We start from the raw sequence: 57671 nt of genomic DNA on the forward strand, positions 1-57671 counted from the left end.
AATAGTAGCAATCACCTCATCTTTTGTTTTCTCCAGAAGGATATCTTCAGACTTTTTCTTTTCTTCCACCGCTTTTTTCATGTACTTCACCTTTCCTCCTGAATACAGCAGCATTTTGGCATCTGCCTTGGCAATACCTGAAAATCCGGAAACATTGAAATTATTGTTGAAAGCCCCTTCAGGGATATTGATAAAGGGAGCGAGATTGAATTCTGGTGACGTCAGTCTTGCTGTTCCGTTGAGATAGCCAGCCTTACCACTTAATTCCAGAGTTGGAAGAAAGATATCCTTGAGTTTGTGTTCGTCAAGATCGGTAAGTTTGTTTTGGGTAATCTGCATTTTGAGGTTCGAGTCCCGAACCATAGCACTATCCAGAAGTTCTTTAAAATCCGGCGCAGACTGTGCCCAGCCAAAAGCGGGGAAAGCAAAAAAACTAAACGTAAAAATCAATAAATTGTTTTTCATGGTTTATGTTTATAACAAATATAATGCAAAAATTGTTAAAATCCTTAAAGATAATTCTACAATACCGTGAATTTAAACTAAGTTTAAAATACGTTTAAGTTTAAAGCCCTACAAAATAAAGTTTTGGGCAAAGCGTTTAAATGTTAATTAAAAACTAAAAAACTTTGAAAAATTACTTAACTCTACTTTTTCCATACTCAATTGAGAACTATTTTATCAATAAATAAAGGGATATGAGAGTATTATAACTAAAAAATATCTATAAATTTTTTATACTGAATTTTGAAATTTGGATTCCTGCGGAATGATAAAGGATGTAGATAGGTTCTTGGAAGAAAAACGCTATGATCGCAAAGGGATTATGAATTGGCTTTAAAACGAGCGCAAAGGCGTGATACTCAACAAAAGGATTCGATAAAACTCTATCCAAACTAATCAATTCAATAGGAACGGGCTTTAGCCCGTTTAATGAGAACAAAATTTCCAGCAGCTTTAGCCCAAACTTAAAGCCATTGAGAAATGGATACATTATCACCTTCTTCTTTTATTTTGATTTTGAATTTTGGAAACCGGATTCCTGTGGAACGAGAAATGGAGTGGATAAACTTTGATAATAAATAATCTGCTCGCTGTAAAATTGAGTGTAAGTTTGGGCTAAAGCCAAAGGAATTTAAATTATTTATTAAATGGGCTAAAGCCCATTTCTATTGAATAAAACTGGACTTATTCTCTTTATATTTTAAATTTTGGAGGCTGGATTCCTACGGAATAGCAAACTGGATGCTTAAGCTCTGAAATAAAAATCAGTAAAATTTTTGAGAATGAGGATTCAATAGGAATGGGCTTTAGCCGAAACTTATATTACAACGCAATGTTCGCAAAAGCATTATGGATAGCTTTGAACTCGTGCGCAAAGGCGTTTCACTAAGCAAAGAACATGACGAATTATCTTATTCTGAAAAAACGAAAACTCCCCACATCACTGTGAGGAGTTTTCTGTATAATTATAATAAGCTGATTTATTTTTGAACTGCTTTTTTCATGCCAGCATCAGGGCGTAAAATTCGGTAACGAACTTCAATGTCTTTCGGTACGTAGAATACCAATGGAAGTTTACTGTTATATCTTACAATTTCAGGTTTTAAAGTCACAAACTTTTTAGTCTGTTTTTTATCCAGACAACCCATCAGTGTTCCTGCGGTTTCTCCTTTAGATTCTACTTCATAATAGTTGTATCCCCATCCCTGAAGATCCTGAGTTTTCATTTCTCCCATCAGGAAATAGTTGTTACAGTCTAACATTTTTTCAGCTCCTACAAAAAGTTCAACTTTCAAATCGTTTTCATTTTTTGCTACGGGAAGCTGAATATATACTTGCTTATATCCTTCTTTTGCTTTGGGGAACATTTCAATCTGTAGTTTTTCAAACTTCTCTGCTTTCTTTTGTGCGAAAGCATTTACTCCAGCCATTAATACTAACCCTGTGATTAAAGTTTTAGAAAATTTCATCTTTTAATAATTTTTTTAATTGCGACTATCTTAATTCCAAAAATCATTCCAAAATTAAACAATTGTTTGATTTTTCGATTTCATTCTATTTTTATTAAAAATTTAGAAATAAAAAACTGCAGTAAAAAAATTTACTACAGTTTTCTATGTTGATCAGTTACTCTGAAATTGTTACATTACTTCCTTTTGTATGCGCATTCATCTGTGGTGCGTAATAATTCTGCATCGTTGTAATTCCGTTGGAGAATTTTCCTGATGCATTGGAGACCACATCGTATTCAAAAACATATTTTCCTTTCGGCATATACTGAATATAGAAATTGGTAGAGGCATCTTTGGTAGACTGATAGTACCCAAGATTATTTTTCCACTGGTATCCGGATAATACATCTACAGGCTCGAATCCTGCTGCACGCATATCTTTAATATGAATAAACTCCATGGCTCTGTCCGTGTTCAGAATCATTCTTACGGTTACTTTATCTCCTACTTTCAACGGTGTTTCAGAAGAGATTTTCTGAAGTTCTTCTCCGTTTACAGTTTTCACTTTTTTAAGTTCTTCTCCGTTTACAGTTTTCACTTTTTTATAAAGCTCTTTCGTCACAGAAATATAGTTTTCTGAAGATTTTATTTTATCAAGATCCTCATAATATTGCCAGAACAATCCTCCCTGAACAATTCCAGGACCAGGTTTCGTTACAGTTACAGTGGCTAGGTTTTTATCTATAGCTTCTGGCTTCACTGTGGATTTCACGTAGCCTGTAGCTTGTGTCTGAGGAACTAGTTCTTTTCCACCCCAAACAATTGTTGCTTTATCACTTTCTGTTCCCGTCCATGATTTTCCCGAATTCAAAATGGTAAAGATCACCTCAGCTGTTCCTCTTGAACTTCCCCATGAGTTAACTTCTTTTTGGGTTACCAGCCAGATTTTCACATCTTCAATAAAGTTTTGGTCGTTAGATTGTAACCTATTGAAAGCTTCCAATGCTCCGGCATGGTTGACTACTTTCGAGCCGAACCATCCCCAATCATTCAGGTTCTGTTTCCAGTAGACCCCTTGTGTTTTGGTATCTGTAGAAGTTTCCTTAAGATAAGTCATCAACTTTGCAGACACATCTTTCAGACCATAATCGTTCATTAATAATGCAGCACGGTGAAGTCCGAAGAATGTAAAGTCGGTAATTTTCGCTGTTTTTGCCTTTTGTTTCACCAATGTTTTCAAGGTAGCACCTTTTCCTTTCAATGGATATTGCTTTTCCCAATAGTTTCTGGTATCAAGATAATCCATTGCCCAGTTGTTCCAGACATTTCCTTTTTTAGCATCAAAATATTTATTCACCTCATTATCTACATACTGGATCAATTTAGCAACAAGTACTTTTTGATCAGCATTTTGATAATCTTTCACATTATCTTTTAACCAGGAATTGATTTTCCCTAAGTTTTTAAGGATATACAATGACGTTCCGTAAGAACTTGGATAACCAGGATACCATGAGAATCCGCCATCAGGATTCTGCAGTTTTTTGAAATCGTCCCAACCCTGATTGATAGAATTTTTCATGATATTGACATCAAACAGTAATGCCAGTTTCTGCATCTGTTCATCTTCATTTTTACTTTCCAGCACCCATGGTGTTTCTTCCAGCAACAATTGTTTTAATTCCTGATTCTTTTCAAGATTTGAATTTAATAATCCCTTGTTCTGATATTCCTCAAAAACCGTTTTCATTTTTGGATTTGCTTTGAATATTTCCGAAGCCAATACATCCGCAAACCACTTGTTGAATATCACATCTGCAGAGTTATTCTGGTCATTTTTCAGACTTGGAAGGGCAAACATAATTTCCCAGACCGGATTGGTTGTCAGTTCTAATGTATTCGAAACAGTAGAAGCTGTTGTAGAGATATTATTTTTAAGGTTATCCAGTACAAATGTTTTGGTCTCTCCTTCTTTTACAAATACAGGAACAGCATCCGTTACCAGCATTCTGTTTGGCAATACCGCAATAGCCTGCTGCTCTCCATCCGAATACGCTCCAGCTTTTGCTACCACTTTGAAAATAACAGAAGAAACATTGTCTGGAACTTTTAATTTCCATGTCAGTGCACTGCTTCCGTTTTCAGCTAAGCTAAAGTTTTGTCCTCCTGAACTCATTCCGAATTTAGAAGAAATATTTTCATTGGTGAAGGCATCTAAAATCTGTAATTCGGCAGAGCCATTGAGTTTTTTATCGGTAAGATTGGATAACTTCGACTGTAGATTCAACTCGTCCCCTTCTCTCAGGAATCTTGGATAGTTAGGAGTTACAGAGAATTCTTTCTGCGTTACCACTTCTTTTTCTAATGTCGCTGCTCTTGCATCTTTGGTGTGGGCAAGAAACATCAGTTTCCATTTTGTCAGTGCTTCCGGAGAAGTGAACTCGAAGCTTACATTACCTTCTGCATCGGTTTTCAGATCCGGATAGAAGAATGCCATTTCGTTTAGATTCTTACGAACAGCTACTTTAGCCAGATTTTCTTCAGAAGATCCAGGAGGAGAAGTTTCTACCTTCGGAGCTTTTACAGGTTCAGGAACAACATTCTGCATCACCTCAATTCTATCTTCTGCAACAGCAGCTCTTGCTGTTTTAAATTTAGCACCAGCAATTGGTGACGGAGGTGGTGCATAAGCCGGAGCTTTAACTCCTTCCTGATTGCTAAATCCTACTATAGTTTCCCTTGAAATTGAATAATAATTTCCATCAAACCAGTTAAACTGAGGAACAGTTATATATCTGTCTTCGAAATACTTTAATCTCTTCTGATAGTTTTGCTGCTGCAGATAATTTCTGATTCCATAAGAAGTCACCATTACAAATGGAGTATATAATTTTCTCCAGCTGTACGTGTTTTTAGCAAACTGATCCAGAGACATATCATACATATTCGCCAATACCTCAGCATTGATCTTTTCATTATCATTTCCGGTTACTTTTACTGTCCATTTTTCCTTAGAATTCGGTTCCAGTTTATCTCTGAAAGTAACGGTTTCAATTTTCAAAGGTTTTTCAGTATCTTTTATTTTTAAAGAAACAGATTCTGTATTCACATCATTAAATGCTACCAGCTGAAACTGAAGATTCAGATCTGAGACACTTTTATCTTTAGGAATTTCAGCCGTATATTCTAATACTCCGTTTTTCATCTGATGAACTTCTGAAATGGTTTTTCCGGATCCGTCCTGCACAAAAACATTGATTAAAGCATCAGGAACAGCCGAGTAAACATACACTTTTGCTTTTTCTCCTCTCGATAATTCTTCTTTCGGAGCGATAACCGTAAGGAATGTTTTCTGAGTGGGTTTTAAAGCTGTTTTATCCCAAACACTGAAATATTGTGACGTTTTGATCGTATCTTTTCCTTCAATATTGAAAAGTTCAAGTTCATAATCTCCTGTTTCCAGTTTTCCTAAATCAAGGTTGGTTGAAAATTGAGCATTGTCAGCGGATGGCTGCTGCTGTCTTTCAATCAGTACTTTTTCCGTTTTCCAGTTTTTGATCTCATCATTTTTATCAAAAAGATCGTGTGGGAATCTGCTGATGAATTCTTCTTTTGAATATTTAGGCAGATTCTGAACATCAGACTTGAAATTTTCTCTGAAAATCCTATCCGGAGCAGTTAGTTTTGATAGCTTAACCTGATATGGCTTTTTAAAATTCTGATCATTATAATTTTTGGTTTCTACCTTCACTTTTACATTTTCATCTGTAAAAATATTGCTGATGTTTTCTGCCTGAATGTAATGAGAAACCGACGCTACTTTTAATTGAGTATCGGCAGTCTGCGTTTCTCCGTTGATGTCTGTAACGGATGCATTGATGGCATAATTATCAATTTGTATCCCTTCCAGTTTTTCATCTTTTTTAAGTTCCAAGTGAATGGTAAATTCTCCTTTTTCATTGGTTTTGGCTTCGCCTAAAATTGAATTTTCATTATCATCATTCTGTGGATACCAGCTGAAATATCTCCATCTGATATTTTGTTTTTTGATCTCATAATTCACTGTAGTATTGCTCAAAGGCACTCCCGAGAACATCACGGCTTTTCCTTTCAAATCAATTGTTTGGCCATACTTATACTCTTCTTTTACCGGATCAAAGGTTACTTCAAATTTGGGTCTTTTATATTCTTCTACCCTGAAATTTTTATATCCAGCACTTTCCCCTTCTATTCTCAGGTAAAAATTACCATTCAGTTTTCCTTTTGGAAGAATGAAACTTCCATGATAAGAACCGAATTCATTGGTGGTGAAATCCTGTGAAGAAACCTCTTCACTATTAGTGTTCAATAACGTTATTTTTTGTTTTAATCCTGAAATAACAGTTTCAACTTCTTTATTCATTCTGGTATTAATCACCTTGAAATAAACAGTCTGTCCGGGACGGTAAATTCCTCTGTCTATAAAAATCTGTGCCGTTGAACGGGTTTGTTTATTTGGATTATAATCTTCAGCATAACCTCTGTTTCCGTACACCTGCATGATCTGAAAATCATTTGTTTTAGGCTGTTGAATCAGGAATGTTCTGTAATACTCTTTACTATCTGTAGCAGGAAGCTTAAATACTCCGCTGGCATTGGTTGTTCCCTCAATTTTAGTTAATGTTTTATTGGAAACAAATTCATAAAATCGAAGACCTTCATTGGCTAAAGGTTTACCATTCTCGCTATTTACCAGTTTCAACTCATCTGAAAGAGGGCTTCTATCCGTTTTATTCTGATAAATGATTCTGTTTCCGGAAACCAGAAAATATAAATTCTGTCTGGAGTCTGTATCTTTCATATCCGCTCCAGCAACCGTAAATTCTGCAACATACACTCCAGAAGGAAGAGGTTTCACCTCCAAAGAAGTTTTGTGACTCTGATAATCTTTAGGATCCGGAAGCTGGAATGTTTCTTTCCTTACCAGATTCTTTTTTAGTTTATTGAAAGTATCGGAATAAGAATCCTGAACATATCGAATTAACGAAGTAAAATCGTCTTTCACTTCATAAATATTCAGGGTAAATTCTGATACGTTCTGATACTGTGCTACAAAGTGAATCGGCAGATTATTCTGTGTTTGGGATTCATATTTTAAAGTCAGATACGGATTGACAATCTGTGCTTCCTTGCTTTTAATATTCTCCAGGAAAAGAGATTTCGGATATTCACTTTTTGCTTGTGCCGCTAATGCAAGAGCTTCTTTAGGCTTCTTCTGATTAGTAAGTTCATCCATCACATCTCCCATAATCATCACTTTATAATCTCCTTCTATATTAGATTTCAAAAGATTCTGAAGCTGCTGAAGTTTATCCTTACAATGATTGAAGTTACAGTTTTCCGTAAGCTTTTCTTTCATGAAATACAGCTTGGAATTTCCTGTATTCTGTTCGATCAGTTCATCATAAATTACATTGATTGTTGTATGGTTTTCGGTCAGTTCATTTTTGGTAAAAATATTGTTTTCAGATAAAAACGCTATTTTCTTTACTGCATACCAATCTGACAATGTCGGGAAATAAATAAGGTCTTCTGCTTCTGAAAAGATATTTTTATACTTTCCCAGAGAGATCTTTTTCATTTCAGGTTTTTCTTTATCAAGTTCCTGGAAATTTTTCGTCAGATAATTTTTGAAATCAAGTTTACTCCAGGTTTCAATCTGTGAAACATCCTGTGAATTGATATTGGTTCTTCCGTTTATTTTCCATGAGTTCTGGTTGTAATAATCCATGAAAAAGCCATTCATTAAGACTTTGTATACCAGCTTTCCGTCTCCGTTTATTTTACCTTCTGCATCTTTAATTTTTTTGAAAAACTGAGAAGCAGCATTATTCTGATCATCATCCACGGTTTGGTTTACAATACTGAATTCCGCTTTCAGAGAACGGATCAGCTCGAAGGCATTATTTTCTTTCATGGCTTGTTTTTGTATGTCTAAAATAATGGGAAGATTAGATTTATAAGCTCCTTTTACACTGTTATCAGCCACTTTTTTCCATTGGGTATCATAATATTTCTGTGCGGATACCGTTGAAAAGCTTAGCATTACAAGCAAAAGCAGAAAAATCTTGGAAAATCTTTTCATATATATTAATTTTGATAAATGAACATCTTAAAAATACTGAAAAAAACCGTCATAGACAGCCAGATTTATGTCTCTCTTATGGGAACTCTTTTTGCAGTATTTTTCATGAAAGAGCAAAACACATTCCGTTTCCCTACTTTTGCATTTATTTTCATCACTTATTTCAGTGGTTATCTGTATACTAAATATCAATATACCAGGTATTTTTTCAAAATAGTGATCATCAACGCCATTGCCGGAATCATCTGTGCTTTTTTAATCATTCATAATCATAATGAAATCAGACTTCTGAAATGGTTTATCATTGTCGTGCTGGGATTGCTTTATAATAGCTTTTTTCTTGATGTGTATATCCGGAAAATTCCTTTACTGAAAGTCTTCTACGTAGGATTAGTGTGGGCATTGGTCAACTGCTGGCTTACCCTTCCGGAATTTAGTATTCCTATTTTTCTGATCAGCTTTTTCTTTATCACTGCACTTGTACTTCCTTTTGATATCCGCGATATGAACAGCGATACAGTAAAGACTTTCCCCATGCTGATAGGTGTGAAAAACACTAAATATATTGCCTACGCACTTGTTTTCATCAGCAACATCATTGGGATCTTCTATCTTGAATTATCTTACGCCATATCTTTTTTTATGACAAGCATCGTAACTTATATTCTCATCTACTTCTCTGATAATAAAAGAGATGACGCTTATTTCTCATTCGGAGTGGAAACTTGTTCGGCACTTCCTTTTTTATTTTTAGTAATAATGGAGTATTTTTGACGAATGATTATCAAGAAGCTTTCCCTCTACAATTTCAAAAACCATTCCGAGAAAAAATTTGAATTTTCCCCGCAGATCAACTGTTTTGTGGGAAATAATGGCGTGGGAAAGACCAATATTCTGGATGCTTTGCATTATTTATCAGTAGGAAAAAGCTTTCTGGGAAATACGGACCTCAACAATATTAAACAAGAGGAAGACTTTTTTACCATTGATGCTGAAATTCAGAATGAAGACAGTGAGGATATCATCAGAATTACCCAGCCTAAGGAAGCTAAAAAGGTGATCAAGAAGAATGATAAAAGTTATGACAGACTTGCAGATCATATTGGATATTTGCCAAGTGTTATGATCTCACCTTATGATTCTAATCTTATTTCGGATTCCGGAGAAAGCAGACGTAAATTTTTGGATGCGATGATCTCTCAGACAGATTCAGAGTATCTTTTTGACCTCATCCAATATCAGAAAACCATTCAGCAACGAAATGCATTACTGAAATATTTTGCCAAAAACAGAACCTGGGACAAAGATTCTCTGGAAATCTATGATGAGCCTATCACCCGATTTGGAACGAAAATCTTTAAGAAAAGAAAAGAGTTTGTAGAACAGCTCAACCCTATTGTTCAGAATTTCTATCAGATTATTTCCGGTGGAAAAGAAACCGTATCAGTAATTTATGAATCTCATTTACTGGAAGATTCTTTTGAAAACCTTTTAAAAGAAAGCCTTGAGAGAGACCGAATGCTTACTTACACGTCAAAAGGAATTCATAAGGATGATCTTCTTTTTGAAATGGATGATATATTAATCAAGAAAATCGGATCACAGGGACAGCAGAAATCTTTCCTGATCTCTTTAAAGCTGGCTCAGATGAGTCTTGTAAAAGAACTCACCAAAAAGACTCCTATTTTATTGCTCGATGATATTTTTGATAAGCTTGATGATACCAGAGTTGCACAATTGATTGAGCTTGTTAATAAAGAAAGTTTCGGACAGATCTTCATCACGGATACCCATAGGGAGAGAACTGAAAGCGTAGTGAAGAAAATTAATGAGGAAAGTATAATTTTTGAGGTCTAGTAAGAGATTCGGGATTAGGGATGCGAGTTACGAGGTATTAAATGCAGGCAAATAAGTATGGGTGTAGATATAAATTAAAAAACTAATATTCTTTATCATTGAACTGTTTTTTGTCTTAACTTAAGATCCTAAAACACCAATGATATGAGTTATAGAAATCTGGATATTTATAAAAAAGCTTTTGATTTATTTTTAAAAACCCATAAAGCGTCTCATCTTCTTCCTAAATACGAACTGTTCGAACTAGGTAGTCAATTAAGAAGGTCTTCAGACTCAGTCATTACAAATATTGTTGAAGGCTATGGAAGATCAACTTATAAAAATGATTACGTTCGCTTCCTGATTTACAGCCATGCGAGTAACGATGAAACCATTAACCATCTGGAGAAAATTATCATATTATACCCTAATTTTTCCTCAGAATTTGAAACATTAAGAAATGAATACAACACATTAGGAGGAAAGATCAATATTTATAAAAAATGGGTCATAGAAAATTGGAATAAAAAGTAACACAATAATCACAAACCAAATAACCCGAATCACGCATCCCGAAACCCGCCCCTCAACTATGAAGAAGAAAAAACGTGAATATCAATCCTCTGAACTGGTAAAATCTTTTGCCAGAATGTATGGTTTTGAACATAAACTAGTTGCTTTTGACATTAAAGATTTTCTTGAAGAATATCTTGATGAAAGTCTTTTCAATGAAATTAGAAGTGTCAATATAGAAAACGAATGTATTATTATTAAAATTGATTCCCCCTTATTAAAACACGATTTTAAAATGCGAAAAAGCTTTTATCTCAAAAAATTTCGGGATAAATTTGGGGTAGAGAAATTTAATGATCTTCAGATATTATAGAAGTAGAATGTAAATTCATTTAAATAATTCACCAACGTTGAAATTATTTTATTTTATGCAATTTTATACGTATTTTTAATGCACATTAATAAATATTTTTACCATGAAAAAATCAATTGCATCAAAAAAACTGACAAGAAAAACTTTAAAAACAATACAGGGAGGAGGAGTTGGACAGATCTGCTGTGCTGTAAGCTGCGCTAATGAAAACGAATGTGCTTATTGGACAACATTGCCTACAAAATGCCCATTACTTCCTATTTGTCTTTAATAGCTATAACAATAGAAAAATGCTACCCTCGGGTAGCATTTTTATTATATTAATGTTCTTCTGATTTATTGGAAATAGTACTGCTCATCAAATCGTCTGCTTTTTTGTCCAGACCAGAGCTAAGCGGCAGGAAGAATTTCAACGGATGTTTCGTAAAATATCTGAAAATCTCTTTATAGATCTCACTTACCTGTCCGAAATTCATTTTTCTTGACCGGAATGCCAGGAACATCGACAAGCTGAAACTCACCAGGAAGTTAAAGAAACCAATCAGGAATACCGTTACAAAAGACATCCAGAATGTATAGGAATCTACAGAGAAATCTTTTCCATATAACCCTAAAGCAAAGTTTCCGGCTGCAAAGGTAATGTGTCTGATATCCAAATCCAGTCCGAAAAACATTCCGACCGGAGCCGTTGCCCCAAGGAAAACCCCAAACCAGAAATTGGAAATGATTCCCGGCCAGTTTTTAGCATAATATTTCGAAAGTCCTTTTGCGAATTTCTTTCCGAAAAAGTTTCTGATTGATAGGTTTTTGGCAATTCTCTCAGGAATCTGATAAAACACAGAATTGTTCCCGATATTCCCTGAAATAATCCCTGAAATAAAAAGATAGAATCCGGCAATACTTGCATGCAGAATAGCTTTCGATTTGAAAGGATCAAGATCTTTTAATAATTTATCTGAGCGTTCTACGGCTAGATTTTGTGAGAAAAACACATCTAATCCGTAAATAATGGCAAGTGCTACCGGAAAGGCAAGCAATACATTCCCTACAAAGGCAATGAATTGGCTTCTGAATAATTTAGATACCAAATGGGCAAATTCAGTATTGTTTCTTTGGGCATTTCCTTCTTCTGATAATACTTTGGTCATCGTGGCGGCAGTCATCGCCGGCTGTTTTGTAGCAAGTGTAAAACCCATTAAATAAATCATCACAAATCCCATCGCATAGTTCATTGAATACAGAAAGGCATGTGAGAAATCACTTCCCGGGATATATCCATAGAGCATTTTCAGAACACAAAGGGCTCCTACGATAATTCCACCACCACTCGCTTTGTAGAACATGGTCATATATTCCTTACGGGTAGAGGTAATATAATGAGTTCCTGCTTCAGCAGTGTGATTGGTAATAAGGTGTGAGATCAACCTCGTACTGTCATTGATCAGGTCTGAAATATTATTTTTGTGAGATTTATAACTCAGAATATTAAAAATCAACTGTTTAGATTTTATCTGAATATCTTCATCTGTATCAATAACCAATAACTGAATGATTTCATATATTCTTTCAGTCTGCTGACGAATTTTTAACAGAGATTGATTAATCTTCCCAGAAATACCATATTTGGCAGAATTTTTAAAAGCAATATTCACAAACTCCTGGCATTGTTCTGCATAGATTTTGATCTGCTTATATCGGCTGTCTTTTGAATGTAATTGTAATTCAGGATCTTTAACCAGATCATCAGCCAATGTTTCAAGCTCATTCTGAAGAGCTAAAAACGGATTGTCTAAATTTCTGTATTGAGGGGCCATTCTCACCACTTCCACTTCCATCGCCATTCCTGTTACCCTCCAGGAAAGAATGTTCATAGAGAAAATAAGTTCTTTTTTAACGTTAGGGTGGATAATAAAATCCGAAGCTCCCAACATATTAAAAAATTCATTGATCTCATTTTCAGGAAGGTTATGCAGATATTTTAAATCCTTCTTCGGCCTCATACTGACGTTATCGATCATGTACCATACCGTATTTTCGTTTTCAACGGGTGGCAGAACCTTGTTCAGGATTCTTTTTTTAAGCTCAGGAAAGAAGGCATTTTCTGAAAGAATATTTGCTTCTGTCAGTGAAAGATTGAATGGTCTTCCTCTAAAAATATTGTGGATATAATATTTAAAGTTCTCAGCAAAATTAGGATTGCTTCTGAAAAAATTGAGCACATCTGTAAAGTCAGCCTCTTTTATGGTCTCTAAAAACTCTGCAAATGGTTCTAAAGAAAGAGTTTCGTTCTTAAAAGAAAAATATTTTTTAAGAACTGACTCAAAATTTGTGCTGGAATTAAAAAATTTCATTAGTACAAAGATACTATTTCAAACTCACATTCCTCATCTGTCTCATGATCCAATTATGTTTCTTTCTTAAATATGGGGATGGATTCTTAGGATCATACTTCTTTGGATTAGGCAATACAGCGGCAATCCAGGCTGCATCTGAGGTACTTAAATCTTTGGATGATTTTCCAAAATAATATTGAGCAGCAGCCTCTACACCAAATACACCCTGTCCCATTTCTATGGAATTCAGGTATCTTTCAAGGATAATATCTTTAGTCCATACTTTTTCAATGATGAAAGTATACACCGCTTCCAGTCCTTTTCTCACCCAGCTTCTGCCCTGCCAAAGAAACACATTCTTCGCTGTTTGCTGGGAAATAGTACTTCCTCCTCTTATTTTTTTGCCTTTCTCATTATATTTCATGGCTTTTTCGATTGCTGTGTAATCGAAGCCGTCATGATCAAAGAACTTCTGATCTTCAGAAGCAATTACGGCTTTTTTCACATTACTTCCCATTTCGTCATAGGAAATGTAATCTCTATGCAGTTTTCCATACTCAAAAAGTCCTCCTATCTGAGTAAGAGTGATTGGCGGATTAAAAAATCGGCCCCAGATGATAAAAACTACATTCAAAACAAGAATGATGAAGATAAGCTGTTTAATTTTTTTCCACATAACTTGATAAAAAGGAAAGGCAAAAATAAGCAAATAGTACGAGTTACTGCAATTCTTTCATGTAAGTAAGCTGATAATTGGGTAAAAGTTCAGGATGAAAGATCTTTATATAATCTTTAAGGATCAAATCTGCTCTTACCACTCCGCTTTCAAAGAAATCATTCGCTTTCAGTTTTTCTTTTCCTGCAATCGTATAGATCTTTCCTTTATTGAATACATCCAGTTTTCCATAAAATGGATTCATACCCAACATTTCTTTTTTCGAAGTGTGGCTTCCTGCATTTACCCAGTACTGAACGCTTCCTGCTTTGGCATATACTTCCTCAAAGCTCATTGTCAATGCTTTTTCACCTTTATTATCCTTCATGATATAATTAGCATTGGCATCCGAAATATAATGAGCCACAGAAGTATTTCCCCCTGGAAGATACCAAACATCTCCATACATTTCATTAGCAAGCACAACAGGTTTCTCTTTTGCTGTTAATGCAAGCTTTTTCAGATCACTGTAGTTTTTCTCCACTTCCTGATATTTAGCTTCAGCTTCTTTTTCTTTTCCTAAAAACTCTCCGAAAAGTTTGATATAAGCCGTTTTTTCCAAAGGCTTCTGTTCCATGTATTCATCCAGAAATATCACCTGAATACCATTGTTTTTCAAAAGTTCATAAGTATTGTCGAAGCTGGCAATATGATTAGTAAAAATAGCATCCGGTTTCATAGAGATGATCTTTTCCACATCATATTTCTGTTCGCTCCCTACGTTTTGGATTTTCCCTTCTTTAATAAGATTCTGGATTTTATCTGAAAAAATATACTCCGGACTGGAAACTCCTAGGATTACATTTTCTGCTCCCAGCTCTGAAATATACCCTGCCATACTAGCATTCAACAGGATGATTTTCTTGAAAGGAGTTTGATTTTGTTTAAAATTATAAGTAAAGTTTCCCGATTTCAACTCCAGGTTTCCGTCCTGTTCCTTGTATTGGGTACGATTTGAGATATTTGTCCAATCTGAGGACGAAATTTTTGATTCTCTTTTACAGGCAATTAGCGCTAAAACTGTAAATAAAAGTAAAATTCTTTGTTTCATCTTCCAAAGAACGGAAAAAAGTGGTATATTTGCAACCGTTAAACAACAAGATAACAAACGGCCTCGTGGCGCAACTGAATAGCGCATCTGATTACGGCTCAGAAGGTTACAGGTTTGAATCCTGTCGAGGTCACTAGACCGACATTTGTAGATTTTTTTCTCTTATGTCGGTTTTTTTATTCCCTAATCCGTTGTTATACTGATAGATACATTGAGCGACAATATTCATTTTAGGTGTTTGAAAACTTTTTCCGTCAAATTCGATTTTTTGAGGAAATATCAAACACCCTATCGTTCTTTTTGTCTGTAAATCGCCCTGCTGGTAAAGGTTTGCAAGGTTTTCCATCGAATCGAGAGCATTTTCTATTTTTGTTTTTATATCAAGTTCTTTACTCTCTGAAACAATATGCTGGATCTCTTGTTCCAACTGTTCAATTTGTTCTTTTGTTATTTTTTTTACCTCTTTGTAATCTTCTTCATCTAACTTATCAGCAAGATATTTATCTCTTGCATTAGCTACTTTTTCATTAAGATCATTGATCTCTTTTGATATGGACTTTCTTTTTGCATCTATATCAAAGGTGAATTGTTTGTAGTTATCTAAAAGTATATCTTTCATCAAATCTTTAATGATAGGATTGTATTCCAATTTCGAAATTTCCACTTCAAAGAGTTCGTTTAATTTGTCCGAATCAAATCTGAATCCACATTTGTAATGACAGTGATAATAATAATAATAATAATAATAATAATAGGTTTTAGACTTGCCCTTTGCTCCACTTGCAGTGAGATTTTTTCCACACCTAGGACATGTCAGCAAGCCTCTAAGTGGAAAACGATCGTTGCCAAACACTCTTCCACCGGAACCTTCAATTTTTCTTTTTTTGTCCATATTCCGTTGAACCTGATTAAAGAGCTTTTCACTGACCAATGGCTCATGTTTTCCATCAATATAATAAGCTTCTTCCTGTTTGTAATCTTCGATGTAAATTTTACCGCAATACACTGGATTCCTCATGGCTTTGGCAAACGCACTTCTTGACATCGAAACACCTTCTCTTTTATTCATTTGCAATCTCACATGATCAGCAGGAATATACCCTTTGGAAATTTCATTAAATGCCCAGATAATATTTGAGGCCTCTGGTTCTTTTATGGCAATATATTTTTTACCATCTTCGTGGCTTCTGTTTATATATCCGTAAGGAGCTATTCCCATCAGTCGCCCCTCTTTTTTTGCTCTTCGCATTCCATGGAAGGTATTCAACGCCCTTCTATCGTTTTCAACCTCAGGGGTTGATAAATAAATTGCCAGCATCAGCTTATTTTCAGGAACTGACATATCCAACGGCTGTTCAATGGCTTGAGGAATGATGTGATTTTTCTGGAGAAGGCTGATCATTTGATAAGCATCTCCTGTATTTCGGCTAAACCGGTCCCATTTCGTAAACAGCACAAGACTGCTTTTATGACTTCTCTTTTTGACTTCAATCAGATATTTTTTCCATTCAGGGCGTTCAAAGCTCTTGGCTGAATGATCTTCGTAAATGACCTTGTTGATTAATATATTGTTGCTTTCACAATATTTACGTAGTCTCTCGTTCTGATCTCTTTGGGAATAGCCTTTTTCAGCCTGTTCATCGGTCGATACCCTTATATACAAATCTGCAATAACCATAGTTGTAATAATTTCGTTAAAATTGAGTTTTAGATTGGGCATCAAGATAAAACTGATGCAATAGAAATTCATCATTCCGATATATTGCTAAGATACAAATTATCAGTCAGATGTAAAAAATTCTTTTAAGGTAAGTTTTACAATAATATATATAAATTCCATTATTTCTTCGGATTGCTCCTCATTAATATCGTAGCCAGCTTTTCTTAACAAATGCAATGCTTTTTCAGGAGGAATCTTTTTTAATTCAATAGATGTGATATATTTTTTACTCTCAGAATATAGAACTTTATTGTTTTCTTTATGATGATTTTTCATAATGATTGGCTTGATGATTATAAATCACCGTTAATTTAAAATCATCATTCCCGAAATATTTTGAAGTGTCTTCGTTGTGTACTTGATGGCCTTCTTTTACAGTTATTTAACAACAGTATTTTTTATTAAAAACTTCTATTTTTTGTACCTTTGAAAACATGGAAGAACAACATCTGCAAGCTAAACAAGAACTTTATCATTCTATTGCCAAAATTATTGTCGATTCAAAATCAAGTCTTTACAGAACGACCAATACAATATTATTAAATATGTATTGGGAAATCGGTAAAACTCATTGTTCAGGATGAACAAAATGACGAAAAACGTGCAGGTTATGGAAAACATATACTTAAAAACTTAGCGAATTAGCTATCTCTTGAGTTTGGCAAAGGTTTCAATGAAAGAAATCTGAATAATATGAGAGCATTCTTTAGCTCTTTTCCAATTTGGAACGCAGTGCGTACCGAATTGAGTTGGACTCATTATAGGATTATTACCAAATGATACTGCACAGACAGAAACTCAAATAGAATCAGCACTCATCTCTCATCTTCAACAATTCGTGATGGAGTTAGGAAAAGGTTTTGCATTTGTTGTAAGGTAGCAGTACATTGTTACCGCTACCTCCGACTTCTTTATAGATCTTGTCTTTTTATAATTACTATCTTAATTGTTTCGTACTTGTTGATCTGAAAACACATAAATTAACTCATTAAGCTAGTGGACAGATGGATATGTATGTAAGGATGTATAATGATCTTAAAAAAAGGTGATGATGACAATCCAGCTATTCGCATTATTCTATGTACTGAAAAAGATGAAACAGTGGTAAAATATTCTGTTATATCTGAAAATGAAAAATTGTTCACAAGTAAATACGGGACATACCTTCCCGATGAGAAAGAATTAAAACAGCTTGTCGAAGCAGATCGATTAAAGCTTGAACTGGATAACCTCAGCTAAATAAAACAAGTATATAACAGGGTTAAGCCTTTCAGGTTTAAGCAAAATATTTTTAAATTGTCCAAGAATCATAACAGGTAAATATCTTTTAATGCATACCAGAAATACGAGACACCATTGCGCATTTTAATTAGTTCCTAATTATTTATATTGGAAAATCCGTACAATTTGATTTTCCCTGAAAAACTACACAGTTAATCAACTATACTTATTGATTTTATTGGACAGATCATGTCCAAATAACTCCCATCCTCTTAGATTTTATATTGCAATACCTTATTTTTATAATAAGACTCTATATTCATTAATCCTACTGGATTTTTATAAAGTTCTAACATTTCCAAAAATAACCGGTAAAAAGGCAGCTAATGTATTGTTGCCAGCCATCGTTCGTGCCTCCAAAAGACTACGGCATAAACGGTTTCCTCCCTAAAGGTTCCCTCCAATTATTCCGTTTCCTTTTGGTTTTATCCTTTGTCAACACTTCATATCTGCTTTCTTTTTTCCGGTTTTTCTTTTGAAAAATATTTAGCGAAGCCTGAAAGGCTTTTAAGAAATAGGACGGAGAAGGGATTGAAAGGCTTTTGATCTAAAAAAGACACGTAACAGTTCAAAGATGTTTTAAATAAATGATGTTTTAACTTAAGTACGGGAAACAAAAGGCTCTGCCGTACTCAGAGCAATACCAATGAAATATAATATCATAAATGAGATCAAATTGATTTATACAAGAAAAGGAAATACTGAAAAAAAGGTACTGAACTCCCAGGATGCTACAGATATTTTCCGGGAACATTTTGATGCAGATCAGATCGACTACAGAGAGTCATTTTACTCGATGTATATGAATCAGGCTAACAAGGTCTTAGGAATACAAAAAATATCAGAATCTGGAATTACCTCTTCTCTAGTTGACATCAGAATTATCATGCAGGGGGCCTTATTATGTAATGCCGTATCAATTATTATAGCCCATAACCATCCTTCCGGCAACCTGACGCCTTCTCGTGAAGACATAAACATTACACAAAAAATAAAGGAGGCTGGACAATTATTAAATATTAACATGCTTGATCATTGTATAATAACTTCAACCGACTCCTTCTCTTTCTCCGATGAAGGTATTTTATAAGGGACTTAAATTTCTAAAAATAAGAATCCAGAGCCGGTTCCCGGTCTGGATTCTTGTGGCGTCGCGGAAAGATGCTTGCCCTTTAGGGAACAACCATCTTTCCGCAAATACTAAACAATGCTTCTCAAATTAGATGGTTTTATTTGAAGTGGAAATATATATTTGTAAGCTAAAGAAATAGTATTTATCCGTTTAGCTTTTTGTTGTTGAATTGAAATTCAAATTTCTCCTCATTTCCAAAACTGTCTGAGAGCCATACCGTAAATGATTGTGAAACTTCAGAGGTTGAAGTATAATACAATCTGAACTCTTTCTCATAAAGAGGATAAATATCATTAGGAAAGTAAGTGTTATAATACTGCAGCTTTCCTGCTCCCTCAAACTGAAAATATCGAAGATAATATTTGGTGTCAGCAAAATTACCTTCAGGAATAATTTTGATACGGATCTCCACATACTCATCTTTAGCGATATCCTTAGGAACCGGCATAACCGACACCTTAAAAGGATAGTTCTGCTGAATTTCCAAATCATCTTTCTCACATGATTGTACAAATAGTCCAATCACAAATAGTAGCAAGAAACACTTTAATTGTATTTTAGCTGTATTAATTATATTTTTCATTTTTCATTATTTTTAGAAATTATATCTTATTCCTACCCCCAGCAGAGAGTGAAAATTAACCATTTGACTATTTTTCAAAAAGCGAAGTTGCCCGTTGACCAGGAAAACTAAATGCTTAGTCAGATAGCTTTCAATAGACAGCTTACCGTTCGTCCCATAAATAAAATTATCCGTTGCTGTTAACATTGAACCGTCATATAGCAATTCATTGCCCTTATTAACCTGTTCATAACCAACAAGACCTCCAATTCCCAGATTAAAATTGACATTTCGCATGAAGTCTCCCCAAACATAAAAACTGTACCCACCACTAAGCAGGAAACTATCTATCGGGATATCGCAGCCTGTGTATTTATAATATTTTCTACCATATTCTGTCAGTCCAAAAAAGTAATTACCATTCTTCGAGTAAGAAACAAGCCCCGTACTAAACATATAATTTTGCTTTTCTGGAGATTTTGGAAATACCGAATAGGTAAATTCAATACCAATTTGCTTGGGAATCATCTGTTGAGCAAATACTTTGCTACCCATTATCATCGTTAAGATGACTGTTAAAAATATGTTGTGCATCTTACCCCGTTTTAATTGTTAAACTGTTTATCAATCTTGCATGAACAATATCTTCATTTTCAAGCTGTACTTTCAGATGCCTTCCCCCATTCTTTTCCAGAATTTCAATCTCCAAAACCTGATCTTTTAAGAGTGTAAACTGATCAAGCATATAAATCCCTTTACTGTCTGAATGATCAGCTATTATCCTTTCCGGGAAATAGGTACGAACCTGCTTTAAAATCTTATCCTGAACGACCGTTAGCTTTAAGTTCTTTTTATCGACAATTTTAAAATTGACCCATTCAATAGCATATCCCACATTACTTTGATTCTTAACCTGCAATGTGAAATAAAACTTACTGTCATTAACGTGCAGTGCCCTGACTGAAAATTCAATTCCGTAGCTTTTTGAAACAATATGTTTAATAGTTCTGTTGCTTTTCCTGTAAAGATTTTCCATAATAAGCCAAGTGAAAGATGTTGAGCTTCCTTTAAGATCTTCAAATAATACATCAGAATCCTGTCTCTCCATACCTCTCTGAAGTTTTACTAAATCATAGCTGAGTATATCGGGATAAGAACTGTAGGATGCGTCAAAACTGTAAAATTTTCCATCTTCAGTAATGACCGAAAAATTAGTTTCTTCTTCAAAATCCCTGACGGCTGACTTAACCCGAAGAACGTTTCCTATAGGATCTGCCTTATTGGCAACCAAGAGATCACTTCCCAGGTCAACATATCGTATTGATGTAGGAAATATCAAATGGCTGGTTTTATTGTAGGTAACTTGTATCCTGAAAGGCTCTAATTTTCCCTCTTCCAAGGAATAATAGGTTGTCACGGAATCCTGCCCAAATGCCTTGCTTACTAATAGAAGTAATAGCATAATGAGAATATAATGACTCTTTTGTGTATTCATTTTTATTTTTTTTGATTAGTTATTTTTGGGTAAGAGGAAGACCTGATGGCCAGCTTTTACAGTTACTTTCAATTGTCTGACTCTCTTCTGAAAATAACCCGACAGTCCCTGTACTACTCCCCTGCTCAGATCAGCTGCAATCTGCTGCCCTGCTGATTGAGTCATCATAATATTAGTGCCTGAAGTCTGGCTCATATTAGCTACAATATCGCTTACCGCATTCTGCTCCGCTGAATAAGGAACATACAATCCCATCTGACCGTCAGTGTCATAAACATTGATTTCTACAGGATAGATATTACCTTGAGATTGAATGGAAGATATTTTTAACTGAAGCCTCTCTCCCTGAAATTTGCTTACTGCAATCAGTAAGCTCCCCGCTGGAATTTCAGCTCGTCCGACTTTCATCGCTTCTGAAAGCCTTATAGATAATGTACTTTCATTGACCAAAGTCTTAGTTTCATAGACCACACCTCTTATTGCGTTTTTTGTTTGAACCGAGTTTTCTGAATCATTTTGACTGTCATAAAATCTATTCTGATTCAAACCTGCGATAAAAGCACTATCCGACCGGTCTCTGTATAATGAGGAAACAACATTGGAACGTACCGGTATTGCTGAAGTCAGTTTAACCTTCTTTTCCATTGGCTTTTCGACCTCTTCTTTTTCTGCTGGTTTTTCCTGCTTTGGCGTCGTTGGAAGATACTTAGCAGCCATTTGATACGATTTTTCCATGAGCTCTAACTGGTCGTTCATTCCCAGACCCACAGGAACAGCATGATTTTGCATTGACTCATTCTTTAGCCTTGAAATTTCTTTCCTTAGGTTATTGACCTCCTGATTATCCCGATTATAGAATGAGCTTAAGGTCTGCTGTGCATTTCGATAACTGTTCAGAGCATTCTGATCGGATTGCTGAAGAACACTTCTATTGGATGTTGAAGAAGGTGGGTTGCTATTATAGTTTACACCGTTCTGGTCATTCCAGTAATCTGATAAAGTTGTTATTGAATTTCTCTTTTCTTCATTCTTTTGCTCTAATAACTGCTGCTCATAAGCCTTTTGCTTATCAGACTGCAATTGACCGTCTTTTGCCTGTGGAATAGCTGCATTAAAGCCGGCCTCTTCAATAATGGTATGATCGGTTTTGGGCTTAAAGATGAGATAAAAGCAAGATGCACATACAGCAGCCATCAAAAAGTAGATGAAAGGTTTCTTTAATCTTTCCCATTGAGCCTTGGGATGATCATTCACTCCGTTAGAATTTTGGGAGAGATCATTTTCTGTCACTCTAATTTTCTCTGAATCTTTCATATTCTATTTTTTAGTGGATGAGTTTACTATTTCATTATGCTTCGATCCTTTTTCGATAGGTTTCTTAGAAATGCCATCAATATGATTGATAGAAATGGTATTACTTCTTTGACCTGTAGAAATACAGATATTCACAATGACAATGACGGTTATCAAAACATAACCACCAAAGAAAACCTTGGTCAGGAATTTTTGTCGCTCTACAGGAAGAGATTTCCAGTGTGTATCAATCTTTACAACATAATTTTCGAGTGTATCTCTTAGTTTTTTCATATCGGTCTTATTAGCGTTCAACAGTTTCGACATCTCTATTTTCAAGCACGTTGAATTTTTCAATGATAAATCCCTGAGGATTGCTGTCAGACCGTACAGAATTAACCAGTGAACAATTAGTGACTAAATTTCTGATGGTAAGATTGCTGGACCTGATTATAAACTGTCGTGCGTATGTTTTAACATCATAAGGGTAAGTGTCAAAGTTGGCAACGACACTATCTACCTCAACTCTCTGCTGGATATTACTGGAAATTATTCTGTTATAGTAGCCTTTTTCCTGAAGGTCTTTATAGTAATTGAATGCAGATTGATCAGCCAAATTGAAAGCCCTTTTTACATTGCTTTCAATAGCATTCTTATCAGGTGCTATCGTGAAGAACAATTCATGAAATCGTCTCACATGCTCTCTTGCTTCTACAGGTCTGTTGATCGACATATCCTGAGATAGCGCTACCATTAATGATTTGCCATTATCCAGCACATAGATCTTTTGACGCTGCTCTTCGGCAAACTGGTAGGATTTAAAGACAACTACACCTACTACTCCAAAACACAACACCGCAAAAACGAATGTAAACAAACGGATCTGCTTGAAGCTGCTCTCAATATTTCTTAATGTTTTAAATTCCATAGAACTGTATTTTTATTTTAATAATCTTCCCGAAATATTTCCTGTTGCAGAACCTACTGCCGCTCCCGCAACATTACCTGATTTCGTGGCAGTCTGGTTTACATTACGCATGAAATTGCCGGCGCCTCCAGCCTGAATCACCCAGCCAGTCACCGTTGGTACCGTAAAATAACCTATGATCCCAATTACCATATAGATGATGTATACCGTATTGGAGGTATCAGGAATAAAGGTGGGATCTGCGAGCATCTCGATATCCCGTTCTAAAATCAAAGTCTGTATTTTGGCAAGAATGGCACTGAATATATCAGCAACAGGAAGCCATAGGTAAACACTAACGTACCTGGTCAGCCACTGGGTTAAAGTTGTTTGGAAACCATCCCATACAGAAATGGCAAATGCGATAGGTCCTAATATTGAAAGGACAATCAGAAAGAAGGTTCTGATGGTATCAATAACTAAGGCTGCTGATTGAAACAGAATTTCTAAAAACTCACGAAAACCATCCCTGATATCTTTCTTGATGGCAAACATTTCTCGTTCAATATACATTCCGGACATCGTGACCAGATCCGATGGTGACCATCCGAGCTCTTCCAGCTTTTTATCAAATTCTTCATTTGAAATAAGGTAAACCATCTCCGGATTCCTGAGCATCGCTTCTCGTTCTAAAAGATCCTTTTTCTGCTGCAGTTCATTCATATCCAACACTTGATTTTCCAGCATTGAATGGCTTCCCTGAACAATCGGACTCATTACCCCATTAAGACTTCCTAAAACCAATGTGGTAAAAAACATAATGCAGATGCCTATGGCAAAAGGTCTCAGCATGGGAAACAAATCAATCGATTCTGCACGACTCAATGACTGCCAGACTTTTAGTGCTACATAGAATAAAGCGCCTAATCCGGCGACCCCTTTTGCCACAGCAGCCATATCAGCGCACATCGGCATCATTTCCTCATAAACGGAACGAAGTACTTCGTGTAAGTTGCTTGGTTCCATCTTACCAGTATTTTTGATTGGAGGTTCCGTAAAGATCCAGCACCCTTTGGGTATTGTTCTGTTTTTTTGCTCTGAAATAACTGACCGAAATATTTTTATTGGTATAGTATCGTACCAGATTATGATACGCTTTGACCTCTTTATAAACCCGGTCAACAACATCCATCCTTTCTTTATCATTCAGAGAAAGACCGTTAGAAGTGATGATCTCTTTGAGTTCTTTCAATAGCTCCGTGCTCTCCGTAAGAAGCGCAGAATAACCATTGGCAATGGAAGCTAATTCCAGAGCATTAAAATTGGGGTCATTCAGCATTTTACCGAAATTATTGACATACATCTCAGAAACATCACCCACTAAAAGGACGGTCTGCTGAACCTTTCTGGCATCTTTGACCAGATTATTGATGGCTTTCAGCTGGTCATAATACTCTTTACCCTGTTCATATACTTTCTTAACTTCATTGAAGTTCTTAACAACGTTAGATACCGTTGAAGAAGTCTGTACAATTTCATTGGCTGAGTTCAAAATTCCCGAAGCCAGGTTTGCAGGGTCTGTTACGACAAATTGTGCTTTTGTATAGGTTACGGCAGCAAAGAATGCTACCATTAAGGTTTTAATGATTAAATTTTTCATTGTTGTACATTTTTAAATGATTTAATGGTCTTTTCTATTCGATTTGATTCTCTTAAGAGAAATCCTCTTGATGGCATGTTCGACATTGCCGTCAAGTTCCGATGCAAGATTCATCACTTCCATCTTTTCCGTTTCTTCTGTAGTATATGCCAGATATTCTTGTGTTGAAACTTCAGTGGCATAGACTGCAGAGTGCGTTCCACCCAGTCCAATCCAAACTTCCTTGTAAAGTCTTCGTGGATCATTATTCATATTGATCGACAGCACCTGGGACTTTTCTTTATCAGTCAATCCCAGCATCGCCTGAATATCATCGAACTTGTTCATATACTTCCTTTGGTCAAGAAGAATCTTACAATCCGAATTATTAATGATACTTTCTTTCACAATCGGTGACTGAATGATATCATCGACTTCCTGAGTTACTACAATGGCTTCTCCGAAGAATTTCCTGACGGTCTTGAACAGGTACTTGATATACTCAGCCATCCCCTCCTTGGCAATGGCTTTCCAGGCTTCTTCGATAAGGATGAGTTTTCTGATTCCTTTGAGTCTTCGCATCTTATTGATAAAGACCTCCATTATGATAATGGTTACAATAGGAAATAGAATTTTATGATCTTTAATAGCATCGATTTCAAAGACAATAAAACGCTTGGATAATAAGTCCAGCTGCTTCTCTGAATTGAGCAGATAGTCATACTCTCCTCCTCTATAGTAAGGTTCCAGCACATTGAGAAAGTTGGCAATATCAAAGTCTTTTTCCCTGACTTTCTTTTGCTCCAATACTTTCTGATAATCATCTTTGACGTACTCATAGAATCCGTTGAAAGAAGGATGCTGGTCATCGGTTTTAATTCTTTCGATATATCCGCTGACTGCATTGGAGAGTGCCACTTCCTCTGAACGGGTTGGTGGTTCATCGTCTCTTTTCCAAAGAGTCAGAATCAAGGTTTTTATACTCTCCCTTTTTTCAATGTCAAAAACGCCGTCATCAGTATAGAATGGATTGAAAGCGATCGGATTGTCCTCGGTATAAGTAAAATAAACCCCGTCCTCTCCTTTGGTCTTTCCTTTAATGAGTTCACATAATCCCTGATAGGAATTTCCGGTATCTACAAGAAGGACATGCGCTCCCTGCTCATAATACTGTCGCACCATATGGTTGGTGAAGAATGATTTACCACTGCCCGATGGACCAAGGATAAACTTATTTCTATTGGTAATAATCCCCTGTTTCATCGGCAAATCTGAAATATCCAAATGAATAGGCTTTCCAGTCAGGCGATCAGCCATCTTGATCCCAAAAGGTGATGGTGAATCCTGATAGTTGGTCTCCTCTGTGAAAAAACACAAAGCAGGTTCGATGAATGTGTAAAAGCTCTCTTCACTAGGAAAATCGCCTGCATTACCGGGAATTCCTGCCCAATATAAGGTAGCTGTATCCGTGGTATTATGACGGGGCTTACATTCCATTAAGGCTAGCGCACTCCCCGTATCATTCTTTAACTGCTTTAGCTCAAGTGGATTATCAGACCAAGACATCACATTGAAATGTGCACGAACAGATTGCAGACCATAAGAATGCGCTTCATTCAAATACTTTTCAATCCATTCCTTATTGATCTGATTGGCTCTGCTATATCTTGCTAAAGAGTGCATATTCCTTGCTGATTTTTCAAATTGGCGAAGATTCTCATCACTATTGTCAATGAACAGATATTGGTTATAAATGTGATTACAACTTAGCAGAAGTCCCACCGGAGAAGCAAATGACAGAAGACAATCACTACGGTCGGTGCTTAACTTCTCATACCGACTATGTGATGAGACAATTCCTGGTAAATCCTCCGTGTCCGATAAGGTATGCATAGTGATCCGGTTATTACCGATTCGCATTTCTTCAGATCCCAGCTTAATATCGTGCAATGGTGGATGGGTTTCACGGGATAGAGTCAGATACTGTTCCAGTAGTCCTGATCTCTCGGAAGTTCCTGATATCTCATCTTCTGTCATCCTTTCCAAATGGATATAACCGCTGTCATTGATAATCCGCTCCAGCTGATCGACCGCTTCAAGAAAACGACCAATGACTTCTTTGTCTTTAATCTCTTTTGGAATCAGTTTTCCTTTACAGAGTGATGAAAAGTTGCTCTGCATCCGCATTCTCTCCTTACTTGTTTTTGTGATAAACAGGTAGCAGTAATGATTTAAAAAGGGCCTCTCATTGAAATGCCTTTCAAATGATTTGGAAAGAAAACTCTGGTCTTCTTGTGACAAATCAGGATTGTAGTTTTCTTTCATAAACCAGTCCTGTTTGTGAACGATGGTGAAATCCGGGAGTGTTTTAATCGCTTTAAACCAAGCGGAATGCATGGCTTCATACTCAGCGGAAGCGACAGTAAACAGTTCGGGGAGTCTGATCTTAAAGCAAACCGTAACATCAGCGTCTTTTGAAATGATACAATCATTTTCAATCGCCAACAGTGGAAATTTACTTTCCAGAGTGGCTGCCTTGGAAGAATTTCTCATACGTCTGTTCTTTTACGGTTAGATTTCAAATACCGATAAATACTCTTTCGACTGATGATGTATTTTGGATGCTTCTTGTGTGCGCCTAATTTCATCAGACCATGTTCACCGTATTTTCTATTCAGTGCGAAAGTCTGCCAGGTAAGAAGTCCACTGCTGATTCCTCCGAGAATTAAACACAGATAGGTATTGACGCCTGCCATATACATAACCATGACACAGATCAATATTCCTAAGAGTCCTCCACTGAAGATAAAGAGGTATTGTGCTTTTAACCCTTTAAATTCTACCTTCCTTCCTATTCCTTTATTGATATGATAGGTATTCATAATTGTCATTTAAAGGAAGAATGAGCGAAGAATGGTTGCGGCAACAATTAAGAAGATACATGCTCCGAACCAGCTGGCAGCAGTTTTACTGGTATCAGGGTCACCGCTGCTGAACTTGTTATAGACTTTTACGCCTCCGATGAGTCCGACGACTGCACCGATGGCGTAAATTAATTGTGTAGCGGGTTCAAAATAAGAAGTGACCATCTGTGTAGCCTCATTGATTCCGGCTGAACCATTGCCTTGGCCGAATACCGAATTAATTGTTACCAATGTTAAAACAGCATACAGCAATTTTTTTCTTTGTTTTTTCATAATGAATAGATTTTTTGATTATCAAACCCGCACTTTACGGGCTTGAAGACAAAGATGTCCGAGTCTAGATACTCAGTAACAGGAATGGCATTGGATGGAATCTTTTGGCTGTTAAAGAACCGTGCGCCAGTCAGAATTCCTGTATAAATAATTGTAAATTTGTAAGGAATTTCAAAAAAGAGAAATCATGGATAAAAGGTTCACAGATATTATTGAGCTCATCAAACAGTCTCGTAACAATGCGATAAGAAAAGTCAATGAGGAACTCATCGATCTATACTGGAATATTGGTGAGTATATCAGCAAAAAGGTAGAGCTGAGTGAATGGGGACAATCTGTGGTTAAAGAACTTTCTCAGTTTATCCAGACTCATGAACCTGAACTAAAAGGTTTTTCGGATAAGAATCTTTGGAGAATGAAGCAGTTTTATGAGACTTACAAGGAATTTCCAAAAATCTCAACACTGTTGAGAGAAATCAGCTGGTCTCATAATCTGTCCATATTCTCCAGATGTAAATCAATCGAAGAAAGGGAATTTTATATCAAGTTGACCAAACAGGAAAATTATAGCTTCCGGGAGTTAGAGAGACAGATATCCAGCAGCCTTTTTGAAAGAACGATGATTGGAAATTCAAAACTCTCAACAGTGTTGAGAGAAACTAACGCTGATATAGTCAATACATTTAAAGACAGCTATGTATTTGACTTTTTAAATCTGCCTGAAACATTCAATGAAAATGATCTCCAAAAAGGTTTAATTGAGCAGATGAAAAATTTTATCCTGGAGTTAGGACGGGATTTTCTTTTTATCAGCGAAGAGTACAAAGTACAGGTCGGAAATTCTGATTTTTATATCGATCTCTTATTCTTCCACAGGGGGCTGCAATGCCTTGTCGCTTTCGAACTGAAAGCAGATAAATTCAAACCCGAACATCTGGGTCAGCTTAACTTTTATCTGGAAGCGCTGGACAGGGATGTTAAACGTCAGAACGAAAATCCAAGCATCGGCGTACTGCTTTGTAAAGACAAAGACAGCGAAGTAGTAGAATATGCGCTGAGTAGAAGTCTTTCTCCGACAATGGTTTCTGAATACAAAACGCAGCTTCCCGACAAAAAGGTTCTGCAGAAAAAACTGCATGAATTGTTTGATAACAGATCTTAGTTGAAACTTCTTAATAACAAAAGGGGAATTTGCCTAAACAAACTCCCCAATATCGAAACCTTCAACACCATCTTTGTAACTGGAAGATATGCCTTCAACATCATTCGAAATGCTCTGACTTAACAAATTTGAAATACGCTTCGAAGCCTCCCCCAACGAATTCTCCAAAAGATCAAAAAGCTCGGTCCCATGAATTTTTTGAATTATAGCAACTGCTTGCTGCTCTAAATCAGGTTCCAGCATTTTCCGCTGTAACAGCTGACCCGCAGTACTCAATTCCTGAAAGGTAACCCCTGTAGCAAACCCGCTTTCGATATTAGAGTCCTGATACTTCCAATCTTCTTCCTCCTGCCTCCAATTATCCTTGATTAGAATATCATCAAGATTTTTATTCTCGGTTACATCTTCAGCTTTCCCGTTCCTGGTTTCTGATTCAAAATTATCTTCTGCTAATGAAGTAAATTCAAGGTGGCTTTCAGTGGCTTCAACTGGCAAACCTTTTCTTTTTGTTTGCTTAATATCTCCCATTATCGGTGGAGAACTTTTCTTAGTATTACCCCTATCTTTCGCACGGACATTGATTAGGAATCTTCTGTCGAGAAGAATTAGAATGATAGCGATTAATAAACCTATAATGATTATTTTTTCCATAAAATGATATTAAAAAATGGGACGGTATTTTTTATTGAAATCATCAGTAATTTCCTTTTCAAACATTTCGAAATGATACGCCAGTATATTATCCAGATAAGCATACAGAGAAATCTGATCATCGGCAATGATTTGAATAATGCGTGAGAGGCGCTCGTGATATTCAGGACGGATATAGATACTTTTATCACCTCGCTTAGTCATTGTATGATGAGTAAGAAACTGCTCCGTATAGCTTAAATCTGATGTTTTTTTATTCTTCAACTTATTTTTTGCTTCACCCTTCTCCTTTGGAGGATCATCAGTTTTTGAAATAACTTCCTTCTTAGGACTTCCTGCCATAATGGACATCAGATATTGTTCATCGATCCCCCTATCATCATTGTTATTTTTTTCATATTCCATACTCTTATAGTTTTACAATTCCTAAAAATTCTTCTACAAATTGATCCAGCCTGCACTGAGCTAACAATTTAGGATCTGCAGGCAGTAAAGTCGATCGGAAAACAGTCTTTGTAATAGCCTCTCCTTCCTTTCTAAATCTTTTACTGTCTGTAATGCTTGTTTCCATAAGTGGCAGCCCTAAATCTGAAATCACTTTACTGTAGTTTTTGTAGAGCAACGTCCGTTCTCTTCCATCCACCTGATTCCAGAAAAGATGGACTGCCCGGATTCTCGTTTGAGTTTCTTTCATCAACACATTGGTTAGAACATCGGTGAAACTTAACGTACTTTCCAGCACAACACGATCCGCAGTAATGGGTGAAAAAATATAATGGACTTTCGTCAAAGTTTTTAAAATCCCGGCGGTATTCACAGTTCCCGGTAGATCTAAAAATATAACATCAGGAATTGTTTCAGATCCTTCAACATAAGCATCTATATCCTCTAAAACCTGATCGGCTTTACTCTGGAAAATGGGATACGCTTTTTTATTAATACTCGTAAATTGTTTGTGAGCGATCTTTTTTAAAATCTCATTCTGCATCACCATTTTTAAATCCCGCTCTCTCATCTGGAGTAAACTGTACTGAGGAAAGTCACAGTCAAAAACGGCAACATGATACCCCATCCGGTAATGAAGAATACTTGCCATAAGTGTGGTAAAAGTGCTTTTTCCTACCCCTCCTTTTTGGGTGGAAAATGCAATAATTGTAGGTTGGTTCTTTGTTTTCATTTTGCTTGATTTTGGTTATACATAATTGGGAAGAAAGACTGATTGACAGCCCCTGGCAATACATATATCAGGTTCCCTGTACTGCTTTCAGTGCTACTGGACGGAATTCCCTAAAGCTGTATTGACTTCAATCAGCTCTGGCTGAATGCCATTCATCCTGCAATCCTGAAAAATTGCTTTCCTGAAGACTATCTTTCACAGAGACTATCTTGACGGCTGGAATTCCGGAAGGCTGGCATGCAGGGGTTCTGCTGTTCAGGATTTCTATCAGATCTGCAGTCAGGAAATCCCGCCCTCAATCTGATACAAATGAATAGTATTTCTTTTTTAAAACATTTCTAATGGTCGTTTTTGGCTTTAAGTGACTGTCTTTGACTTTCTTTCTAATATTGTCCCTACAAATGATTGTGGTTTACTTTGTTTCAGAAGACTAAGGAGGTCTTGGGAAATTGAACTTTATGAATGCGATCAGTATTACATCTACTTTATTACTGAAATTTCCTTTCACCCGAAAGGAGCAAGTTATGTTTTGAGTGCCTCATAACTTTTTTCGTGCCTCAAAACAACTTGCCCTGGCTGGGGCTTTAAAAATCACTCCGAAGTCATGATTTTACTAATATTAAATTAAATGCGATGGACGTAAATAAAAAAAGCAAAGGCGGGCGTAAGCCCAAGCTTAATCCAAGTAAAAACAGGCATGTATTTAGACTTACGGATGAGGAAAATATAAAGTTTTTAAATTTATATGAGGCTTCCGGAATGAGTAACAAAGCGAAATTTATTACAACAATTTTGTTTCAGAAAGAATTAAAAATTGTAAAAGTTGATATTTCAACAATAGATTATCATACCCAACTGACCAAATTCTTCTACCAATTCCAGTCGATTGGAAACAATTATAATCAGATTGTAAAAATTTTATACCGAAACTTCACGGAGAAAAAAGCGTCTTTCTATCTCTTTAAACTGGAAAATCATACCAGAGAACTAGCTTTAATTGGTAAGCAGATTATAGAACTCACCAAAGAATTTGAACAAAACCATATTCAAAAAAATTCTGAAAAATGATCGCTAAAATTGGAAAAGGTGAAAACCTATGGGGTGCTCTTACCTACAATCAACAGAAGGTGGACAACGAAAAAGGAACAGTTTTATTCACTAATAAGATTCCTGATTTGTGGGATCGACCTTATTCGGTTAAATTTTTTCATCAGTACTTTGAACCCTACTTGATTGCCAATAACAAAACTGAAAAACCGGTAATGCATATCTCACTTAATCCTGATCCTGAAGATAAGGTTAATGACAAAGATTATCGGGAAATGGCTCAGCAATATATGCAGGAAATGGGTTATGGCAACCAACCCTATGTTGTCTTTAAACATACGGATATTGATAGAACTCACATTCATATCGTCACCACCTGTGTCCAGATCGACGGAAAGAAAATATCAGACCGATATGATCATTCCCGATCAATGGAAGCCTGCAGAAAGCTGGAAAGACAATACAACTTAAAAGTTGCTGGTGAGAATAGAAATTTAAATCAAAACTCTATTTTTAAACCTATAGATTATACTAAGGGGAATATCAAAACACAATTATCCTCGATACTACGACATATACCTCAAACCTACAGCATTCAAAGTATAGGTGCATATAACGCTTTACTCTCTCAATTTAATATTTCCTGTGAAGAGGTTACTGGAGAACTGCATGGAAAAATGAGAAAAGGAATGGTCTATTTTGCAACGGATAAAAATGGAAAAAAAATAAGCAATCCTTTTAAATCATCCCTTTTTGGTAAGCATGCAGGAGTAGAAAATATTCAGGTGCTTATTGAAAAATCTAAAGTAAAAATGAAAAATAATCCTTCAAAATTCATTCTTAAAAGAACTATTGAAACCGCTCTCAGCACGAGTAAATCGGAAGCTTCTTTTAAGTCTCAACTTTTGGAACAGGGAATCGCTACGGTCATACGAAAGAATGATGAGGAAAGGATCTACGGAATCACATTTATAGACCATAACTCAAAATCTGTTTGGAATGGCTCACAGCTGAGTAAAGAACTATCAGCCAACTCATTCAATACACTGTGGAATGAGGTAGAAACAAAGCCTAAAACCAATTCATATAATAGTTCTAACAATGATATATCGCTTGAAAAATCTTCAGAACATTTCTTCAACAATAACAGCTACGAAGTATTTGACGGATTTTTTAGCGGGTTATTGTCTTCAGGTCCTCATGAGGATCAAGAGGAACAAATTTTTGAATCACAAATGAAAAAGAGACAAAGAAAAAGAAGATAAAAAATAATCTTCTTTTGTAAAAACGGTCTTATAACGATGCTCAAAGAGCCAAAGGCAGACAACGCATGCTTGCAACGCCTCATTTATATTTGAGAATACGTAATCCTGTATTTATGCTTCTAAAAGGTAATATGCAGGGTGAAGACGATTTAAGAGGACTTGCCAAAATCATGGCGTTTATGCGAGCGGTAAGCATTATTCTAATACTAATGCATCTGTACTGGTTTTGTTATGGATTTTTTGCACATCAACAATGGACACTGGAACTCATCAATAAGATTCTTTATAATTTTAATAAGACCGCAGGCCTTTTTTCTCAACCTATTTATTCTAAGCTGTTCGCAATAGTTTTACTGGCTTTGAGTTGCCTCGGAACAAAGGGAGTCAAAAATGAAAAGATCACTTGGAAAAAAATTAGTATTGGTTTTTCTATTGGTTTTGTCTTATTCTTTTTAAACGCAATTATTTTACAACTTGATACCAGCTTTTCAGCTCTGCTTTATATTCTATCTACCTGTTCCGGATACATCTTCCTGATGCAGGCAGGAGTCTGGATAGGCCGTTTACTCAAAACAAACTTAATGACCGATGTTTTTAACAATGAGAATGAAAGCTTTCAGCAGGAAACCCAATTACGCTATAATGAATATTCTGTTAACCTTCCTACACAATTCTATTATCAAGGGAAGTGGCATCAGGGATGGATTAATGTGGTGAATCCTTTTCGAGCCACTATTGTCTTAGGAACTCCAGGCTCAGGAAAATCCTATGCTGTTATCAACAACTATATCAAACAACATATTGAAAAAGGATTTTCCATGTATATATATGATTTTAAATTCGATGATTTGTCTACTATTGCGTACAACCATCTTCTCAATCATTCTGATGCTTATACCGTAAAGCCGAAATTCTATATCATCAACTTTGACGACCCCAGAAAAAGTCATCGATGTAATCCTTTAAATCCCGATTTTATGACGGATATATCTGATGCATATGAAGCTGCCTACACCATTATGTTAAACCTGAACAGAAGCTGGATACAAAAACAGGGCGATTTCTTTGTTGAGAGTCCTATCATACTGCTAGCTGCCATCATATGGTTTCTTAAGATGTATAAGAACGGTAAATACTGCACTTTTCCACACGCTATAGAGCTGTTGAACAAAAAATATGAAGAGGTCTTTACGATATTAACCTCTTACTTTGAATTAGAAAACTACCTATCTCCTTTTATGGATGCATGGCAAGGAGGTGCCCAGGATCAATTGCAGGGGCAAATCGCTTCCGCAAAGATTCCTTTGTCTAGAATGATCTCACCACAATTGTATTGGGTAATGACCGGAGACGATTTTTCCTTGGATATCAATAATCCCAATGAGCCCAAAATTCTGTGTGTTGGAAATAATCCTGATCGTCAGAATATTTATTCTGCTGCTCTTGGGCTATACAATTCGAGAATTGTTAAGTTAATTAATAAAAAAGGACAGTTGAAGAGTTCGGTGATTATTGATGAGTTGCCTACCATTTATTTCAGAGGCCTGGATAATTTAATTGCTACCGCCAGAAGTAATAAAGTTTCCGTATGTCTAGGGTTCCAGGATTTTTCTCAGTTGACAAGAGACTATGGAGATAAGGAAAGTAAAGTCATTCAGAATACGGTCGGCAATATTTTCAGCGGACAGGTAGTGGGGGAAACAGCTAAAACCTTATCCGAACGTTTTGGAAAAATACTGCAAAAAAGACAAAATATATCCATCAATAGGAACGATACTTCCACCTCCATTTCTACCCAATTGGACAGTTTGATACCTGCTTCGAAGATCTCTACCTTAACCCAGGGATTTTTTGTCGGTGCTGTATCTGATAACTTTGACGAAAGGATTCAGCAGAAGATTTTTCATTCCGAGATTGTCGTAGACAATGTTAAGCTTTCTGAAGAAATGAAAAGCTTTCAGCAGATACCGCAGATCCGATCCTTTATTGATGAAGACGAGAATGATTGTATGACCAGGCAGATTCAAGATAATTATAGAGAAATTAAGTCAGATATTCTAAATATCATCACAGATGAAATGGATCGAATAAAAAATGATCCTGATTTGCAACATTTATTGAACTCGGATTAAAGAATGAAACCTCAAATACCATACGATTTGAGGTTTCTGTTTGTATGTATGTTACTCAGCATCACTGTTCATAAAATATTGATTCAAATTGTCACTCACCAATTGAAGGAATTTGGTTGGTCCCTGTTTTCGGTTACGGATTTCAAAGATGGTTTTATGAAAGTTGCCTAAATCGCAATCCAATGACTTTTCTGTAAATTTTATCACTTCGCTTAACTCTATATTACCACCGTTAAAACAACGCATCTGGTAAAGTGCATAGATAAGCTCTATAAGACCGACCTTTGATCCCGACCAGCTCAAAGGAGAAAATACTTTTGTGGTAAAGGTATCATTCGAATTTTCAATTTGCTTTTTTAAATACTGATCGAATTGCTCATTGGAAATAAATCTGGCGATCATATGATCGTGGGATGTTGTAAAACTCGGATCATAATTATAAAATCCGGATGATAACTTCATTTTTAGGTCGTAGGAATTGCGAACAAATATTTTATGATCAAGATAGGTTGCTTCCCGTTTATAGTAACTGTAAAATTCAGAATGCTCCAAATAAAAGTCTTTCAATTTTTCCTGTTCTGCTTCATAATATTTTTTTAAAGTCTTATTTCCGGCAGCCGGTTTATGAGATTCAATATCCAGTACTGCAGAATAATAAATAAATTTTGAGATAAACTGCGGTTTCAGTTTTTTAAAAAAGAATACTTCTTCAGCAATATGATCAAAATGATGGTTGGAAACCAAAAGTTTTAATTTCCTTATCGACTCATCAATAATAAGTAATGCCTTTTCTGAAATTTTGATCAGATCATTTCCGTCAGCATTGACTTCGTTAATCTTTAGGTCCAGATCCTCCAATAACTTCGAAGTTCTTTTAAAAATAGTTTTTGTTACCATGTCCTTTTTTAAGAAATTTACAAAAATTACCTAAAGCACGACTTAATCAACTAATACCCAGTTCCTTTTTCCGATTCTTTATATAATCTGTAGGTCTGATCCCATTGATATCAAAGAACAGATTTGAAAAGTTCTGGCGTGCCGCTATACCGCATTCATCAGCCAAAGCCTCGATAGTATAATTTAAATATTTACTGTTGGTATTTAGTAGATTAGTGATATAATTAATTCTCAGTTCAGCCATGTATTTATTAAAATTTACCCCTTTTTGTTCATTGATATAAACCGAAAGATAGTGGGAATTGGTTCCCAGCTTTAAAGCAATACTTTTCTGCGTAATCCCCTTCTTTTTGAAATGTTGCTCCTGCTCAAACTTCTGAAGCTTTTCTTTTATTTCTAAAGCCATTTCCGGGGTAAGAGAAGTCTTTCTTACAGGCAGCTCTATCATTTCTTCTCTTAAAATATCATTCATATTATATTTTCCTTCAGCAATTCTCTTTTGAAGAAGCTGATATTGTTTTTTTATCTTTTGATCTCTTCGATACCGGACAACAAAAAAACCAAGAACTACACTTCCTGAAGCAATAAGTATCTCAGCCAATACTATTTTTTTAGTACTGGATCTCTCGATTTCTTCTTTTGCATCCATCAGTGTACGTCGGTCAAAATCTTTATGAAGTTTCAAAGATAAATAGGGAAAATCTTTACTGATTAAACTGTCAGCTTTTAAAAGCTGATTGGTATAGTACAGTTGCTTTTCGAGGTCTTTATCTTTATAATGATCGATAAGATAGTGATAACTCTTATAGACCTCTGGAAGTATAAAATCATGTTTATTGAAAATAGAATCTATTTTGTTATAACATCCTACAGCCCTATTTACATTATCCTGTGCTTCATATGTTTTACCCAGGTAATAATATACTACAGAAGCCCAGGCGAAATCATTTCTCTTTAGAATATTGGGTAAAGATTTTTGCAAGTGATCCTGAGCACCAACATAATCTTTATGATGAAATCTGGAAATTCCGATGCATTTTAGGAAATAGCTTTTTTCAAGCACAAAATCATTATTATTGGCAGTTAGCCGATAACCTAAATTGCTTAAACTATCACTCTTGGCAAAATGATTCAGATATCTGTTGAGGACAGTCAATTGATGTAAGCAGTTGAGATACGCCTTCTCATAGTTAAACTGTTCATTTTCATGATGGTTTTCATTCAGCTTTGACCTGTAAAATGAAGTACATTCCAGAAAATGCTTCATGGCGTCATCATAATAGCCCAAATGACTTTTTACAATTCCTAAATGATAAAGGACTTTATACCTATGGTACTCATCTTTTGAGCCTTTTGAATGCGTATAGGCTTTAATGTATTCATTTAAAGCCAGCTTAAATTTTTTTTGATAAAAATAATAGATGATTCCCTTGCTTAAATATTCTTTACTGATGTCATCTTGGCTTCCATGCTGTAAACTGACAGTAAGCGCACTGTCAGCAAACTTCATCTTGTTTTTATAATCAAACTGTCTTCCATCTCTATACCCTTGAATCAGCTTTGAAAAATTATTTTCGTTTTTTGCTTTCTCAATGTACAGTTTTACATAAGGCATTGCATGAATGTCATCTATTGCCATTTTTTCATAAGGCTTTCTAATTTCACTGAAAGTTTTTTCCTCTTTCTTTTGTGAAAATAAAAATTGTGAAAAAACAGGAAATAAGATGAGAAAGCAATAAAACTTTTTCATAGACTGATATTTAGAACCTCACCATCTCAAAAATAAACATTTATGTTTTAAATAAATCAAATTTCAATGAATTAAATAACAGAAAGACAAAAACCCTTTAAAACATGCAAATACAGCCACTTGAACTCTGATATCCGCATGTATTAATTTTAAAATTGAGACGTAACAATTTTAAAATAGAGCCATATAACAGTTTTTTTTAGCTCATAAGCCGGATAATTTTGACATCAGAATTCTAATATAATCCGGCCGGGATAACCCAATTAAAATTATCAAAATGAAAAAGTTTATCCCATTTTTTAGCATAATCATCGCAGCAGTTTGTCTACAAAACTGCACCCCTCGAGATGAAGATATGATTTCAGATAGTGAATATATTGAAAAATCAGAGCCAACAATAAATGGCTTAGTAATGAAACAGGATTCTGCTAAATCCATAGAAGTCATTGAAGATCCTGGAACAAAAGATCCTCCTGTCAGAGACGGTGATAATTGGCGGCTTACTCAGGATTAAAAACAAAAAAATATGATTCCTCATACCTCCATAACAGTTGTTACAGGCTTACCATGTCCAAAGAGTGGCATCTGGGAAAGTATGGGGAATTTCAAAACAACTGTAACCCTCTTTAAGGGTGAACCGATGCCTGAATATTGCGGATGGAAGATTAAATGGAGATTGGTTCAGGTTTGTTAAACCCAATAATGACATGCTATGAAAAAATTCCAAACTATTTTTATCACAACTGTTTCCTGCTTTTTTATTCTGTTGTTTGTATATGCAGGTATGAGTAAATTGCTTGATTTTGAAAATTTTCAAGTACAGATTGCTCAGTCGCCTTTACTAAGTTCTTATGCAGGAATTGTATCATATCTGGTCATTATTGTAGAATTAATTATTGTACTATTATTAACTTTTCCAAGCAGGAGATTAATCGGATTATATTTATCAACTGCCTTAATGTCAGCATTTACGATCTATATATTTCTCATTCTAAATTACAGTGACTTTGTTCCTTGTTCCTGTGGAGGGATCTTGGAAAAAATGGGATGGACTGAACATCTGATTTTTAATATTCTTTGTGTAGCTATAGGAGGTCTATCTGTTCTCATCATGGGAAGAGCAAATCATAAGACTTACCGTAAAACAGCATTGATATTAGGAATTTCCAATATTTTGAGTTGTATTCTTGTCATTGTTTTGTTTTTTAAGTCAGAATACATTATAAAACAGGAAAACAATTTTACAAGAAGGTTTCTGATGCATCCTATTTTAAAAGTAAAAAGTATGGATCTGGAGAACCATTCATTTTATTTTGCTGGTGCTAAAAATGAAGATCTTTACTTAGCTAACCGAAGCCTCCCTCAAAATTTATTAGCAGTTGATTCACTTTTAAAAAAAGCTGTAAATAAAAAGATTGATCTGGAACTCAGCAAATATCCATTTAAAAAAATAGAGATTAAAGTTAAAGATCACCATTATTATATCTATGATGGAAATGTACCCATCATATTAAAAGGCAAATTAGGTGATGCAAAAAACAAAGTAATCAGTTTTAACGATGCATTCTTTAGCCAGCTTGAAATTATTGACAGTAATAAAATTGCCATTCGCACCCTCTCATCTCAAACCAGGAATTTAACGCTGGGAACTATTTTAATCAATCACAATGGCAAAAATCAGGTGACACTGCATCCTGATTTACTTGAAAAGCAGTTGGATGGTTTTTTTGATTCCGACGGCTATCTTTCATCTGATCCTATAAGACCGACTGTCAGCTATATCTATAGTTACAGAAACCAGTTTCTTGTCATGAACCATTCAATGCAGCTTATTCACAGATGGAGAACTATTGATACGACTAAAATCGCACAGATTAAAGTAACATCGCTATCCAATGGAAAATCTAAAATGTCTAAACCTGCACTAAAAGTTAACGGGCATGCGATCGTATACAGAGGTCTGTTATTTAACCCTGCTCAATTAAGAGGAAAACATGAATCTTTAAGCAGATGGAAGGAAAGCAAAGTTATTGACATCTATAATACCGAATCTCAGGAATATATTGGCAGCATGTACATCGACAATATTAAAAATAATATCATGTCAGATTTTAGAGTCACCGATGAGCATTTGTACGCAATTGTTGGAAATCAGCTGGTAAAATATAAACTTACCCAGCCCCTGAAAAAACATTTTAAAAACGGGGAAGCCGAAAACCGTGTTTCAGAGTAGGCAGCAAATCAAATATTTTTTTATTATGAAAAAAATTCTTTTTCCTGTCATCCTGGTAGCACTGGGAACAGGGTCAGCTTTTGCCACCATGTTGGCAAAGAAGAGTACACGAGCTTTAGAGCCGGCTTACAGAATTGTTAGCTTAGGTGGTGGTCAGTTCCAATGTGAGGATGCTGATCAGGAATGCAGCAATATCGTTTCCGGTGATGTCTGTGAATGGGCACTGGATACCAGCGTTGAACTGCATAGAATCGGTTCAGGCACGATGTGTGGAACACCACTTTATAAAATTCCTTAGTGCATTGTATAAAGTATTAATTAAATGAGGGACGCTATTCTGCGTCCCTTTTCATTTCTTTATCAATCCATCCTATATCTTTCCGGCTTTTCAGATGATAGTCCCACCATTCCAAGATTTTAGTATTAAGATCCCTGATGTCTTCGGAACTTTTCTTGAACGTGTGTTCCTGATCTATAAACATCAGTGCCACCACCTTTTTTCTGTTTCTTAATAATCCCATATAAAAGCTCATGGTTTGCGTTGGCGGAATATTCGTGTCTTTCTTACCTGCCCAAAGCAATACAGGTGCGTTGACTTTCTCAATAAAATTGATGGGATTATTTTTATAATACAGATCCTTATCTTTTGAAAAAGGAACTCCCATTGAAAACTGCCCAGTTTCAAATCTTGAATAGTCTGCTATTTTAAACAGTTCATTAAATGAAAAGTAAGTATTCATAATATCACTAAGACTCGCTCCCGAGACATAGGCTGCGAACCTTTCTGAATGGGTAGCGATAAAGTTGGTCTCATAACCACCAAATGAGTGTCCTGTCAATCCCATGCGCCTGAAGTCAATATTTTCATTTTCCCGAATCGCATCTAATCCGGAATGAACACAATCAAGCGCCGAAATTCCCGGACCCCTGTTATCAGAAATAATATCTGGCTGGAAAACCATATAACCGTTCTCAAGAAGCAGTCGAATATTGAATCCACTGGGTCCCCAGGCGGGATACAGGTATTTGTTGAACTCATCATGCTGAATACTGTATACCTGTACCACCAAAGGATATTTTTTTGTCCTGTCAAATTTAATGGGATAATATAGAACTCCTTTCAGGTCCTTACCCTCACTGTTGGTGTATGAAATAACATCCTGCTGCAGGTCTATCGCTTCTTTATCATGAAGGTTGGTTGTATAAAGTACCTTCTTTTGACCTGATGACTTGCTTTTGCTGTACAGCCGTGGAGACAGATTGTAGTTTTCTTCGATCGAATACATTAAATCATGCCTGCCCTTATATGAGAACATTTTGATTCTGTTGCTGCTGTATGGCAGTATTTTCTTGAGTTTACCTTTATAAAAAGAATAATATCCGGAATCATTATGATCTTCTCTCCTTATATGCAGCATCAACGGTTGAGACATTTCAATAGTTCGTCGTGTTATCTTAAAAGACTCCATCTGATGAATCATTTTCCCACTGTATTCATGAAAGCTGATTTTGCTGTTCTCTTGTTTGAATCCTGTTTTTAACACACCTGTTTCCAGATGATAATTGATCAGTCGGTCTCCTGCTGTAAAGAGCAAACTGCTATCCGGCATAAAGATAGGATAGTTTAGTATTCCATTATAATCGATTATTTTTGTCTGCTCTAACAGATGATCGTATACCATCCATTGATTCTTATACATCAGAAATCCAATGGTGTAACGACTGTCCTTTCCTATGACCATTTCTGAAGCATTCTCAAAAACAAGTTCAGATTTGTTTTCTAAAAGGTCATATCGATATACATTCAGGCTTCTAAATCCACGGTAATCATTGTCCTCCCTGGCATTATAGGTCCAAAAATAACGTGGATTGTCTGTCGCTACATAAACCTGCATTGATTTGGGAGGGATTGAATGAGCTTGATTATTTTTAACATTCCATACGATATACTGATGCTCCATCAGCCCTTGGTCCTTATTGCGCAGATATTTGTCTCCTCCATACCATATTTCAAGTTTTCCAATTTTCTCGGGGAGGTTCCTGACGGAAATATCAATCAAAAAAGTTTCAGAATGACCTGCTTCAGTTAATTTCATGTTTTGGGCATCTCCCAGACTGATCCGGTTGTTATGAAACAGCTGTCCGTCTGATATTCTTAATAATCTTACCCTGATCTTTCCATTGGGATCTATTTTTTCTTTTACAACAATAAATCTCTCTGACTCTAAAAGATCCATCGCAACAATGTGATTTGCAGTGGAATAAAGCAATTTCATAGTACTTCCATTCCATTTCAATATTTTATGAAATCCTCCACTTTCAGCAAGAATATAAACCTGTCCCTGCTGCGTAATAGTATAGTTCAATGTTCCCGCCTCATGGTGAAGAACTTTTCCTTTGGCATTATAGATTTTCAGGTTTTTATCAGTACCCAATATGACATATTGCTTCAGGGTTTCATTGACATTGCATCGCTGTACACTATCATAAATTTCTCTTTTTTTGGACTTCAGCTCAATTAATTCAGCCCTGCACGGTCCTGAAGCAAAGACCGTATTATTGTTCAGAAAACTGATGCTGCTCTTTTTTAAAATGGTATCGGATGGAATGACTGCTGATTGGCGGTCAAACACAAGAACTGAATCAGAATTATTCGCGTACATTTTAGTCACCAAAACGAATCGCTGATCTTCGGATACCTTCATCTGACCTATCATCGTTGAGAATCGCGACATCCACTGGTCCAATTCCTTAATCGACCTCTGTGCATTAAAACAATGAAGAGAAAACAGCAGAATAATTAAACAATATACTCTCATTAGTAACCTAAATTTTGAGGATTCAGATGGGGATTGAGCAGCAGTTCCTGTTGCGGAAGAGGCCATACTTTATGTTGATCTTTCCAGTTGGGTTTAGTCTGCTGTAGTTCATTAAGCTTTCCTGCTCTTTTCAAATCAAGAAACCGATGTCCCATTTCTGTAAAAAACTCTTTTCTGTTTTCATTAAGGATTTCCTCAAGAAGCTGCTGTTGTGTAACAGAACTGCCTAGCAATGGCTGTCCTGCCCTTTGTTTGATCGGGTTAATAAACGGTAGGGCCTCTGACATTTTATTTTGTTGAGCCAGAGCCTCCGCCAACAGCAAATAGGCTTCTTCCAGTCTGAAGACAATGGAATTTTCTGTGGAGTTGGAAGACCTTGTTTTGTATTTTTCCGCTCTGTACCAGGTGTTGCCCCCTACTGTAACGGTTCCCATCCAATTTTGCTTTCTAAGATCTCCATTTTGAAATGAGCTGATTAAAGATGCGGAAAGTGCCATAGAGGTAGGAGCAGCATTAACAAAATAATAAATAGTTGCTTCCCTTACCGCATCCCCATTGTTCTTAGGTCTGAGCTGCCAGATAATATGGCTTCCGTTTTTAAGAAAGACCTTGGTGATATCATTTTGAAACTGATAGAGCGGACTCTGAACAACTGCTTTCAGAGTGGCTTCTGCTTCCGTCCATTTCAGCTGCTGCATCTGAACTTTACCCAGAAGTAGCTGCGCTGCTTTTTTATTAATATAAATGCGTTCATTATTTTGGTATGTATCAGAAAGCAGTTCAATAGCTTCCTTCACATCAGATTCAATTCTCATCAGCACTTCTGCAGAAGGTGTTTTTGAAATGCTCTGATTGATCATATAATTGGTGGTCACAGGATACGGAATATCCCCGTAAACCTGTTGAACGTAAAAAAGGAGCAAAGAGCGGATGACCAGAGTCTCCCCTTTTATCCTTGCTTTATCAGCTGCCGGAATATGATCTGCTCCTTCCAGCCCTTCGAGTATGGAATTGCTGACATATATTTTCTGATACGCAGCATTCCAGAACGAACTGACAAACTGATTGGAATCAATCTGAGTATTATTGGATAGTTCAGGCAGCCCATTAGTGGCATTGACTGCATAGTAGGTCAGGTCATCCGTATAAAGACCCAAAAGCCTTCCGCTTTGATCACCTGTAACAGGTGATGATTCCCACAATCCGGCATACAATCCAGATAATACGGCGTTGGCAGTCTGAGTATCACTGAAAACGGTTTCTGACAACATCTGATTGTCAGGCAACTCTACTTCCAGCATTTTTTCACACGATATAGCGGTACTCATCAGATAGATGAGCACTGCCATTATTATACTATTGAATATTGATTTCATTGTTTTTGTATTGAGTTAAATAATATGATGGTCTGTGGTTGTTAAGCATTCATCACAGCGTTAGCTGAATGCCCAATGAATACGTTTTCAAAGGAGGCAGGAATCCAAAAGAGGTCATCTCGGGATCAATTCCAAAGAACTTCGTCCACGTCCAGAGGTTCTGCCCCTGAAAATAAAGCTTTACTTCCCTGAAAAGACCGGAATCCAAAGAAAGATTATAGGTAAGCTGCACATTTTTAAGCCTTATAAATGAAGCGTCAGAAACACTGGCATCACTATTTTGAAAAAGGCTGTGGGAAGAATTAGAGGTGGAGCGGTATGGCATATAAAGACCGGTCGGATTCGAAGGCGACCATACATTCAATGCCTCTACCGGGAGATTCGCCATAATCCCCGGAGAAGACATTGCCGAGTTATAGTTCCGGCTCTGTTGCTTTACAAATTGCAACAAAAATGAAAAGTTCCAGTTTCGGTAGCGTAATTCATTGCTTAGCCCTCCGTAAAACTGCTGTCCAAGATTTCTGATCACCTGCCTGTCATCCGGTGATGCGATCTTTCCGTCGCCATTGAAATCGGTAAAATCATAGACCAAGGTAGTAGGGTTTACCCCCTGAAGCTGGTAGAGTTTAACAATATTTACAGGCTGCCCGATCACATAAGTATTGGCATAGGATGAACCTTCAAGTCCCGGAAAGGAAATCAGTTTGTTTCGGGGAATGGTGATATTGAAAGAACTTTTCCATGAAAAATTTCCCTTATTGATAATTTCTCCGCTGGCCTCAAATTCAAGTCCTGTATTCTGAATAACGGCATCCAGATTAGCCAGTACACTGCTGAATCCCGTTACTGAGGAAAGCTGATAGCCTACCAGTTGATTTCCTGAGCGGTTTCGATAATAGGCAGCACTTAGGTTAAGCCTGTTGTTGAACAATCCTAGTTCAAGAGCAGCTTCTGTTTTGATGGTTCTTTCCCAACTGAAATCAGGATTGTAGAGTTTTGTTGGAGCCAGTCCTGTGCTGCCGTTATAGATGAGGTTAGCCGTGGCAAAGGTATCGAGGTATTGGTAATCCCCGATATTATCACTTCCCGACGAACCATAACTCCCTCTCAGCTTTCCAAAACTGAGCCATGAGATGTTCTTCATAAAATCTTCTTCCGAAAACAACCATGCTGCCCCAACAGCACCGAACATGGCGTATTTATTATTGGGACCAAATCGGCTGCTGCCGTCCCTTCTTCCAGTGAGATTGAGGATATATTTTTTATCGTACTGATAGTTGATTCTGCCGAAAAAAGCACCGTACCGGTATTCAGTACTGATCTGGTCAAGGACGACTTTATTGATTGCAGCACCTATATTATAGATAAAGGCATTACTCTCAAAACCAGATCCCTGGATTTCACCTCGGTCTGAAACATCTCTCTGATAAGTACCTCCCACCAGGATATCAAATTTATGTTTACCTGCTCTATACATCCAGCTTATCTGGGGTTCTATCACCATCGACAGTCTGTTCTGGTTGGATTTTGAAGACATGGAATTGAGAGATGTTGCCCCAGCAGAAGGGCTATACGCCGTACTCGGACGAAGTGACCATTCTTCAAAAGTCTGATAGGTTAAACCTCCATTGAGTTTGAGCTTAAAATTTTCAAAAGCTTCATACTCCATACTGATATTGTTAAGGAATTGCAGATTGTTATTGGAATAGGAATTCTCAAAAGCCGCTGCGGGATTCGTAAACGTATTGTTTTCCCAGTTAAGGTTGCCTTCTGCATCATAAAGAGCGGGTGCATTGGGAGCCAGAATATACGACTGTCTGGTCGCATCAGAGGTAATCAGGTTATTGTCTGTTGCGGTAAAAATATTGGATGAACTAAAACTGAATTTTCGATCAGCAGACCTGTGGCTGATATTTCCTGAAACGGTATTGGTTCTGTACCTGAAATCCCTGCCAAACACTGTGGTTTGTTCATTATGACCAAGACTGAGCAGGAAATTGGTATTTTCACTTCCCCCACTGAGTGAAAGCTGGGTACTTGACAAAGCCGCATAATGACCAATCAGTTCCTTTCTCCAATCTGTATAACGGTTGGAATCCCAGGTTCCGTTAATGTCGTAGGCGTTAGCAGGATAGACAGAGATATTGCTGTTGGCAAATGCCTGCTTTCTCATATCTAGATACTGAGCAGTATTCATCATTTTAAGGTTTGAAATGGCATGGCTCAGACCATAGGAAGAGTTCAGGGTCAGTTTTAAATTTCCCTTTTTTCCTTTTTTGGTGGTCACCAGCACTACTCCATTAGCACCTCTTGAACCATAGATGGCGGTAGCGTCCGCATCTTTCAGGATCTCGAAACTTTCAATATCGTTAGGATTTATACTGTTTAACGGATTAATGTCTGCATTGGGAAGGATACTTCCGGCATAGGAGGAACTGATTCCCGTACCCACCGGAACACCATCAATAATATAGAGCGGCTGATTGCCATCGATTACGGAATTGCTTCGGGTCCGAAGGCTGTTTCTGCCTCTGATCTGAATATCAAATCCACCTCCGGGAGTTCCTGAATTCTGGGTGATACTGACTCCTGCCATTCTTCCCTGTGCTGCTGACAGTACGTTGGTGACAGGTTGATTTTCGATATCTTTTGCTGAAACTTTGGCAATACTACCGGTTCTTTCTTTGTCTTTAACCTTGTAGTAGCCAGCGTTGAGAATAACTTCTTCGATTCCCTTTACTTTCTGTTCTAAGCTGATATTAACGACGGTCTGATTAGTGAGTCTGAATTTTTCCTCTGCATAATCAGGGTGTCTGAACAATAGGATGGTATTTTCTGCTGAAACCTGTAAGGTGTAGGTTCCATTGTTGCCGGTCGTGGTTACCTGATCACTGCCTTGTTGGGAGATTACAACTCCCTGCAAAGGTTTACCTGATGAGGTTACGGTACCAGAAATAGTGCGTGTCTGGGCAGTTGTAGTAATGCTTACAGCGGTAAACATGAGCCCAAAGAAAATGCCTCCTATATGGTAATAGGAATTTTTCATAGATTTGTAAAGGTTTTTTAATTTTTAAAGATTAATTACTGAACTACGCTCTTTCCCGTTGGTCTGCAAACGCTATGGGAAGGGGCTTTTTTCTTTCTTCTGATTTTAAGTTGAGTAGTTTTTTGATTCATTTCTTAGATAAAGACTTTCCTGATGCCCTTTAGTATGAAAAAGGACTGGTGAGGTTCTTTAATCAGTGACCGCAAGGCACCGGAAAGGATTTAATATGAATGAATCTGTGTTCCCGTGTAAGCTTTTTAAAGCCGCAATAGGCTGTACCCTCCTATTGTATCGTACACTCTGATACTTATGTTGTAAGCGGGCTTAGATTTTAATGTAGAGATAAAGCGAACAGCATGAAATAAAATGGCATGGGAACTCTACATTATCCGATTCGAGGTACTGGTATACCTTATCCCAAGATAAGAGAGACCCACGCCTAGGTCGTGAGCCGCATACTTATCGTCTTAGGGATTAAAAATTACCAGTTTTCGAACCAAGACTCTAAGCAATAGCTTCTAATATTTCGTTGAAGTATCGCAAAGTTACATTTATAATATAACTAAAGCAAATATAGCAAAATAACGACATATACGTCGTTGAATATGCAATTTTTTATAAATTATTTTACAGCAGTGCAATATCAGAAAAAAGTTTTTAGGTATAAGGTTGCTGTAGGCATTATAAACAAAAGATTGAGGGAAGCAATTTCCATCAACAGTAAACCTATGACCCAAATATATTTAAATAATGATATTAAAGAAAAATACAATATTGATTGGAACTCTGCTAGAGAAGAATCATTACCTAATACAACTCTTCAAAATATCTTTTTAATCTGTGATTACTTTAATATAGATATTAGCAAATATTTTGAGATTGTAAAAAATGTGTCAGATGAAGAAGTTGATATTGCTATAAATTCAAAGAAAAAACTAACAAGACTTTACTCAATATATTTAAAATATTAAATCCTGAAAAGTCTCAGATTTTTTTATTTATCAATTGCTTTTCTATTAACGCTGCAAGCATTGTTGGTTAAGGCATTCTATCTCCCTATATTCTCTTTTGGTTTTTGATCAGTTCCTTGCTTATATCAAATCTAAACTTCTAATACAAATGCTTTTATGCTAAAGAAAATGCTGTTGATTTTACTACTTTCATAGATTCATGTATTTTTTTTAAGTAGCAAAAATAAAGACTAAATAAAAAGGTTTTCCAATTAGAAACTATCACATCAATATTTTTTAATCTCTATTAATTACTTCATTCTTGATATTCCTGATGAGTTAAAAGATCCTTTTATTGTTTATATTTGTGTTAAAATCAATACTAAAAATTTTTGCTTTAGACCACATAAATCAATATTGATAAACCGAATCAATTGGTATTTAAATTAAATAGCTATGACGAATATAAAAGACGTATTTGAAAATAAATTGAAAATCGATTCTAAAACAGTTTCAATAGATTCCTTATTTAATGATGATGAAAAACTACATAATACTAACTTTAAACCATCATATCAAAGAAATTACGTATGGGATGATGAAAAGGCTACATATTTTATAGAAAGTATATTGCTTGGTACAGAAATCCCTCCATTAATTTACTTTAGAAAAATTTCAAAAGTAGAAGTTATTGACGGTAGGCAGCGATATCAAACGATTTTACGGTTTATCAACAATGAATTTAAACTGAAAAGAAAAGGCTTAAAAAAACTTTCAAATAGAGATTTTATTAATAAAAATTTTGATTCACTAAATAAAAAGTACAAAGATTTAATTTGGGATACCAAATTAAGGGTTATTGAATTTAGCTTTAATACAAAAGATGGCATTACTGCACTAATTGAAGATAACGTTAAAAGAGAAATTTTTAAAAGATATAATTCTGGTATAACGCCACTCAAAACAAATGAGATTGACAAAGCTGAATTTCTATACGATGATCTAAACCAATTTTTTAAAAGTGAAATAATTAGTGATAAAAGAACTTTCGAAACATTAAAACTACTATTTCATTTTGAAAAATTTACGGAAGAAGTTCTTCTTAAAAAAATCAGAGAATTGTTGGTCATTGATTACATTCCGATAAAATATTACTCAGTAAAAAAAAGTAATATCATTAATCAGTTTTATGAGTTTTTATATGAAAATGTGGATGATGTGGATTTAGAAAATTTACGAAAAAATTTTACTACTAAAATTAATATAATTGAAAAAATTTATAAAAAGATTAAAGATAAGGATAACTATAATAGATTAATATCCGAATGCCTTTTCTGGTCCCTTTCTATATACCACAAAGAAAAGAATCATCTGAATTTAACGAAGGAAGAAATAGGTGAAATAGCAAATTATTTGGATAATAATATCGCAATCTATAACATGGACAGAAGTTCATTCGCAATCCATATCAAAAGTCGTTACGAAAATATCTCTAGAATATTCCGCCAACTATATAAAATAAACTTTAATGTTTATCTTAAAGACTCTAATATCTTTAATAGACAGTTAAATAATATAAATAATACACAAGACAATGAAGAGGTCATTAGTTTCGAAGATTTAAGAATTAACAAACCAGAACCTTCCTCTATTTCAATTAATGATATAATACGTTCAATGAAGAGGCAAAAATTTATCATCAGACCTCAATATCAAAGAAATGAGGTTATCGATAAAAAAAAGGCATCTGCGATAATTGAAAGTATACTTTTAGGAATCAAATTACCACCAATATTTGTCTATAAAAATGATGGTATATCAGAAGTTATAGATGGTCAACAGCGATTATTGACAATATTGGGTTTTTTAGGAGAAGATTTTATCAATACTGATAATGAATTTGAGTCAACGAAAAAAGATTACTATTCCCTTAACTTAAAAAATGGAATCTTATCAGATTTAAGTTCTAAAAAGTTTAAGGATTTACTTCCTGAATATCAAGAGAAAATTAAAAATTACGATTTATGGGTAGTTGAAATTGATTCTAAATATAATGATAGATTTGATCCTGTGGATCTATTCATTAGATTAAATTATAAACCATATCCAATCAAAATTGATTCTTTTGAAATGTGGAATTCTTACGTATCAAGAGAATTAATTAATACAATCAAAGACATTTACTTAAATAATAAGGAATGGTTCTACTTTAGAAAAGCCACAACTAGAATGGAGAATGAGAATATTCTTACTGCTCTAATCTATTTACAGTATCAATTTTTTAATTCTAATGATCCGCTCAAATCATATGAGGCGTTGGACTATTATAAAGTTGGAAATAAAATTAATTTTAGGCTAAAATCAAAACCCGATCTAACAAAAACCTTAGAAAATGAATATCAAAATTTAATTTATATTTCAAATATCTTTGAAGCAGACTTTATAAAGAAACTAAAAACTCTCATCAGTAATATAAACCAAAAAAGTTTAGCTCTAAGCCTAGATTATTTGCTTTGTGTTGACAATGGTCGTAGAACTCAGCAATCTTTATATGCCTTGTGGTTTTTTATCAACGAAGTACAACTTGACAGCATAATAAGTAAGCAGACTGAAATTATACATGATGTAAGAGGATTATTTACACAGATGAATAACGTTAACAATATTGAAGAGTTTAATAATTCTGTAAAAATTTTTAAAAAGAAACATAGTAATCAATATCATAAGGATGCTATATACAAAATAAAGCTTGAAAGCATACTTAATATAAATAAAGGAATTTCGTCAAATAATTTAATTACCTCATCGAAAAAAGATGGAGGATTCCAATTTATTGATTTTTTCCAAAGTTTTGAAAAAACAGTTGAGATTAAACAGTACAATTTTTTAGAAAATTTTAGCGATGAGAAGGACTCTATTAAAATAATGTCTAATGAAAAAGTAGTTATCAATGAAGAAAGCTCGTTTAATAATTACAATGTTTACTATGATAAAAATAAATTATTTGTCAAGGATAATATTTTCGCTTTAAATATTAAAAGAGAAGGATTTCTATATGAATATTTATATTTAATACTTTCTTCAGCAATCTTTTATAAGGATAATTCTATGAAAAAGTTATTAAAAACACGCATTAGTGAATTTAGTATTCCAATTATAAAGATGGATGACCAAATTGTTTTTAAATATTTTTACGATATAATAATCACAGAAAAGGATTTAAGTAAAAAAACATATTTTATTAATGTAGTAAATAGCATTATACATTTTTGTTTATATAGCAATTTTACTTACCTGGAGAACATTGATATAAAAAATATTTTAAATGAATTAAATAGAGTTCTTTCAGATGATTACAATACTACTGATATTTATAAAATTTTATCTAATAAGGATTCTTCAATTTCTAGTTTTATACTAAGAATGAATTATTTATTGTAATTGGCATGAAAAGAATAACTAAGATAGAGCTTGAAAACTGTCGAGCTTACTATAACAACTATATTATAAATCTTCCAAAAGGTGAAAATTTATTAATCTATGGAGAAAATGGCTCGGGAAAATCCTCTCTTTTTAAATCATTTCATGATTTTTTTAAAAGCTCAATTATTACACAAAATTTTTCTAAAAATCTTTTTAATAAAGACACAGATGGTAAAATTGAATTAACATTTTCAGAAATAAACACATCTGATAGAGAAAACATACTCTCATCTAATAACTATAAATTCTCTGATACAGTATCTAACAATAATATATCATTTATTAAGGAGGCATCACTTCTTAACGGTTTTTTAGATTATACAGATCTCCTTAAAATATATCTGAAATCGGAGCCAAATCCTAATCTATTTGATTTAGTGATATTAAACTTGTTAGGTGAGTTTATTCCTGTTCACACAGGAGTGTCAACATCAATTGGAGCACAATATAATTTTTTAATAAAGAATTTAATTACTGATGCATGGACCAGACAAAGTAAATGTCATAAGCATGGCTTAAGACTATTACCTGATTTTGAAAGAAATTTAAGGACTACCCTTGATTCTATGTTTGTAATAGTTAATGAATATTTAATAAATTTTTTTGATCTTCAAGACATCACTATTGAATATATCCTTCAACCTATTAACTTTAATTATCCAAATAATTCTAGAAAAAGCTGGTTTTTAAATACTGATTTGAGACTTAAAATTTTAAAGAATGGTGAAGAGTTAGGAAATGAATACAAAGAATATTTAAATGAAGCCAGACTTTCTTCTGTTGCCGTTTGTTTATATCTTTCCTCTTTACAACTTTTTCCTTCCCAAATTGAGTTTAAACTAATTTACTTGGATGATATTTTTATAGGATTAGATACATCAAATAGAATCCCAATTATTAATATTTTAATAAAACACTTTTCTGACTATCAAATAATTATATCCACATATGATAAAAATTTTTTTGAAGTATGCAATCACAAACTATGTCAAGGTCCTGATAATAAGCAATGGAAGTCAATAGAATTTTATGTTGGTGAGTATAATATTAGCGAGACAAAAACAATTGATGTACCTATCGTCTTGCAAAATAATAATGATTTGTCAAAAGCTAGATTCCATTTATATAATAATGAAAGACCAGATTATCCTGCTGCGGCTAATTATTTCAGAAAATATCTGGAAAAAAAATTATCAGATGTTTTTCCTAAAGAAATATTTAAAGATGGAAATTACGAACAGATTGATTCATACAAGCTATCAAAAATTTTTAATCTTTGTCGAAATTTTATTAAAGACGTAGATGAAAATCTTCCAGAATTAGATGAAATTAATTCTTACTTATTTATATTATTGCATCCATTATCGCATTATAATACATCAATCCATACCTACAAAAAAGATTTGAAAGAAGTTGACTTGATTATAAAGCAACTATTTGAAAATGAAAGTAAGTTTGATTTTTTGAAAAACATCAAATTTTGTTCGTTTAACACTACCGTTCAAATAGAGTTTCATATAAACAAATATAACATTTGGCATTACGAGTTTTTTATAAAAAAGCCTTTGTTCTACAATATAAGTACAAAAACATTTTCCAATTGTGATTTAGTTTGTACTAAGTTTTATTCTCTTAAAAATAATGTTCAACAGCCTGCAAAAACACTTAACCGGGGAACATCTAATATTAAATATCAATCTATTGAAAAAAGTTATGAAGAAATAACCAAAATTATATTGAAAAGTTATAGATTTTTTAATAGACCTGATTGCTTATTTGACAAGGTAAGAATATTTAATGGTGTTGAATGGGAAAATCTTGATTTTAAAATTAGAAAAAAATTTAGAAAGTAAACCTTTGATCTTTACATCTAACTCGACTTATGTGATTTTATTGACAGCATTTTAATTTTGAAAGTTATGAAGAAAGCAATTACTTATTTTTACTGTTAATATTTTTCGTTTCATGTTGTTATATTTGTAATCAAGCTGTACTAATGCAAAATTCTAAGTCACATCTCCTTAAAAAGGAAGCTATCTACATTGATGGCAAAGACAGAACTGATGAAATAGAATCTTATTCTTTTGAGGGTAATAAGTGTGTCGTGGTGTATAAAAACAGTGGTAAAGCCTATTCTTATCCTCAATATAGAATTAAGATGGTAAGATCTGCTATTCAAAGTGAGAGAGCAGGAAATATTTTTTCTTATCTAAAGACGATTGCAGCAAGTGTTGGCTTGAAGACCGAGGAAGGCAATAATATTCTTGCCAATAGCTATGGGAGTATCCGTTTTATTCCTGAGACTTCTATTCTGTACAATTATCTTAATGGAAAAGAACCCGAAAAGAATTATTATACCTCTCCTATTGAAATTTTTCCTTTTGGTTTTAATCTAAGCCAGAGAACGGGAGTTGATCATGCATTTTCAAATCCGTTAAGTGTTATTGAAGGTCCTCCGGGAACAGGAAAGACACAGACTATTCTTAATATTATTGCCAATGCCGTGATGAATAATCAAAGTGTTGCTGTTGTTTCAAGCAATAATTCGGCGACAAAAAATGTATTTGAGAAACTGGAGAGCAATGGGGTTTCTTTTATAGCGGCATTGTTGGGAAGCAGCCAAAATAAAAAAGAATTTATCGATGCTCAGACTGAAATCCCGGATCTAGCAGATTTTAGATTAGAGGAAGAACAGGAGCAATCCCTTATTCAGTCTACTTCCCTTCTTTTTACGGAGCTTGCTGAAAAATTGGAATTAAAAAATGAATTAGCTTTACTCAAACTGGAAATCGATAAGATCAAAACAGAACATAAGCATTTTACAGATGATGTAACTTTTACGACTACAATCCGTTTTAAAAAGAATGTCAGTTCAGATCAGCTGCTTTCTTTATGGATTACGTTGGAAGATTATGAGAAAACAGGTAAAAGGTTTTACTGGTGGCGTAAGTTGATATTTCCTTTTCTCTATGGGGTTAGAGATAAGATTTTTTATACCTTATCGTATGAAGAAATGATCAGGATTGTTCAGTCAAAATACTATAGAGTAAAAATTTCAGAGCTTGATCTCAGAAAGCAGGAACTGCAAAATACGTTACAGCATTTTTCCTTCCATGATAAAATGAAAGAATATACGGAAGGATCGATGCAGCTGTTTAAAAACAAACTCTACCAAAAATATAAAGGAGAAAAACGCTCAGAATATACCGAATGGGATCTTCGTTTTAAATCAGAAGAATTTATTAAAGATTATCCTGTCATTATGAGTACCACCTACTCATTAAGAAGAAGCCTTGCTGAAAATGTAGTCTACGATTATGTGATTGTTGATGAATCTTCACAGGTGGATCTTGCTACAGGTGTGCTCGCATTATCCTGTGCAAAGCAAGCAGTTATTGTTGGAGATTTAAAACAGCTTCCCAATGTAGTGGATTCTGAAACAGCAGAGAATACAGATCAGATCTTTAAGAATTATGATATTCCGCAACCTTATCGTTATTCCAGTCATAGCTTGCTGTCTTCCATTACGGAAGTATTTCCGGAAGTACCTAAAACGCTCTTAAAAGAACATTATCGCTGTCATCCTAAAATCATTGATTTTTGTAACCGCAAGTTTTATAATGATCAGTTGATTATTCTTTCCGAGGGACAGACGGAAAGAGAACCTTTATTAGTCTATAAAACAACTGAAGGCAACCATGCCCGGCAAAGAGAGAATCAGCGGCAGATTGACGTAATTATTCAGGAAATCATTCCACAACAAAAGCTGGAAGGTGTCAATCTGGGAATTGTAACCCCTTACCGTAATCAGACCTTAGCTTTACAAAGAACTTTTCAGGGAACAGATATTAAAGCTGATACGGTAGATAAATTTCAGGGAAGAGAAAATGATGTGATCATTCTCTCCACCGTAGATAATGAAATCTCTGAATTTACTGATAATCCGAACCGATTGAATGTAGCCATTTCCAGAGCCAAAGATCAGCTGATACTATTAGTGAATGGAAATGAAAGTGACAATGACACCAATATCTCAGATCTGATCCGCTATATTGATTACAATAATTTCACAACGATCAACAGTGAGGTACATTCTATTTTTGATTACCTGTACAAAGGGTATGAAGAAAAAAGAAGAGCCCTTTTATCTGATCAAAAAAAGAAATCTGTTTTCGACAGTGAGAATCTCATGTATGCGTTAATCAGGGAAGTATTGTCCGAAGATCAATTTTCAAAATATGGCGTTATTCTGCATCACCCGCTTAGAAATCTATTATTAGATTTTTCCAGATTAAATCCTGAAGAAGAAAAATATGCTAGACATCATGCCACACATCTTGATTTCCTAATTTACAATAAGCTGGGGAAAAATCCTGTATTAGCCATAGAAGTTGATGGATATGAATATCATAAACAAGAAAGCCGACAAGCTGAAAGAGATCATATGAAAAATGAAATCTTGGAGAAGTATGGAATTGCGTTGGTAAGGTTTTCGACGACGGGAAGTGGGGAGAAAGAGAAGTTAATAAACAAACTCAGTGAAATAGGGAAGAATAATTCATGATAAGATTACGGTTTTCCGTAAACTTTTCTGTCTGTAGTAGCTTAGATTTGTGATTATAATTATCTTAAAAACTATATCATGGTCTGGTCATACAGAAAGAGAATCAAAATAATACCCGGTGTACATTTGAATTTCAGCAAAAGAGGAATTTCAACGAGTATTGGGGTTAAAGGTATGAGTGTAAATTTGAGTTCGTCAGGTACGAGGCTTAATACCAATTTTTTAGGTTTTTCAAACTCATACAAGCTCTCAGGTTCTCCATCACCAAGGGCTTCCTCACAATCTTATCCTGAGCCACAACCTTTTTACACTGAGTTATCAGATAATATTTTTAGTGCTGATGTACATGAGATCACATCTCAAAATATGGCAGGTATCAAAGAATCTATCCTCATGGCTCAACAGCAAAAAGCTGAACTGAAAACGGATCTGAAGAAGATAAAAAAAGCGTTAACCTTCACGAAGACCAAGAAAATTGCAAGTTATATCTTTATATATGGGTTGGTAAACAAAAATATTGTTCAACAGATAAATGAGGATATTAATGCACAAAAAGAAGCACTTAAAGAAACCCAGATTGTAATTGATAACTCGGCTGTTAATATTGACATAAAGTTCGATGATCCTTCTAAGAGAAAGTATGAACAATTGCAGCATTCTTTTAAAAATCTAACCACAGCCCATAAAGTATGGGATATTACTGGAGCGCACTTTCAGGATCGTGTGGCTGCCCGGTCTAGTGCCAGCACATTGGTTAACAGAAAAGATGCAAGAATTGGTTTTAAATCACTTCCCATCATTACATCAAACTATGAAGCCCTATATTTTCAAAATGTGAACGGAGCAGATTTATATTTTTATCCAACATTTGTACTGATGTATAAAAATGATCGAAACTTTGCAATTATTGGGCTTGATGAACTTAATGTTACATTTTCTTCTGTAAGTTTTACCGAAACCAGCAGTGTTCCTCGTGATTCAAAAGTTATTAGA

The 57671-nt window shown here is 35.2% G+C and carries 49 protein-coding genes and 1 tRNA gene (2 of these 50 only partly in view); 23 read left to right on the forward strand and 27 right to left on the reverse strand.

Annotated elements, in window-relative coordinates:
• The 3 genes from REB14_RS03200 to REB14_RS03210 form a co-directional block, all read right to left on the reverse strand.
• Positions 1–465, reverse strand: partial view of a TolC family protein gene (locus REB14_RS03200; RefSeq protein ID WP_309521485.1) — the beginning only. Its footprint begins 954 nt before the window's first position; only the first 465 of its 1419 coding nucleotides appear in the window; its start codon is at positions 463–465; its stop codon lies off the left edge, out of view.
• A 1019-nt stretch (positions 466–1484) separates the two neighbouring features.
• Entirely contained in the window at positions 1485–1973 is a 489-nt protein-coding gene (eco, locus tag REB14_RS03205; protein WP_079242249.1) for a serine protease inhibitor ecotin, read from the reverse strand.
• A 157-nt stretch (positions 1974–2130) separates the two neighbouring features.
• On the reverse strand, positions 2131–8079 hold the full coding sequence (locus REB14_RS03210; RefSeq protein ID WP_309521486.1) for an alpha-2-macroglobulin family protein: 5949 nt from the start codon (positions 8077–8079) through the stop codon (positions 2131–2133).
• 18 nt (positions 8080–8097) lie between these two features.
• Here REB14_RS03210 and REB14_RS03215 point away from each other — a divergent pair, with 18 nt between their 5' ends.
• The 5 genes from REB14_RS03215 (at position 8098) to REB14_RS03235 (ending at position 11072) form a co-directional block, all read left to right on the forward strand.
• On the forward strand, positions 8098–8853 hold the full coding sequence (locus REB14_RS03215) for a UbiA prenyltransferase family protein (RefSeq protein ID WP_309521487.1): 756 nt from the start codon (positions 8098–8100) through the stop codon (positions 8851–8853).
• 3 nt (positions 8854–8856) lie between these two features.
• On the forward strand, positions 8857–9936 hold the full coding sequence (recF, locus tag REB14_RS03220; RefSeq protein WP_309521488.1) for a DNA replication/repair protein RecF: 1080 nt from the start codon (positions 8857–8859) through the stop codon (positions 9934–9936).
• 144 nt (positions 9937–10080) lie between these two features.
• Positions 10081–10449, forward strand: a complete 369-nt coding sequence (locus REB14_RS03225; protein ID WP_309521489.1) for a four helix bundle protein — start codon at positions 10081–10083, stop codon at positions 10447–10449.
• A gap of 58 nt (positions 10450–10507) precedes the next feature.
• Positions 10508–10801 (forward strand): hypothetical protein, encoded by a 294-nt coding sequence (locus REB14_RS03230; RefSeq protein ID WP_309521490.1) that lies wholly within the window; start codon positions 10508–10510, stop codon positions 10799–10801.
• 103 nt (positions 10802–10904) lie between these two features.
• The gene (locus REB14_RS03235) at positions 10905–11072 is read left to right on the forward strand and encodes a hypothetical protein (RefSeq protein ID WP_157885754.1); all 168 of its coding nucleotides are present in this window, start codon (positions 10905–10907) and stop codon (positions 11070–11072) included.
• 49 nt (positions 11073–11121) lie between these two features.
• On the opposite strand, the gene REB14_RS03240 is transcribed toward REB14_RS03235, so the two are convergent.
• Genes REB14_RS03240 through REB14_RS03250 form a run of 3 tightly spaced genes read right to left on the reverse strand, consistent with a single transcriptional unit; the run spans position 11122 to position 14900 of the window.
• Complete coding sequence (locus tag REB14_RS03240; RefSeq protein WP_309521491.1) at positions 11122–13152, reverse strand: recombinase; 2031 nt, start codon at positions 13150–13152, stop codon at positions 11122–11124.
• Positions 13153–13165: 13 nt separating this feature from the next.
• Positions 13166–13810 (reverse strand): monofunctional biosynthetic peptidoglycan transglycosylase, encoded by a 645-nt coding sequence (mtgA, locus tag REB14_RS03245; protein WP_034699571.1) that lies wholly within the window; start codon positions 13808–13810, stop codon positions 13166–13168.
• Positions 13811–13853: 43 nt separating this feature from the next.
• Positions 13854–14900, reverse strand: a complete 1047-nt coding sequence (locus tag REB14_RS03250; protein WP_309521492.1) for an ABC transporter substrate-binding protein — start codon at positions 14898–14900, stop codon at positions 13854–13856.
• Between the two features lie 59 nt (positions 14901–14959).
• On the opposite strand from REB14_RS03250, the gene REB14_RS03255 reads away from it, so the two are divergent.
• Positions 14960–15033 (forward strand) — tRNA-Arg (locus REB14_RS03255).
• On the opposite strand, the gene REB14_RS03260 is transcribed toward REB14_RS03255, so the two are convergent.
• Both REB14_RS03260 and REB14_RS03265 read right to left on the reverse strand, forming a co-directional pair.
• Positions 15034–16653 (reverse strand): recombinase family protein, encoded by a 1620-nt coding sequence (locus REB14_RS03260; protein WP_309521493.1) that lies wholly within the window; start codon positions 16651–16653, stop codon positions 15034–15036.
• A gap of 27 nt (positions 16654–16680) precedes the next feature.
• A complete protein-coding gene (locus REB14_RS03265; protein WP_309521494.1) occupies positions 16681–16896 on the reverse strand; it encodes a hypothetical protein in 216 nt (71 codons plus the stop codon).
• Positions 16897–17313: 417 nt separating this feature from the next.
• On the opposite strand from REB14_RS03265, the gene REB14_RS03270 reads away from it, so the two are divergent.
• The 4 genes from REB14_RS03270 to REB14_RS03285 all read left to right on the forward strand — a co-directional run bounded on the left by REB14_RS03270 (position 17314) and on the right by REB14_RS03285 (position 18991).
• Positions 17314–17400 (forward strand): hypothetical protein, encoded by an 87-nt coding sequence (locus REB14_RS03270; RefSeq protein WP_309521577.1) that lies wholly within the window; start codon positions 17314–17316, stop codon positions 17398–17400.
• Between the two features lie 37 nt (positions 17401–17437).
• Complete coding sequence (locus REB14_RS03275) at positions 17438–17500, forward strand: hypothetical protein (protein ID WP_309521578.1); 63 nt, start codon at positions 17438–17440, stop codon at positions 17498–17500.
• Between the two features lie 149 nt (positions 17501–17649).
• Positions 17650–17859 carry a PDDEXK nuclease domain-containing protein gene (locus REB14_RS03280; protein WP_309521495.1) on the forward strand — a complete coding sequence of 70 codons (210 nt, stop codon included), beginning with the start codon at positions 17650–17652 and terminating at the stop codon, positions 17857–17859.
• A 688-nt stretch (positions 17860–18547) separates the two neighbouring features.
• Positions 18548–18991, forward strand: a complete 444-nt coding sequence (locus REB14_RS03285) for a JAB domain-containing protein (protein WP_309521496.1) — start codon at positions 18548–18550, stop codon at positions 18989–18991.
• A gap of 184 nt (positions 18992–19175) precedes the next feature.
• Here the strand turns inward: REB14_RS03285 and REB14_RS03290 are convergent, their stop codons facing one another.
• Genes REB14_RS03290 through REB14_RS03340 form a run of 11 tightly spaced genes read right to left on the reverse strand, consistent with a single transcriptional unit; the run spans position 19176 to position 28126 of the window.
• Positions 19176–19616 (reverse strand): DUF3872 domain-containing protein, encoded by a 441-nt coding sequence (locus REB14_RS03290; protein ID WP_309521497.1) that lies wholly within the window; start codon positions 19614–19616, stop codon positions 19176–19178.
• A gap of 12 nt (positions 19617–19628) precedes the next feature.
• Positions 19629–20189, reverse strand: a complete 561-nt coding sequence (locus tag REB14_RS03295; RefSeq protein WP_309521498.1) for a conjugal transfer protein TraO — start codon at positions 20187–20189, stop codon at positions 19629–19631.
• Between the two features lies 1 nt (position 20190).
• A complete protein-coding gene (gene traN / locus REB14_RS03300) occupies positions 20191–21090 on the reverse strand; it encodes a conjugative transposon protein TraN (protein WP_309521499.1) in 900 nt (299 codons plus the stop codon).
• Positions 21091–21105: 15 nt separating this feature from the next.
• Positions 21106–22404 carry a conjugative transposon protein TraM gene (gene traM, locus REB14_RS03305; RefSeq protein ID WP_309521500.1) on the reverse strand — a complete coding sequence of 433 codons (1299 nt, stop codon included), beginning with the start codon at positions 22402–22404 and terminating at the stop codon, positions 21106–21108.
• Positions 22405–22407: 3 nt separating this feature from the next.
• Positions 22408–22677 carry a hypothetical protein gene (locus REB14_RS03310; RefSeq protein ID WP_228442124.1) on the reverse strand — a complete coding sequence of 90 codons (270 nt, stop codon included), beginning with the start codon at positions 22675–22677 and terminating at the stop codon, positions 22408–22410.
• Between the two features lie 10 nt (positions 22678–22687).
• Positions 22688–23311, reverse strand: a complete 624-nt coding sequence (gene traK, locus REB14_RS03315; RefSeq protein ID WP_122636961.1) for a conjugative transposon protein TraK — start codon at positions 23309–23311, stop codon at positions 22688–22690.
• A gap of 12 nt (positions 23312–23323) precedes the next feature.
• A complete protein-coding gene (gene traJ, locus REB14_RS03320; protein ID WP_309521501.1) occupies positions 23324–24316 on the reverse strand; it encodes a conjugative transposon protein TraJ in 993 nt (330 codons plus the stop codon).
• A gap of 1 nt (position 24317) precedes the next feature.
• Positions 24318–24950: a DUF4141 domain-containing protein gene (locus REB14_RS03325; protein ID WP_482155926.1), complete on the reverse strand. Its 633-nt coding sequence runs from the start codon at positions 24948–24950 to the stop codon at positions 24318–24320.
• A gap of 21 nt (positions 24951–24971) precedes the next feature.
• Positions 24972–27482 (reverse strand): TraG family conjugative transposon ATPase, encoded by a 2511-nt coding sequence (locus tag REB14_RS03330; RefSeq protein WP_309521502.1) that lies wholly within the window; start codon positions 27480–27482, stop codon positions 24972–24974.
• Positions 27479–27811 carry a DUF4133 domain-containing protein gene (locus REB14_RS03335; RefSeq protein ID WP_309521503.1) on the reverse strand — a complete coding sequence of 111 codons (333 nt, stop codon included), beginning with the start codon at positions 27809–27811 and terminating at the stop codon, positions 27479–27481. The genes REB14_RS03330 and REB14_RS03335 overlap by 4 nt, the downstream gene beginning before the upstream one ends.
• A 9-nt stretch (positions 27812–27820) precedes the next feature.
• Complete coding sequence (locus REB14_RS03340; RefSeq protein WP_045495720.1) at positions 27821–28126, reverse strand: DUF4134 domain-containing protein; 306 nt, start codon at positions 28124–28126, stop codon at positions 27821–27823.
• A gap of 187 nt (positions 28127–28313) precedes the next feature.
• On the opposite strand from REB14_RS03340, the gene REB14_RS03345 reads away from it, so the two are divergent.
• Complete coding sequence (locus REB14_RS03345; RefSeq protein ID WP_002980937.1) at positions 28314–29288, forward strand: PDDEXK nuclease domain-containing protein; 975 nt, start codon at positions 28314–28316, stop codon at positions 29286–29288.
• 33 nt (positions 29289–29321) lie between these two features.
• Here the strand turns inward: REB14_RS03345 and REB14_RS03350 are convergent, their stop codons facing one another.
• The 3 genes from REB14_RS03350 to REB14_RS03360 are packed head-to-tail and all read right to left on the reverse strand — an operon-like array spanning position 29322 to position 31116.
• Positions 29322–29939, reverse strand: coding sequence for a hypothetical protein (locus REB14_RS03350; RefSeq protein ID WP_309521504.1), 618 nt, complete (start codon positions 29937–29939; stop codon positions 29322–29324).
• Between the two features lie 9 nt (positions 29940–29948).
• A complete protein-coding gene (locus tag REB14_RS03355; protein ID WP_309521505.1) occupies positions 29949–30344 on the reverse strand; it encodes a DUF3408 domain-containing protein in 396 nt (131 codons plus the stop codon).
• 4 nt (positions 30345–30348) lie between these two features.
• Positions 30349–31116 carry a ParA family protein gene (locus REB14_RS03360; RefSeq protein ID WP_309521506.1) on the reverse strand — a complete coding sequence of 256 codons (768 nt, stop codon included), beginning with the start codon at positions 31114–31116 and terminating at the stop codon, positions 30349–30351.
• Positions 31117–31749: 633 nt separating this feature from the next.
• Here REB14_RS03360 and mobA point away from each other — a divergent pair.
• From mobA to mobC, 3 genes are all read left to right on the forward strand, one after another.
• Positions 31750–32184 (forward strand): conjugal transfer protein MobA, encoded by a 435-nt coding sequence (gene mobA / locus REB14_RS03365; RefSeq protein ID WP_142716702.1) that lies wholly within the window; start codon positions 31750–31752, stop codon positions 32182–32184.
• Entirely contained in the window at positions 32181–33428 is a 1248-nt protein-coding gene (gene mobB, locus REB14_RS03370; protein ID WP_309521507.1) for a conjugal transfer protein MobB, read from the forward strand. Before mobA ends, mobB begins: the two co-directional genes overlap by 4 nt.
• Before the next feature lie 131 nt (positions 33429–33559).
• The gene (mobC, locus tag REB14_RS03375; protein ID WP_309521580.1) at positions 33560–35560 is read left to right on the forward strand and encodes a conjugal transfer protein MobC; all 2001 of its coding nucleotides are present in this window, start codon (positions 33560–33562) and stop codon (positions 35558–35560) included.
• Positions 35561–35611: 51 nt separating this feature from the next.
• On the opposite strand, the gene REB14_RS03380 is transcribed toward mobC, so the two are convergent.
• On the reverse strand, positions 35612–36457 hold the full coding sequence (locus REB14_RS03380; RefSeq protein WP_034692224.1) for an RteC domain-containing protein: 846 nt from the start codon (positions 36455–36457) through the stop codon (positions 35612–35614).
• Positions 36458–36503: 46 nt separating this feature from the next.
• Positions 36504–38207 carry a helix-turn-helix domain-containing protein gene (locus tag REB14_RS03385; RefSeq protein WP_309521508.1) on the reverse strand — a complete coding sequence of 568 codons (1704 nt, stop codon included), beginning with the start codon at positions 38205–38207 and terminating at the stop codon, positions 36504–36506.
• Positions 38208–38484: 277 nt separating this feature from the next.
• Between REB14_RS03385 and REB14_RS03390 the strand changes: the two genes are divergently transcribed.
• The 4 genes from REB14_RS03390 to REB14_RS03405 are packed head-to-tail and all read left to right on the forward strand — an operon-like array spanning position 38485 to position 40738.
• Positions 38485–38721 carry a hypothetical protein gene (locus tag REB14_RS03390; protein WP_309521509.1) on the forward strand — a complete coding sequence of 79 codons (237 nt, stop codon included), beginning with the start codon at positions 38485–38487 and terminating at the stop codon, positions 38719–38721.
• Between the two features lie 12 nt (positions 38722–38733).
• Positions 38734–38901 (forward strand): hypothetical protein, encoded by a 168-nt coding sequence (locus REB14_RS03395; RefSeq protein ID WP_164466612.1) that lies wholly within the window; start codon positions 38734–38736, stop codon positions 38899–38901.
• An 18-nt stretch (positions 38902–38919) separates the two neighbouring features.
• Positions 38920–40440: a DoxX family protein gene (locus tag REB14_RS03400; protein WP_309521510.1), complete on the forward strand. Its 1521-nt coding sequence runs from the start codon at positions 38920–38922 to the stop codon at positions 40438–40440.
• Between the two features lie 25 nt (positions 40441–40465).
• On the forward strand, positions 40466–40738 hold the full coding sequence (locus REB14_RS03405) for a hypothetical protein (RefSeq protein WP_007846410.1): 273 nt from the start codon (positions 40466–40468) through the stop codon (positions 40736–40738).
• A gap of 34 nt (positions 40739–40772) precedes the next feature.
• On the opposite strand, the gene REB14_RS03410 is transcribed toward REB14_RS03405, so the two are convergent.
• The 3 genes from REB14_RS03410 to REB14_RS03420 form a co-directional block, all read right to left on the reverse strand.
• Entirely contained in the window at positions 40773–43175 is a 2403-nt protein-coding gene (locus REB14_RS03410) for an alpha/beta hydrolase family protein (RefSeq protein ID WP_309521511.1), read from the reverse strand.
• A gap of 83 nt (positions 43176–43258) precedes the next feature.
• The gene (locus REB14_RS03415) at positions 43259–44635 is read right to left on the reverse strand and encodes a RagB/SusD family nutrient uptake outer membrane protein (protein ID WP_309521512.1); all 1377 of its coding nucleotides are present in this window, start codon (positions 44633–44635) and stop codon (positions 43259–43261) included.
• Between the two features lie 52 nt (positions 44636–44687).
• The gene (locus tag REB14_RS03420; protein WP_309521513.1) at positions 44688–47681 is read right to left on the reverse strand and encodes a SusC/RagA family TonB-linked outer membrane protein; all 2994 of its coding nucleotides are present in this window, start codon (positions 47679–47681) and stop codon (positions 44688–44690) included.
• A 605-nt stretch (positions 47682–48286) separates the two neighbouring features.
• Between REB14_RS03420 and REB14_RS03425 the strand changes: the two genes are divergently transcribed.
• From REB14_RS03425 to REB14_RS03445, 5 genes are all read left to right on the forward strand, one after another.
• Positions 48287–48652, forward strand: coding sequence for a hypothetical protein (locus REB14_RS03425; RefSeq protein ID WP_309521514.1), 366 nt, complete (start codon positions 48287–48289; stop codon positions 48650–48652).
• Positions 48653–49087: 435 nt separating this feature from the next.
• A complete protein-coding gene (locus REB14_RS03430; protein WP_309521515.1) occupies positions 49088–52072 on the forward strand; it encodes a GmrSD restriction endonuclease domain-containing protein in 2985 nt (994 codons plus the stop codon).
• A 5-nt stretch (positions 52073–52077) separates the two neighbouring features.
• Positions 52078–53967, forward strand: a complete 1890-nt coding sequence (locus REB14_RS03435; protein ID WP_309521516.1) for a hypothetical protein — start codon at positions 52078–52080, stop codon at positions 53965–53967.
• 143 nt (positions 53968–54110) lie between these two features.
• Entirely contained in the window at positions 54111–56678 is a 2568-nt protein-coding gene (locus tag REB14_RS03440) for an AAA domain-containing protein (protein WP_309521517.1), read from the forward strand.
• Between the two features lie 78 nt (positions 56679–56756).
• Positions 56757–57671, forward strand: the 5' portion of a protein-coding gene (locus tag REB14_RS03445) for a DUF4236 domain-containing protein (protein WP_309521518.1). Its footprint extends 207 nt past the window's final position; the window shows 915 of its 1122 coding nt (coding positions 1–915); it begins with the start codon at positions 56757–56759; its stop codon lies off the right edge, out of view.

Origin of the sequence: Chryseobacterium metallicongregator (assembly GCF_031324065.1) — a bacterium.
GTDB classification, from domain to species: domain Bacteria; phylum Bacteroidota; class Bacteroidia; order Flavobacteriales; family Weeksellaceae; genus Chryseobacterium; species Chryseobacterium metallicongregator.

Excerpts from the sequence above, each read along its gene's own strand:
- eco (WP_079242249.1), bottom strand. The coding sequence starts at position 1,973 with ATGAAATTTTCTAAAACTTTAATCACAGGGTTAGTATTAATGGCTGGA.
- REB14_RS03210 (WP_309521486.1), bottom strand. The coding sequence starts at position 8,079 with ATGAAAAGATTTTCCAAGATTTTTCTGCTTTTGCTTGTAATGCTAAGC.
- REB14_RS03215 (WP_309521487.1), top strand. The coding sequence starts at position 8,098 with ATGAACATCTTAAAAATACTGAAAAAAACCGTCATAGACAGCCAGATT.
- recF (WP_309521488.1), top strand. The coding sequence starts at position 8,857 with ATGATTATCAAGAAGCTTTCCCTCTACAATTTCAAAAACCATTCCGAG.
- REB14_RS03225 (WP_309521489.1), top strand. The coding sequence starts at position 10,081 with ATGAGTTATAGAAATCTGGATATTTATAAAAAAGCTTTTGATTTATTT.
- REB14_RS03230 (WP_309521490.1), top strand. The coding sequence starts at position 10,508 with ATGAAGAAGAAAAAACGTGAATATCAATCCTCTGAACTGGTAAAATCT.
- REB14_RS03235 (WP_157885754.1), top strand. The coding sequence starts at position 10,905 with ATGAAAAAATCAATTGCATCAAAAAAACTGACAAGAAAAACTTTAAAA.
- REB14_RS03240 (WP_309521491.1), bottom strand. The coding sequence starts at position 13,152 with ATGAAATTTTTTAATTCCAGCACAAATTTTGAGTCAGTTCTTAAAAAA.
- mtgA (WP_034699571.1), bottom strand. The coding sequence starts at position 13,810 with ATGTGGAAAAAAATTAAACAGCTTATCTTCATCATTCTTGTTTTGAAT.
- REB14_RS03250 (WP_309521492.1), bottom strand. The coding sequence starts at position 14,900 with ATGAAACAAAGAATTTTACTTTTATTTACAGTTTTAGCGCTAATTGCC.
- REB14_RS03260 (WP_309521493.1), bottom strand. The coding sequence starts at position 16,653 with ATGATGAATTTCTATTGCATCAGTTTTATCTTGATGCCCAATCTAAAA.
- REB14_RS03265 (WP_309521494.1), bottom strand. The coding sequence starts at position 16,896 with ATGAAAAATCATCATAAAGAAAACAATAAAGTTCTATATTCTGAGAGT.
- REB14_RS03270 (WP_309521577.1), top strand. The coding sequence starts at position 17,314 with ATGAGAGCATTCTTTAGCTCTTTTCCAATTTGGAACGCAGTGCGTACC.
- REB14_RS03280 (WP_309521495.1), top strand. The coding sequence starts at position 17,650 with ATGATCTTAAAAAAAGGTGATGATGACAATCCAGCTATTCGCATTATT.
- REB14_RS03285 (WP_309521496.1), top strand. The coding sequence starts at position 18,548 with ATGAAATATAATATCATAAATGAGATCAAATTGATTTATACAAGAAAA.
- REB14_RS03290 (WP_309521497.1), bottom strand. The coding sequence starts at position 19,616 with ATGAAAAATATAATTAATACAGCTAAAATACAATTAAAGTGTTTCTTG.
- REB14_RS03295 (WP_309521498.1), bottom strand. The coding sequence starts at position 20,189 with ATGCACAACATATTTTTAACAGTCATCTTAACGATGATAATGGGTAGC.
- traN (WP_309521499.1), bottom strand. The coding sequence starts at position 21,090 with ATGAATACACAAAAGAGTCATTATATTCTCATTATGCTATTACTTCTA.
- traM (WP_309521500.1), bottom strand. The coding sequence starts at position 22,404 with ATGAAAGATTCAGAGAAAATTAGAGTGACAGAAAATGATCTCTCCCAA.
- REB14_RS03310 (WP_228442124.1), bottom strand. The coding sequence starts at position 22,677 with ATGAAAAAACTAAGAGATACACTCGAAAATTATGTTGTAAAGATTGAT.
- traK (WP_122636961.1), bottom strand. The coding sequence starts at position 23,311 with ATGGAATTTAAAACATTAAGAAATATTGAGAGCAGCTTCAAGCAGATC.
- traJ (WP_309521501.1), bottom strand. The coding sequence starts at position 24,316 with ATGGAACCAAGCAACTTACACGAAGTACTTCGTTCCGTTTATGAGGAA.
- REB14_RS03325 (WP_482155926.1), bottom strand. The coding sequence starts at position 24,950 with ATGAAAAATTTAATCATTAAAACCTTAATGGTAGCATTCTTTGCTGCC.
- REB14_RS03330 (WP_309521502.1), bottom strand. The coding sequence starts at position 27,482 with ATGAGAAATTCTTCCAAGGCAGCCACTCTGGAAAGTAAATTTCCACTG.
- REB14_RS03335 (WP_309521503.1), bottom strand. The coding sequence starts at position 27,811 with ATGAATACCTATCATATCAATAAAGGAATAGGAAGGAAGGTAGAATTT.
- REB14_RS03340 (WP_045495720.1), bottom strand. The coding sequence starts at position 28,126 with ATGAAAAAACAAAGAAAAAAATTGCTGTATGCTGTTTTAACATTGGTA.
- REB14_RS03345 (WP_002980937.1), top strand. The coding sequence starts at position 28,314 with ATGGATAAAAGGTTCACAGATATTATTGAGCTCATCAAACAGTCTCGT.
- REB14_RS03350 (WP_309521504.1), bottom strand. The coding sequence starts at position 29,939 with ATGGAAAAAATAATCATTATAGGTTTATTAATCGCTATCATTCTAATT.
- REB14_RS03355 (WP_309521505.1), bottom strand. The coding sequence starts at position 30,344 with ATGGAATATGAAAAAAATAACAATGATGATAGGGGGATCGATGAACAA.
- REB14_RS03360 (WP_309521506.1), bottom strand. The coding sequence starts at position 31,116 with ATGAAAACAAAGAACCAACCTACAATTATTGCATTTTCCACCCAAAAA.
- mobA (WP_142716702.1), top strand. The coding sequence starts at position 31,750 with ATGGACGTAAATAAAAAAAGCAAAGGCGGGCGTAAGCCCAAGCTTAAT.
- mobB (WP_309521507.1), top strand. The coding sequence starts at position 32,181 with ATGATCGCTAAAATTGGAAAAGGTGAAAACCTATGGGGTGCTCTTACC.
- mobC (WP_309521580.1), top strand. The coding sequence starts at position 33,560 with ATGCAGGGTGAAGACGATTTAAGAGGACTTGCCAAAATCATGGCGTTT.
- REB14_RS03380 (WP_034692224.1), bottom strand. The coding sequence starts at position 36,457 with ATGGTAACAAAAACTATTTTTAAAAGAACTTCGAAGTTATTGGAGGAT.
- REB14_RS03385 (WP_309521508.1), bottom strand. The coding sequence starts at position 38,207 with ATGAAAAAGTTTTATTGCTTTCTCATCTTATTTCCTGTTTTTTCACAA.
- REB14_RS03390 (WP_309521509.1), top strand. The coding sequence starts at position 38,485 with ATGAAAAAGTTTATCCCATTTTTTAGCATAATCATCGCAGCAGTTTGT.
- REB14_RS03395 (WP_164466612.1), top strand. The coding sequence starts at position 38,734 with ATGATTCCTCATACCTCCATAACAGTTGTTACAGGCTTACCATGTCCA.
- REB14_RS03400 (WP_309521510.1), top strand. The coding sequence starts at position 38,920 with ATGAAAAAATTCCAAACTATTTTTATCACAACTGTTTCCTGCTTTTTT.
- REB14_RS03405 (WP_007846410.1), top strand. The coding sequence starts at position 40,466 with ATGAAAAAAATTCTTTTTCCTGTCATCCTGGTAGCACTGGGAACAGGG.
- REB14_RS03410 (WP_309521511.1), bottom strand. The coding sequence starts at position 43,175 with ATGTCGCGATTCTCAACGATGATAGGTCAGATGAAGGTATCCGAAGAT.
- REB14_RS03415 (WP_309521512.1), bottom strand. The coding sequence starts at position 44,635 with ATGAAATCAATATTCAATAGTATAATAATGGCAGTGCTCATCTATCTG.
- REB14_RS03420 (WP_309521513.1), bottom strand. The coding sequence starts at position 47,681 with ATGAAAAATTCCTATTACCATATAGGAGGCATTTTCTTTGGGCTCATG.
- REB14_RS03425 (WP_309521514.1), top strand. The coding sequence starts at position 48,287 with ATGCAATTTTTTATAAATTATTTTACAGCAGTGCAATATCAGAAAAAA.
- REB14_RS03430 (WP_309521515.1), top strand. The coding sequence starts at position 49,088 with ATGACGAATATAAAAGACGTATTTGAAAATAAATTGAAAATCGATTCT.
- REB14_RS03435 (WP_309521516.1), top strand. The coding sequence starts at position 52,078 with ATGAAAAGAATAACTAAGATAGAGCTTGAAAACTGTCGAGCTTACTAT.
- REB14_RS03440 (WP_309521517.1), top strand. The coding sequence starts at position 54,111 with ATGCAAAATTCTAAGTCACATCTCCTTAAAAAGGAAGCTATCTACATT.